Here is a 55,375-nt window from a genome sequence, read left to right as displayed (position 1 = left end):
TGCGAGGCGAACAGGGTGCGTTCGGCATTGGTGTCGCCGCGCAGCAGATGGAAGGCGATGAATCCCGGCACCTCGCTCAGATAGCTGTTGCGCTTGCGCCAATGGGCGATGAAATCCTCCTCCTTGCCGAGGACGATACGAAAACGGTTCATGGCGAGAAACATGGCATCTCCTGAAAATGGTCCGACTGGTACATGCTGGCCCATCCGATGCAATATCCGGCCATCGCCGAAGCCACCCGCCATGATCGCATTGGACAACTCTATACTGCCTGGCGACTAACGGCGGCACGCCTGGCTCGACTGGCTGTCGACAGCAAAGGACGTTTTCTTACGGGAGCTTCGCCCCATCATGACCCCACCGCTACAAACCTTCGATTTGATCGCCTACCTGCACCATCACGAGACGTTTTCCGAAAAGACCTTCGGTCCCGGCCATCACACCAAAGAGCTGCTGGCCCACCTGCACAAGGAAATCAGGGAACTCGAAGCCACGCCGCTCGACCTCGACGAGTGGCTCGATGTCGCCCTCCTCGCCCTCGATGGCGCCCTGCGCGCCGGCTTCGCGCCGGAAGACATCGCCCGCGCCCTGACCGCCAAGCAAACGCTCAACGAAAACGCGACCTGGCCGGACTGGCGCACGGCTGCCGATGGCAGCACGCGGTTCTGACAGACAGGCTGGGCGCCAACTGCGGCAGTGCCCAGGTGAGAGCGATCACTGCCCGCCCCTTGCTCCGGCATGCTTGAGGATGAGTTCGACCAGCGCTTCCGGATCGATGGGCTTGGCGATATGGGCGACCATCCCGGCCGCCATGCACTTGTCACGCTCTTCGGGCGAGGCATGCGCCGTCTGGCCGATCACCGGCAGACCGGGCGCCATGGCCAGGATGCGCCGGGTTGCCTCGTAGCCGTCCATTTCCGGCATCTGGACATCCATCAGCACCACGTCATAGGCCTGGCAACCGTCGGCCCGCAAGCGATCGATGGCCTGCTGGCCGTTGCCGACAATGACGACTCGTGCCCCGTCCTCGAGCAGGTTCTCCTCGAAAATCACCTGGTTGATTTCATCATCCTCGGCCACCAGGATCGCCAGGCCGAGGAGCCGCTGGCTGGCTACCGTCGTCGCCGGCACTCCGTTCCCGTCGGGTAGCGAGGCTTCCGGGGCCGGGTGGAAGGGCACGGAAAACGTGAAAGCGCTGCCCTGCCCGGGGCGACTCGCGACCCGGATATCGCCGCCCATCAATTCGACAATCCGTTTGCAGATGGCCAGGCCCAGACCAGTCCCGCCGAAGCGGCGGGTGGTCGAGCCGTCGGCCTGCTGGAAGGGATTGAACAGCAGGGCAAGCTGGTCGTCGGACATGCCGATCCCGGTATCGCTCACCGTGAATGCCAGCCGATCCCCCTGGCGTGCAGCAGACAGCTTGACGTAACCGGACTCGGTAAATTTGACGGCATTGGACAGCAGATTGATCAGCACCTGGCCCAGCCGCAGTTCGTCGATCAGGCAGCGCGACGGCAGATCGGCCGCGTAGTCCGTCCGGAAGTCCAGCCCCTTCGCAGTCGCGCGCTCGCCCAGCAGTTCCCTGGCCTGCTCCATGACATCGACGAGCGACACCGGGGTGGGATCGAGGTGGATTTTCCCGGCATCGATCTTCGAGAAATCTAGGATGTCGTTGACCACGCCGAGCAGGCGCGTCCCCGAGAACAGGATTTTTTCGAAGGCGTTGCGGGACTTGGCACCGTCGTTGGCATTGCGCAGCCCGATCTGGGCGAAGCCCAGCACGCCATTGAGTGGCGTGCGGATTTCGTGGCTCATGTTGGACAGGAATTCGCTACGCACCCGCGCCAGGTTCTCGGCGGCGCTCAACGCCCGTTCCCGGGCCTCGGCCGCCGCCCGCTGTTCGCTCATATCGACGAAGCTGATCACCGCGCCCTTGTTCGAGTCGCCCAGCACCATCGGATGCACGGCGTACATCACCGGCACGGCATGACCGTCCGAGTGCCAGTACACCTCGTTGTCGATACGCACCTCCTCACCGCGCACCACGGCATGGTGGCCCAGGCATTCGCCAATCGGGAAGGGCGAACCGTCCGGCCGGCTGTGGTGGAACGCTTCGTGGGCCGAGCGGCCGATGACTTCTTCCGGCTTGTAGCCCAGCATCTGGCAGCCCGCGGCATTGATGAAGGTGATCCGGCCGGCGCTGTCGACGCCATACAGGCCGTCAGCGCTCGATTGCAGCAGGTGGCTGGCCCTGGCCTCGGTCGCCAGCAAAGCGGCGGTGCGCTCGTCGACCAGCTCCTCCAGGCGGGAACGGTGGTGTTCGAGTTCGGCCTCCGCCAGCTTGCGCGCCGTGATGTCGCGCATGAAGACATAGATCTCGCCGCCTTCGCTGTCGCGATAGGTGGTGCTGACCTCGACCGGCCACATCGAGCCATCCTTGCGCCGATGCACGGTTTCGAAGATTTCGCGGCCGTTTTCGCACAGCCAGCGTATGCGTTCGGAAATGAAGGTTTCGTCTTCATTGACGTCGAGATCGCCGATCTGCATGCCGAGCAGCTCTTCCCGCGTATAGCCCGATTGCCGGCAATAGGCCGGATTGACGTCGAGCAGGCGGCCTTGCGCATCGGTCCGCCAATAACCGTCCAGCGTCGTATCGAGAATGCTGCGCAGGGTCTCGTCGCTTTGCTGCAGGGCAAGCTCGGCTTGCTTGCGTTGGGTGATGTCGATTTTCACCGCGACGTAATGGGTGACGGCCCCCGATGCATCCCTGACCGGGGCGACGTGCGACTCTTCCCAATAGAACTCACCGTTCTTGCGCTTGTTGAGCAGTTCGCCCTTCCAGACCTGGCCGCTGGTCAGGTTGTTCCACAACCTGAGATAAATATCATGGTCGGTCATTCCCGACTGAAGCAGCCTTGGATTCTGGCCGATGGCTTCGTCGGCATCGTAACCGGTGACCTCCGAGAACCGGCGGTTCACGTACTGGATGCACGCCTCCGGATCGGTGATGACGACGGAGGCCGGGCTTTGCTCGACGGCCACGGATAGCTTGCGCAGCATTTCCTCGGCATGCCGGCGCTCGGTGATGTCATGAATGATCGAAAACAGCAGCGGAGATGCGGTGGTTTGAATCGGCGTCGAATATACCTCGACGTCGCGCACTTCGCCCGAAGCGAGGCGGTGGCGGAATAGGAAATGCCCGCGCACCTCGCGGCGGGCGGCCTGCATTTCCTGCACCACAGCCTCCGGCGATAAGGTATTGATTTCGGTAATCGACATGCCGAGCAGCCGGGCGAGCGGATAGCCGTAGTACGCAACGGCCGCTTCATTGGCTTCCTTGATCGCCCCGCAGGACGGGTCGATGAGCAGCATCACCGACGAATTCTTCTCGAAAAAATGCCGGAAGCGGGCTTCGCTTTGTTGCAGATCGGCCTGCGCCTGCTGGCGTTCGGCCAGTTGCGCCTCCAAGGCCCGGCGCAGATGCTCGCGTTCCAGCACGTTGCGGATGCGCTGGCGGGCGATCTCGACGCCGATCGGCTTGGCGATATAGTCGGCAGCGCCCAGGGACAAGCCCTTCATTTCGGAAGCTGGATCGCTCAATGCCGTCAGGAAGATGACCGGCACGTGCATCAGCGCCGGCACGGCCTTCAGGCGCTGGCAGACCTCGTAGCCGTCCATGTCGGGCATCATGACGTCGAGCAGGATGAGGTCGGGCGGACACTCGCCGGCCAGCGCCAGCCCGCGCTCGCCCGAGGTGGCGATTTGCAGGTCGAATTCGGCGGCCAGCGCCCCGCCCAGCGTGAACAGGTTGGCCGGCGTATCGTCAATGGCGAGGATCAGGGGCCTGTGGTCGCTCATACGCCTTCCCTCCAGCCGTGCAGTCTCGATAGACGACCGAGATGCTCGTGGGCGAATTCGAATTTGAACTCATGCAGCGCCTGTTCGATCCGGTCGATGTCGACGGCGATCTCCGTACCGGCGCACAGGCGCTGCAACTCCTTGAATCGTGTCACCGCATCGAAACGATGACCCACGAGCAAGGGTTCAAGTTCCATCAGCAACGCATTCACCCGGCCGATATCGATTGTTTTGGCCGAGCCGTCGGCCACGACCACCGGCGACGGCTCGGCGGCCGGCAGCCATTTGCCGAGAACGGACTGGAGTTCGTCGAACTGGATCGGCTTGGCCAGGAAATCGTCCATGCCGGCTTCCATGCAACGTTGCCGGTCATCGTCGAAAGCGCTGGCCGTCAAGGCGACAACAGGGCGCCGCGCCTGGCCCCGCTCCCTTTCCCACTGACGGATTTTCCCGGTCGCCGCGTAGCCGTCGAGGACCGGCAGGTGGATATCCATCAGGATGGCATCGAAGCTTTCGCCGCCGGTCGCCATGGCGACCGCCTGGCTGCCGTCCGGGGCCAGCGAACAGCTCAGTCCCAGCTTTTTGAGCAGCAACTCGATGACCTTGCTGTTGGTCCGATTGTCTTCGACGACAAGCACATGGCCGGACAGCGACACAGCATCCGGAACCGAGCAGGCCGGCGTGGCCAGCGGCCGATCTGTGCGCTGCGGCGCGGAGTCGGCGGCGGCGATTTCGGCCGCAAAGCGGAACCAGAAGCGCGATCCCTTGCCCGCTTCGCTATCGACGCCGACCTCGCCCCCCATCAAACGGGCCAGATTGCTGACCAGCGACAGCCCAAGACCGGTACCGGCAAATTCGCGGGTGCTCGAACTATCGGCCTGCGAGAAGGGCTTGAACAGCAGGCCCTGTTTGTCGGCGGCGATACCGATCCCGGTATCGCTGACCGAGAATTCGATCATGGCCGTGCCGCCCTCGTCGCTCACCAGGCGGCCGTCGATCCGGATTTCGCCCTGAGCGGTGAATTTGATGGCATTACCCACCAGATTGAACAGCATTTGCCGCAGATGCGGCACATCGCCGCGATAGCGCTGGCGGGGAGGCCCCTGCCAGGCATGGTCGAGGCGCAGATTCTTGTTCCTGGCCGAACCGCTGAACAGGGCGTGCGCTTCGTGCAATAACTGCTCGGGCTCGAAGACGGTGTATTCGAGGTGCAGCTTACCGGCCTCGATCTTCGACAGGTCGAGGATGTCGTTGAGCAGCGCGAGCAGAGTCTGCCCCGAAGTGAGGATGGTACGTGCATAGTCCTCGCGCTCCGTTTCCGGCAACGTCGGGGTCAGCAGCAATTGCGCCATGCCGAGGATGCCGTTCATCGGCGTCCGGATTTCGTGCGACATGGTGGCGAGGAAACGACTCTTCGCCACATTCGCCGACACCGCTTCTTCCTTTGACGACTCCAGAGCGCGCCGCATACGATCCAGGGTGGTCAGCGAGCGAAACAGGCTGACCAGGAAAAGCACCGAAACGATGCTGAGCAGGGCACCAATGCCGATCACCAGCTGGCGATAGCTCTTGTACGGCGCCAGGGTGTAGTCGACCGCCTGACCGACGACGAACGCCAGGCCGTATCTCGGTTGCCGATAAAAACCGTAGACGCGCTCCACAGAATCGACCGTGGCGACCCGCCGGTCATTGCCGGCGACAGGACCATCCGGCTCGAGGTAGGGCCGGTCGGCCAGCACCTGGCCATAGCTGGATTCGAGCACGGGATAACGCGCCATGATCTCGCCGCTGTCGCGGACCAGCGTCATGATGCTACCAGCGGGCAGTTGCAGCTTTTCGGCGAAGCGGGCGAACAGCTCCGGATCGACGGAAATGACCAGCACACCAGCAAAACGCCCGGCATCGAGTATGGGGCGAGTGAACTGGATCGACCATTTGCCCGACACCTTGCCCTGCAACGGCCGGCTGATGAACAGCCGGTCGGCGCCGTGTGCATCCCGATGTACCGTGAAATGCTCGCGGCGGCTCAAATCGGTTCGATCGCCCGGCTTGGCCAGGGTCGAGAAGGCAAGAAAGCCGTCCTTGTCGATCACCCCCACCTGGAAGGTCAGGTCCTCGATGAATTCCTGCCGTCGCTGGATCAGCTCGGCGAATTCCCCCCAGTCGCCCGTCCATTGCGCCCGCAAATCCAGGATCAGTTCGTTGATGCGCTTGATCGTCGATTCGGAATATTCGCCAAACACCCGCGACTGCACGGCGGTCCCCACCTCGGCTTCGCGCAGGTAGCTCCGCTGGCTGCGATCAAGCTCATACCAGGCCGTCGCCCATATTGAAATGACGGCCATGACACCGACGGCAACAATTTTGACCCGGAGCCGGTAATTCGACGTTTTCATGTACAGCCGCTTATTGGGTAATCCTGGGCAGGCGTTTCTTCTTGGCCGGAGCGTTCGTTCGACGTGCAGGCGGCCATTGCACGGCGCACCTCCGAACATCTCCACAATGCCGTAATGGTATTACAAAAGGCATATTACCTATCGGCCGACATTTGGAATTTTGTCTTTTTGAATGACGCAGGCCGTCGATGCGAACGACCCATCCTGGCCGTATACTGGCCGCCTTGCTTCGCCTTCTGCAATTGCCCGCCCCGCCATGCCCCCCCGTCCGCCCCGCCCTCCGCGCTCCGAGCGCCCCCAGCGCCTTAATCCGGCCAAGGAACTTGCCGCCGCAGCCGCCGCCTACCAGGCGGCCGAAATCGTTCCCCACTGCACGGTGTGTTCCAAGCCCTGCTGCAGCCTGCAAACGCTCGTCCTCGAACTGGACTGGAAGCAGCTCAAGTCGTTCTGGCGGCTCGAGGAATCGCGCCCGGCCTTCGACAAGCGGCTCGCCGGCGGCCAAGGCCCCGAGGAAATCCGCGCCGGCAACGGGCTCTACTACGTCCACGGCAAGGCCTGCCCCGCCTACGACCAATCCTGCGGCACCTGTCGCGTCTATGGCCAGGACATCAAGCCGGAGGGCTGCACCGATTTCCCGGTGTATGAGGACGGTGGCACCCTGGTCGCCGACCTGCGCTGCGAAGCCGTGGACCTCAAGGCCCTGTCGGCCTGGATTGCCCGCGCCCTGGGGGATGGCTATCGCATCGTCCAATCCGCCGACCCCGAATTTCCATTCATGGTTACGCTGTCGGTGAAGGCGATGGGGACGAAACGCAAGCGGGGCAAGTGAACGAGCCTATTCGGAAAGATTTTGGACGATTATCTCTACCACGAGGTCTTCCCATATCACTCCCACCCAATGCTCCGCTCACTTGCTCCTTGTTGCTCCGGACCTTAATCTTTTTTCCTTCGGCAGATGAGATGAGCGTGTTTCACGCCAAGATTCCGAAAAGCGAATTAACTGCAATCACTTGCTGAGCCAACAGCAGAGGACCTCTATCAATCCAGCGGCCTGGTAGTGAATACCATCGTCATCTCGGCAATCTAAGGGATCTGAAAGACGATGATGAGCCGTGCTTCTGGTTTTTGAGTTGAGGCCGTTTTGTTGAAGAACGCCCACCTGTTGGCGGCGATTGGATTGCAGCGCCCCTGAGCGCATAACCATGGAAATAAAAAATCCCAGTTTCCAGACTGGGATTTTTGATCTGGCTGCTTGCCCCTCAACCCGCCAGTGGCAAGACCGAGATGATTCAGGAAGCCTTGCTTTTCCGGGAAACGACGAGACCGAGAAGGCCAAGGCCGAGCAGCGCGAGAGCCGACGGCTCCGGAACCTGTTGCGTGCCAACGGTGATCAGTGACAGCTGGTTGATCGCGAAATCGGAGTGTGCCCCTTGGGAAATGGTAATCCGGGCAATATCCACGAGATCGCTGGTAAAGCCGATAAAGTCTGCACTCGACTGGCTCCGGTCATTCGTCGTCAAGTCGAAGGCACCGAACAGCGAGTTTCCCGCGCCGAACACTTCGATATGCGTCGTCGTTTCGGAAAAATTGGGATTGATCTGGAAGCCGATACCTCGGATCAGGCTATTGAACACCAACGACATCGGATGAGCGTCATCACCGCCCGTCCAGAGCAGCGTACTGCCGTCAGTAAAATTTCCGCCCCAGCCGGTAGACAAATCGCGCCGTTGAAAGCTGCCGCTGGATTGGCTTACCGTCAGGCCGATACCGCCTGTGGAAGAAATATTGAACGGGTTGGAAACCACAGTGAAGTTTCCGCCCAAAACGCCCCAGTCGACGATGTCATTACCGCCGAATAACGCCCGCCCGGTCGGGCTGTCAGTAATGGAAATCACGCCGGCCGAGGCTGTTCCAGACGCAATCGCTGCGAAAAACAGCCCAGCTGCGACAATTTTTTGAATTCTCATAAAAACTCCGAAAATAAAACAGATTGAATTGAAGGCACAAATACTTTACTCGCGCCACCAGAAGCAAAAATCGCGCCACAACGTTTATGCATTTGTATTTAAATAATTAAAACATCCTCGACGGAGGATGCTCATCTGCAGTGTAAAAATTACCGACAGCCTTTTTCAGCACGAAAAATAAAAGGGGCATGGGCTTCAGTTCTTATCGCACTTTGCCAACCTGGCCGTCGATAATCTGCAGGTCACCACCGCCAACCGTGTTCCGGAACCGACCAGCATGGCTCTCGTCTGCCTGGGCCTGGTCGGCGCCGGTATGAACCTCCGCAAAGGCAAGAAGCAATAGACGGATGGCCGAAGCCATCAGGAATTGATGCCGGCATCCTCGGCCTCGATTCCGGGAAAATGAAACGGGAACGGCGGTTCCCGTTTTTTATTGCCTGGCGGTCGCTCATTCCGGTTCATCAAAATAAAAATTGCATGGCACGTCCATTGCACACCAGCGGTCAAACGCCAGTCCGCTGTCGGATTAGCGACACGTTTGCCTGACACCTTCGCAAGGAGTCCGCCATGCAATTCACCACCAAAGACCTCAATGGCCACAGCGTCGCCGTCGGCGACAGGGTGCGTGTCCTCGACATTTCACCCGATCCGGAACTGGAAGAGGACCAATTGGAGATGTTCATGGACATGATCGGCGCCGACTGCGCGATCGAACGCATCGATGCCGACGGTACCGGCTGGGTGGCGGTGTGGTGGAACGGCGACGAAGGCACGCAACTGACCCTGGTCGGCCTGGCGCCGCGCCAGATGGAGCGGCTGGCCGAGTGAAGCCGGCCGGCGCAGCGTGCTGACTGTTCGATTGCCCGCCGACACGCCATTGCTGAAACCACCCCACACTGCGAAAAAGCCCCCATGTCGGAAACCCCACAATACCCGCCGCTCCTCGCCTACCACGCCCGCACCAAGCACCGCTTCGAAGCCTACGCCGAAGGCCCCGGGCAACTGGATTGGGATGCCCAACCCGAGCCCTTCCGGCGCTATCCCGGCGCGCCGCTCCTCGAATTGCCATTGGCGGCCGACCGATTCGAGCGCCCGTACGGCAGCCTGAACCAGGCGCCGGCCGAGACCATCGCCGCCGACCTCGACAGCCTGGGCGCCTTGCTGGAACTGAGTTTGGGCATTTCGGCGTGGAAAAGCTGGGGGCCGAGTCGCTGGGCGCTGCGCTGCAATCCGTCCTCCGGCAACCTGCACCCGGTCGAGGCCTACGTGCTGAGCGCCGGACTGCCCGGCGTGCCGGACGGCGTGCACCACTACGACCCCAAGGACCATATGCTCGAAGGCCGCGCCCTGCGCCCGGCCGACGGTTCGCGCTGGCTGGCGGTCGGCCTGTCCAGCGTGATGTGGCGCGAGGCGTGGAAATACGGCGAGCGCGCCTTGCGCTACTGCCAGCTCGATATCGGCCATGCGATCGGCGCTGTCGCCTACGCCGCCGCCCTGCTCGGCTGGCGTATCGAAGCGCTGGCCGTACCGGGCGACAGCCTGGCCCGCCTGCTTGGCGTCGACCGCGCGGACGATTTCCCGCCCTCGCGCTTTGCCTACACCGAAGCCGAGGAAGCGGAAATCCTGCTCGCCGTACAGGCCCCTGGACTAGGCGCGCCGCCGGCGGAACCCGGCGACTGGCTGGCGAACGCCGACTGGCAAGGCACACCGAGCCAGATCGATGCCGCCCCCGGCTACCGCTGGCCGGTCATAGCCCAAGCCGCCACGGCGAGCCGGCCGCTGGCGGTGGAATCAAGCCCGCTCCGCTTTCCGGCGCTCCCAGTCCTACCCACGCTGCCCGCACACCCGGCCGCCACCGGTACCGCGCAGATCATCCGCCAACGGCGCAGCGCCCAGCGTTTCGACCCACGAGCCACGCTCGACAAGGCCGCTTTCTATCGCCTGCTCGACGCCACCCTGCCCCGCCGGCAGGCCCCGTTCACCGGCCAGGAAAGCACCCCGGCCATCCACTTGCTGCTCTTCGTGCTGCGCGTCGACGGCCTGCCCAGCGGCCTGTACCTGCTGCCGCGCACGCCGGAAGCGGCCATCACGCTGCCCGCCGTGCTCGGCGCCAGCGACGAACGCTTTGCCGACCAGTGTGCGGTTGCGGACAGCGACCCCGATTGTCCCGCCCATCTCGGCCTGATCCTGCTCGCCACTCTCGAATTGCCGGAAATGCAGCGCCTGGCCCGCGCCCTGTCCTGCCATCAGGACATCGCCGCGACCAGCGCCTTCTCGCTCGGCATGCTCGGTGATTTCTCAGGCGTCGCCACGGACGGCTACGCCTACCGCCGCCTGCTGCGCGAGGCGGGACTGGTCGGCCAGGCGCTCTACCTAGAGGCCGAGGCGGCCGGAGTGCGCGGTACCGGCATCGGCTGCTTCTTCGACGATCCGGTGCATCGCACCTTCGGCATCGCCGATCCACGTTGGCAGAGCGTCTACCACTTCACCGTCGGCACCCCGATCACCGACACCCGCATCGAAACCTCGCCGCCTTACCCGCAGCGAAAACAGGAAACCCCATGACCCCGTGGGGCCAAGCAGCCCGAACCATGCCCCGCTATGGGGCGAATGTTTCACTGGCGTGCAAAAACGGGCTGGCCCGAACGCTTAATGCAGTTCGGCGGCCGCCCCGCCGGTCAGGCAGGCGTAGGACAAAGGCAGGTTGCCGGGCAGCGCGAAGCCGAACAGCAACTCTTCGGCATCCGGCACCGATGCACCGGTGGACAGCACATGCTCCGACAGGCTGGCGAATGCGGCCAGCCGCATCCAGAACAGGGCTTCTTCATTCAATTTCATGGACATGGCACACCTCCGTGAAATCTGCGGCGACAGCTGTCCACAAGCAATCGTTGGGCCTGATGTAAATTCGAGACCAGTGATACCAGAAATGGAAATCGCCGCTTCAACCATTTCGGCTGGGGCAATCGCCAACGATCGCATCAGTTGGCGTACGATACGCTTGCATAAGCGTTCCCTAATCACAGGATAAAAATGCCGAATAATGACTATAACCCGGCGCATCGTGATGGCGCAGGACCAGCAGGGAAAGACTTGCAAGAGGAAGTTCAGGCCCTTCGCGCCGCCAACACCATACTGAAAGAAAGTCGAGAACGCCTGGAACGTGTCCTGGAAGGCTCGGAACAAGGCTTCTGGGAATGGAATCTGGCCACCAATACCTTCTGGGCAAGCGAGCGTTTCGAAGCCATGCTCGGCTTCGCCGTGGGAGAGCGCGATCTGGCTCCCGAAAACTGGCCCACGCTGGTGCATCCCGATGATATGGGCAAAGCCCTGGTCTCGATTGAGCGGCATATCGAAGGCGAGGCCCCTCGCCATGAAGTCGAAATTCGTTGCCTGACCAAATCGGGGGATTGGAAATGGATACTGACGCGCGGCCGCATCGTGACTCGCGCCGGCGATGGAAGCCCGCTGATGATGTCCGGTACGCACACCGACATCTCGGAACAAAAGGCGTGGGAAGCAGAGCTCATGGCGGCCAAGCGCGAAGCCGAACAAGCCAATCTGAGCAAGGCACGCTTTCTGGCCGCGGCCAGCCACGATCTGCGGCAGCCGCTTTCAGCCCTCGGCATTTACATGAACATGCTGCGCCAAAATGCCTCGGCGGCGGAAGCTCCTCTATTCCGGAACATGAGCAACTGCATGGCCAATCTCAACGGGTTGCTCACCGACTTGCTTGATCTCTCCAAGCTCGACGCCGGGGTAGTAGAACCCAAAGTCAGCACCTTCAGCATCCCGGAACTGCTGGACAGTGTGCTGTCGGCACATAGTCCGGTCGCTGCGCAAAAGGGGTTGCGACTCCGCTATCGCTATCGCTCCCTGAACAGCCAGACCGATCCGGTGCTCTTCAGCCGGATCATCAACAACCTGATCGCCAATGCCGTTCGCTACACCGAGCATGGCGGAATACTGGTCGCTTGCCGCAAACACCAGGGAAAGATGTGGATCGAGGTATGGGATAGCGGCATAGGCATACCGCACGACAAGACCAAGGAAATTTTTGAGGAATTCCGGCAACTCGGCAACACGGCACGCAATCGGGGCAGCGGTCTGGGCCTGGCCATCGTCGCCAAAACCGCCGCCCTGCTCGAGCTGTCGATTCGCGTCCGTTCGCGGCCGGGCAAAGGGTCGATGTTTGCGATTGAATTGCCGCCCGGCGGCAAAATCCAGCCATTGGAAAGCTTGCAGCCCGCGATTCGCGCATTGCGTGTTGCTTTGGTCGAAGACAACCCCGTCGTACTCACCGCCATGACGCTGTTCATCGAACAGCGGGGGCATCAGGTGATTGCTGCCGAAACCGCAGTTGCCCTCCTTGAGCGACTGGACGGCCTGGCGCCGGACATTGTAGTTTCCGACTATCGCCTTGATTTCGGGCACACCGGGGTCGATGTCATCGCGGCCGTGCGCCAGGCGTTCGGCGAACACCTGCCTGCCCTGCTCGTCACCGGGGATACCGATCCCGCGTTGCTGCGCAATCTGGCCAGCGATGGCATCGTGGTGCTGCACAAACCGGTCGATGTCGATTGCCTGCACGCCCGGATGGCCGAATTGACGCAATGCCGGCTCGCGCAGGGTGTCTGATCACTTCAGCCTCCCTGCCGGCCGCTTGCCTCAGCCACGCCACTGACATATTCTGAACCTTCGGCCCAGCCCGCGGACTGATCAAACGAGGAGAAATCAATGACACTCAGGAGACAAGTTGTTGCCGCCGCCGTACTGGCCATTGCATCGATCGCGTCGGCCAGCGCCCAGACCCCGCTCACCGAGAGAAATGTCTCGATGAAAATGGCTCAGGCGATCATCGACGGCACGATCGAGCAATGCACCAAGGACGGCTACAAGGTTTCGGTGGTCATCGTCGATAACGCCGGCGTGGTGCATGCGTCGCAGCGCGGCGACGGCACCAATCCGCACACCATGGAATTCGCCCGCATGAAGGCGTACACGGCCCGCACCCGCGGCCAGACCTCGCTCGAATTCATGAAGCTGACCGACAACCCGGCCAACGCCTACCTGCGCCAGATCCCGGGCACGGTGGCCGTCGGCGGCGGCGTCCCGATCAAGATCGGCAACGCCACGATCGGAGCGGTGGGCGTCTCCGGCGCCCCCGGCGGCGAGAAGGACGAAGTCTGCGCCAACGCGGGCATCGCCCGGGTGGCCGACCTGTTGAAGTAAACCTTCCCGACGCTGCCGCCATTGAGCGATGGCGGCGGCGTGGTGTCGCCGGCCAGCGGAGACGGGGTTTCTGGCCCGACTTCGAGCAAAACAGACACCGGAAAAAACTTTCGAGAGATCAATCAGATACAATCTCGCCCCTTGTCGGGAACGCAACATCGCCGCCCGACCCTCCCCCGAAAGTTTTGCTCATGATCACCCTCCGCAACGTCACGCTGCGCCGCAGTTCGAAAGTGCTGCTCGACAAGGCCTCCGTCACCATCAACCCCGGCGAGAAGGTCGGCCTGGTCGGCCGCAACGGCGCCGGCAAATCGACCCTCTTCGCGCTGCTCAACGGCACGCTGCACGAGGACGGCGGCGATTACTCGATTCCCAAGCAATGGGAGATGGGCCAGGTGGCGCAGGACATGCCGGAAACCGAGCAGAGCGCGACCGATTTCGTCATCGACGGCGACACCAAGCTACTTGCCGCCCGCAACGAGGTGCACGACGCCGAGGCCAGCGACGACGGCATGCGGATGGCCGAAGCCTACATGGCACTCAACGACGCCGGCGAACACGATGCCGAATCCCGCGCCCAGGCGCTGATCCTCGGCCTCGGCTTCAAGGTCAGCGAGTTACATAACCCGGTCAACAGTTTCTCCGGCGGCTGGCGCATGCGCCTGCAACTGGCGCGCGCCCTGATGTGCCCGTCCGACATCCTGCTCCTCGACGAACCGACCAACCACCTGGACATGGACGCGCTGGTCTGGCTCGAAGCCTGGCTCAAGCGCTACCCGGGCACGTTGGTCATGATCAGCCACGACCGCGAATTCCTCGACGCCATCACCCAGGTCACGCTGCACATCGACAACGCCAAGCTGGTCCGCTACGGCGGCAACTACAGCAAGTTCGAGGACATGCGCGCCGAGCAGATGCTGCTCCAGCAGGCGACCATGGCCCGCCAGGCCGAGAAGATCGCCCACCTGCAATCCTTCATCAACCGCTTCAAGGCCAAGGCCAGCAAGGCCAAGCAGGCGCAGAGCCGGGTCAAGGCGCTGGACCGCATGGAAAAGATCGCGCCGGTGCTGGCCGAGGCCGAATTCAGCTTCGAATTCCAGGAGCCGCAAAACCTGCCCAACCCGATGCTGTCGATGGTCGATACCGCCATCGGCTACCCGCCGCCGGAGGATTCCCCGGCCGGCACGCCGCCGACCGTCATCGTGCGCGGCATCAACCGCTCGGTGATGGCCGGGCAGCGCATCGGCATCCTTGGCGCCAACGGCCAGGGCAAGTCCACGCTGGTCAAGACCATCGCCCAGGACTTGAAGGCGATCAGCGGCGAAGTGACCGCCGGCAAGGGCCTCAACATCGGCTACTTCGCGCAGCAGGAACTCGACGTGCTGCGCCCGCAGGACACCCCGCTCGAACACATGGTCCGACTGGCCAAGGAAGCCATCGCCGCCGGGCGCAGCAACGTGCCAGGCCGCGAGCAGGAACTGCGCAATTTCCTCGGTACCTTCAATTTCAGCGGCGACATGGTCAAGCAGGCCGTCGGCACCATGAGCGGTGGCGAAAAAGCCCGCCTGGTGCTGTGCATGCTGGTCTGGCAACGGCCCAACCTGCTGCTGCTCGACGAGCCGACCAACCACCTGGACCTCAACACCCGCGAGGCACTGGCCGTCGCGCTGAACGAATTCGAAGGCACGGTGATGCTGGTCAGCCACGACCGCGCCCTGCTCCGTTCGGTATGCGACGAGTTCTGGCTGGTTTCCAAGGGCGGCGTCGGCCCCTTCGACGGCGACCTCGAGGACTACCAGCGCTACCTGCTCGACGAAGCGAGGAAGGCGCGCGAAGAAGCCAGACTGGCAGCCTGACGGCCTTCCTGCCCCCCAACCGCATGAGCATCCTGCCCTTCACCGCCCTGGCCTGCCCGCTCGACGGCGCCCCGCTGCACCGCCAGGGCGCTGCCTGGCAGTGCGCCGCCGGCCACAATTTCGACATCGCCAGCCAGGGCTACACCCACCTGTTGCCGGTGCAGAACAAGCGTTCGCGCGATCCGGGCGACAGCAAGGAAATGGTTGCCGCCCGCCGCCGCTTCCTCAATGCCGGGCACTACCGGCCGATTGCCGATGCCGTCGCCGCCGCGACTCTGGTTGACCTGCCGGTCGACGGCGCAGCGGCCTGCCTCGACGCCGGCTGCGGCGAAGGCTACTACTTGCGGCAACTGGCCGCCGCGGCCGGCGAAGGGCAGAGCCTAGCCATACTCGGCCTCGACATCTCCAAGTGGGCGGTGCAGGCCGCCGCCAAGCAGGACAAGCGCCCGGCCTGGGTGGTCGGCAGCAATGCCAACCTGCCGGCGCTGCCCGGCACGCTCGACCGCGTGCTGTGCATGTTCGGCTTCCCGGTCTATCCCGAATTCGCCCGTGTCCTCAAACCGGGCGGCCGGCTCATCCAGGTCGACGCCGGCCCCGAGCACCTGCGCGAATTGCGCGAAATCATCTACCCGGCGCTGAAGGAAGAACGCCCCGCCGAAACGCGGATACCGGACGGCTTTTCGCTGCTCGCCAGCGAAAGCGTGCGCTATCCGCTGACGGTCGCCGGCCAGGAGCAGATCGCCGACCTGCTGGCGATGACGCCACACCTCTACCGCGCCAGTGCCGAGGGCCGCGCCCGGGCGGCGGCGCTGACCGAGCTGTCGATGACAGTGGATGTCCGGCTGCTCAGCTTCGCGCGCCTTGCCGCCGACTAATCGTCGCTGATCGTGCCGGGTGCTGCTGCTCCCGGCCCCACCCCACACCAATGACGTTGGCAAATCCGTCGCCGACCTAGTCCATCCGGCAGGGTAGGAAGCCACAAAAAGCCGGTCTTGCCTCGGGACAATCGGCATCCAGACCGATACCAGCCGAGGCCTCCATGCACCGAGATTCATGCGACTTCGCGACCACCGGAAAACATTCCCCTTACCAAGTCGGCGGCATCACTGCCCGCAACATTTCTCCCAGTGGGCTCGATAGTGACCTGATCGAAGCGTGGCGATGCCTGGCCGAGCACGCCCTGGTGCCCAATGCCTATCTGACGCCGATGTTCATCCTGCCGGCCCTGACCCATATCGCGCCCCCCGATCCGGTCAGCATCATCCTGATCGAGACCGGGCGCGGCGATCTGATTGGGCTCGGTGTCTTCCAGACCCGGCGCCTGCTGCCCTTTTTCCACTGGCAGGCCCTGGTCAGCTTTCGCTCCAAACACACCTACCTGAGCGGCCTGCTGGTCGATGGTCGGCAGGCGCCGGCGGCGGTCGACGCTTTTTTCGCTTTCGTCAGCCGGCCGGGAAGCGGCTGGCACGGTGTCCGTTTCGACTGGCTGAGCGCCGGCGATGCCCTCGACCGCCTGCTGCAGGAAGTGGCGCACCGGCGGCACCTGTGGTGGTCTGAATCGGCGCGCATGCGGCGCGCCGTCCTGCTGCCTTGGCGCCACGATACGGCAGACCTGATCGCGCGGATACCCAAAGCAGTGCTGAAAAACCTGCACCGTTGCCGGCGTCGCCTGGAGGAGAACGGCCCCACCGACTGGCGAATCCACTACGGCAACGAAGTCGGCGACGAGGTCGTCGAGCGCTTCATCGCCCTCGAGCACATGGGATGGAAAGGCAAGGCGGGCACCTCGGTGCGCGCCGATCCGGCCCATGAACGCTTCTTCCGCGAAATGATCGCCGGCTTCCGCGACACCGGCAGCGTCTTCTTTACCGAACTGCTGCACGCCGGCCAGGTGATCGCCTCGACCTGCAACCTGGTATCGGGCAACGCGGCCTTCGCCTTCAAGATCAGCTGGGACCCCGCCTGCGCCCGCTACTCCCCCGGCATGCTCAACGAACTGCACCTGCTGGAAAGGGCCAAGGAGGCGGTCGGGCATTTCGATCTGGTCGACAGCGGCTCGGTCGAAGGCGGCTTCATCGACAAGCTGTGGCTCGACAAGCGGGAACTGGTGAGCGGCGTTTTCGCCACGACCGGGATCGGCACGCTGCTGCTGGCGCTGGCCGGCCTGCGCCGGCGGATCAGGCAGGTGGCCGCCAGCCTGGGGCGGACCGTGGCCGGCGCCCTGCCCGGCTTTCCCCGCTTCGCACGCAAGACGGGCGGCCTTTGAAAGTCCGGCCATGAGCCGCGACAGACCCCGCCGGGCCGGCGCACCATGACTGCGACCGGCTCCGGCCCCATGCCGACCACGGCGGCCCTGCACCGCCGGGCGCTGTCGCTGGGTACGGTCAATGCGGTCGGCTACGCCGTGCAGTTCGTGCTGCCGGTCGTCCTCGCCCGCTTCCTGAGCGCCGAGTCCTTCGGCGAATACCGGCTGATCTGGCTGGCCATCATGACTGCGATGAGCTTCGTGCCCATGGAAATGCACGGCGTCCTCTACTATTTCCTGCCCCGCGCCACGCCGGCCGAACGGCGGCTGTACGTGCGCCAGACCTGGCTCTACCTGGCCGTCGCCGGCAGCCTCGCCGCCCTCGCCGTCAGCCCGCTCAACCCGTGGCTGCCGGACAGCATCCGTACCCTCGGCCCGACCGCCGCGCTGCTGCCGGCCCTGGTCTTCCTCTACGCGGCGACGCTGCTGCTCGACACCCTGCCGACCATAGAAGAACGCCTGGCCTGGCAGGCCGCCGTAACCCTGTCGCTGGCCCTGCTGCGCGCCCTGGTGCTGTCCGCCGCCGCCTGGCTGACTGGCGACCTGGTCGTCATGCTTTGGCTGCTGCTCGCCGTGCTGCTGCTCAAGGCCGCCCTGCTGGGCATCTACGTCGCCCGCCATCATGGCCTGGCCGGTCCGTGGCTGGGCTGGCGCCAACTGCGCGGGCAATTGGGCCATGCCGCCCCGTTCGGCCTGGCCGACGCGCTCTACCAGCTGCGCGCCCAAGCGGGCCTGTGGGTGGCGGCTGGCCTGTTCCCGCTCGGCCAGTTCGCCGCCTTCTCGATTGCCACCATGCTCGGCCCGCTGGTCAATCTGTGCCGGCAGTCGGTCAATCACGTCTTTCTGCCCAGCATGAGCCGGCTGCATGCCGCCGCCGACTTTGCCGGCACCATCCGACTGAACAGCCAGGCCAACAGCACCGTGTCGCTGGTCGCCTACCCGCTGCTCGCCTTCACCTTCGTTTTTGCCGAAGAACTGATCGGCCTCGTCTTCACGCCCGACTACCTGGCCGCGGCGCCGGCCATGCGGGTCTTCGCGCTGGGCCTGACCGTCCTGCTCGTCGAATTGTCCAGCCTGACGCTGCTCCACCGCGACGGACTGTTCGTCCTGCGCATCAACGCACTGCTGGTCGTCGTGTCGGCCGGCATCAGCTGGCTGGCAGCCCACGCCCTCGGCCTGCCCGGCGCCGCGCTCGGCAGCGTCGCCGCCCTGCTCGTCGACCGCGCCCTGACGCTGCGCCGCATCGCCCGCCACACCGGCATCCCGATCCGCCGCTTGCAGGACTGGACCAAGCTGGCCCGCCTGCTCGGCTGCGTGGTGGTCGCCGGCCTTAGCGCCTGGCAGATCAGCCTGCTCCTGCCCACCGGCCTCGGCGCCGGCAGCCGGCTGGTGCTTGGCGGCCTCGCCCTGACCGGCATCTACGGCGCGCTGCTCAACCTGAACGGCGACCTGCCGAAAATCGGGGCTGCCGCAGCGCCTTGCCCGTCGGCGGAGAAGCGGCCGTAAGCGCGCCTTCCGTCAGGCGGCCAGCTCGGTCAGCCCGACCAGTGTGCAACCGTCAGCACTCAGGCGCTCGCGCAGGTAACGCGCGGTGGCCACCGCTTCCGCCCCGTCGCCATGGACGCAGATACTGCCGATCCGGCACGGCAGGCGCTTGCCGGTGACGCTGACGATGGCACCTTCGTCGAGCATGCGCCGGACGTGGGCATAGCTGGCTTCGGCACCATGGACCATGGCATCCGGGCGGCTGCGCGGCACCAGTTGCCCGTCGTCGAGATAGGCCCGGTCGGCGAAGATTTCCTCGACCACCGGCTGCCCGGCGGCATGGCCGGCCGCACACAGTTCGGAGAGTGCCGGAGCAAGCAGGATCAGCGCCGGATCGTAGGCGCGGATCGCGCGCACGATGGTGTCGGCCAGCGCGCGGTCGGCACAGGCGGCATTGTTCAGCGCACCGTGCGGCTTGACGTGTTGCACACGCAGGCCTTCGGTCCGAGCCATGCCGTCCAGCGCGGCGATCTGATAGAGGATGGCCGCCTCCAGTTCATCCGGCGCCATGGCCATGCGGCGGCGTCCGAAGCCCTGCAGGTCGGGGTAGGACGGATGGGCGCCGACGCCGACGCCGTGGTGCCTGGCCAGTTGCAGGGTCTTCCGCATGACCAGCGGATCGCCGCCATGAAAACCGCAAGCCAGGTTGGCCGAGCCGACCAGCGGCAGCATGTCGGCATCGTTGCCCATGGTCCACGCGCCGTAGCTTTCGCCGAGATCGGCGTTGAGGTTGATCTTGATCGACATTTTGTTCTCCGCGAATTCCAGGTTTATACCGCGTTATGCCGCATACCAGGCCAGTTCGTCGCCGCGTATGGCGCCGCTGATCAGGTTGCCGTCGTAAAGCGCCGCCTCATCGATCACGCCGGGCGGGCGGAAGCTGCCCAGCGCTTCGCACCAGCGGCTCACCAGTTGGGCCTGCTCGCGCAGCGCGGCGGCTGCCTGGGCATGGTCGACGGCGACGAAATGCACCTCGTCGCCCGGCCGGACATGCGCCAGGCGCGCCAGATCGGCGCGGATGACCGTGGCGATCTTGGGATAGCCGCCGGAAGTCTGGCAATCGGCCATCAGCACGATGGGCTGGCCATTGGCCGGCACCTGGATGGAACCGGGCGCCACGCCGTCGGAGACGATTTCCGCCCCCTGCTCGTTGTGGCTCAATTTCCCGCCGTCGAAGCGAATGCCCATGCGGTCCATGTCGCGGGTCACGCGGTAGGGCGTGCCGAGAAAGGCAGCCAGGGCTTCCGGCGTGAAGTAGTCGTCCTGTGGCCCGAGCAATATCCGGATCGGCCCCGACTCGACCGGCCAGTTCAGCGTTCCGCAGGCTTCCACCCACGGATTGCCGGTCAGCGGATCGCATTGCAGGCGGTCGCCAGTGGCCAGCGCCCGCCCCTCGACGCCGCCGAGCCGCGCCCGCAGATAGGTCGAGCGGCTGCCCAGTTGCAGCGGCACCTGAAAACCGCCGGAAATACCGACACAGGCGACACCGCGCGCCACGCCGCCGATGCGCACCACATCCCCGGGGAACAGCGTCGCCGTCTGCCAGGCTTCCACCTTGAGCACGCGGCCGCGGGTATTGACCACCTGGGCCGTGATCTCGCCAGCCAGCGAAATGCGCACGGTGCCGGACAGGGCCTTGAGGGACGGGCCGCCCAGACAGACTTCCAGCACCGCGGCATCGGGATCGTTGCCGAGCAAGGCGTTCGCTGCGGTCATCAGGAAGGGATCGAGCGCCCCGGACACCGGCACGCCGATATTGCGATAGCCGTAGCGGCCGCGGTCCTGGATGGTGACGGCGAGGCCAGCTTCCGTGACTTCAACAATAGCCGCCATCACGCCCCTCCTTCGCGCATCAGGCTGGCCAGATCGAAACTGCCAGCAGCGCATTCACGATCAATCTCAGCATAGGCGGCCGAATCGATGGCTTCCCAGACCACCTGGTCGCCCGGCGCCAGCAGGGCCGGCCGGCGCGCATTGGCCGCGTCGAACAGGCGAATCGGCGTGCGCCCGAGCAAACGCCAGCCGCCCGGGCTTTCCCACGGATAGGCGGCGCACATGCGCCCGGCGATGGCGATCGAGCGGGCCGGCACGACTTTGCGCGGACTGGCCAGGCGTGGCATGTCCAGCACCTCGGGCACGCCGCCCAGGTAGGGGAAACCGGGCAGGAAGCCGAGCATGTACACCGAGAACACGCTGTCGGTGAGCAGTTGCACCACTGCCTCCGGGGTCAGGCCCTTGGCCGCCGCCACGTCGGCCAGGTCCGGCGCGCAGTCGGCGTCGAAGCAGACCGGGATGTGCCAGCGGCAACCGGCGGCCGACAGGATGCCGCTCTTGCCGGCCAGTTCGCCGAGCAGGTCGCGCAAGGCCATGGCATCGGCCTGTTCCGGCCGGAAATGGACAGTCACCGAACGGAAGGTCGGCACCCATTCGACCACGCCCTCCAGGCGGCCGTCGCCGGACAGCGTATCGAGCAGGCTGCAGAAGCCGAGCACCCGGCCGTGGATGGCCGGATCGATGGCCGACCCGAACTCGACAGTCCAGGCGGCATCGCCGACGCTGAGCAGGCGGACGGGCAAAATGGAGGAATCAGCGGTCATGGCCGTAAGAATCGCTCAGGGATAAAGGCCGCGCAGCTTGCGGGCCATGAGAACCCGTTCGCAGCCGAGGACGAAGGCGGCAGTCCGCAACAGGATACCCTTGCTTTGTGCGGCTTCCCAGACGGCGGCGAAGGCGTCGCGCATGATCTTGTCGAGGCGGGCGTTGATCTCGTCTTCCGACCAGAAAAAGGCGCTGATGTCCTGCACCCATTCGAAATAGCTGACCGTGACGCCGCCGGCATTGGCCAGCACGTCGGGGATGACCAGGATATTGCGTTCCTGCAGGATCAGGTCGGCCGCCGGCGTGGTCGGCCCGTTGGCGCCTTCGGCCACGATCTTGGCGCGGATGGCCGGGGCGTTCTTCTCGGTGATCTGGTTTTCCATGGCGGCGGCCACCAGGATGTCCACTTCGCAGCCCCAGAAGTCGTCGCCGCTTATCGGCTCGGAACCCGGCGCGCCGGCCAGGCTGCCCGTCTCCAGGCGATGCTTGCGCACCTGGCGTACATCGAGACCGCGCCCGTTGTGGATGGAGCCGGTCTCGTCCTGGATGGCCACCACCTTGGCGCCGGCATCGGCGAACAGTCGGGCGGCCGCCTCGCCGACGTTGCCGAAACCCTGGATGGAAACCTTGGCCCCGGCAATGGCAATACCCAGGTGGCGAGCGGCTTCGACCGTGCAGATGAAGACGCCGCGCCCTGTCGCATCGTGGCGGCCGAGGCTGCCGCCGAGCGACACCGGCTTGCCGGTGACAACGCCGGTGGTCGTCTTGCCCTGATTGACCGAGTAGGTATCCATGAACCAGGCCATGATCTGCTCGTTGGTATTGATGTCCGGCGCCGGGATGTCCTTGTCCGGGCCGATCAGGATGTTGATTTCGCTGGCATAGCGGCGGGTCAGCCGTTCCAGTTCCTCGATGGTCAGCTTTTTCGGATCGACCCGGATGCCGCCCTTGGCGCCGCCGTAGGGCACATTGACCACGGCGTTCTTGATCGTCATCCAGGCCGACAGCGCCATCACTTCGGTCAGCGTGACCTCGGGGTGGAAGCGGATGCCGCCCTTGCCCGGCCCGCGCGACAGGTTGTGCTGGACGCGATAGCCCTCGTAGTGGGCGATGACGCCGTTGTCGAGGCGGATCGGGACATCGACGATCAGCGAACGCTTCGGCCGGGTCAGGGTTTCGACCCAGGGCAGCAGGGCCTTGTCGAGGTAGGGTTCGACGCGGTCGATCTGGACCAGATAGGTTTCCCAGGGGCCGAGCGAGTCCCGCGACAGGTAGGACGGAATCTTGGCGGTGTTTTCCATGAATTTCTTTCGCGCAACTCCCCGCCGGCGGCACCGCGCTGTGCGCCGGGGAGACTGCGTTGACTGTTGAGGGAGAGGTTTAGGCGGGTTGCAGGGCCAGGTCGCGGCCTTGCGTTTCCGGCAGCGGCAGGCAGGCCAGGATGACCAGCAGGTAGCCGCCGGCAGCGAGCACGCCGATTACTTCGCCGAGCGGGTTGGAGGTGCTCAGATAGCCGACCAGGGCGGGCGACATGGCACCGGCAGCGCGGCCGAAGTTGTAGCAGAAGCCCTGCCCCGAGCCGCGCAGCTCGTTGGGGAATAGTTCGGCCAGGTAAGCGCCCATGCCGGAGAAGATGCCGGACAGGAAGAAGCCGAGCGGGAAGCCGAGGAAGAGCATCAGGCCGTCGGTGATCGGGATGTGGGTGTAGATGTAGACCAGCGTCCCGGCGCAGGTGGCGAACAGCATGAAGCAGTAGCGGCGGCCGAGCTTGTCCGACAGGTAGGCGCTGGTCAGGTAGCCGATGAAGGAGCCGAGGATGAGGACCAGCAGGTAGCCGCTGGTGCCGAGCACCGACAGCTTGCGCTCGACCTTGAGGAAGGTCGGCAGCCAGGTGGTCACCGCGTAGTAGGCGCCCATCATGCCGGTGGACAGCAGGCTGGCCAGGATGGTGGTCTTCAGGAGGCGCGGCGAGAAAATTTCCCAGAAATTGCCGCCGCCTTCGGCCTTCTTCTTGGCCTGGGTGGCGTGGAAGACCTCGGGGTCCTTGATATTGCGGCGGATGTAGAAAATCAGGAAAGCCGGCAGAATGCCCAGCCAGAACAGCACGCGCCAGGCCTGCTCGGCCGGCAGCACGGCATAGACCGCCCAGAAGGCGATGGCGGCAGCACCCCAGCCGACGGCCCAACTACTCTGGACGAGGCCGACCGCCTTGCCGCGATGCTTGGCCTGGATCATTTCGGCAATCAGCACGGCACCGACCGACCATTCGCCACCGAAGCCGAAGCCCTGCATGGCGCGGGTGAAGAACAGCTGCTCGAAGGAATTGGTGAAGCCGGACAGGAAGGTGAATAGCGTGAACCACATCACCGTCCATTGCAGCACACGGACCCGCCCGTACTTGTCGGCAAGGATGCCCGCCGCCCAGCCGCCGATGGCCGAGGTGACGAGGGCGCCGGTAGCGATGTAGCCGGCTTCTACCTTGCTCATGGTCCACGCCGCCATCAGCGTCGGGATGAGGAAGGTGTAGATCATGTAGTCAAAAGCATCGACGCCGTAGCCGGCAAATGCGGCGACGAGCGTCTTTCTTTCATTGGTGTTCGTTTCGGATATCCACACGGTTTGTCTCCTGAATGAGTGGATTAAAAGCCGTCGCTATCGCTCTTTGGCGAAATCCGGCGAAGAAGTGCTCTCTCGTTGAAACTTGGGTATTTGCGCCCCTAGAACGCCAGTTCGCTGTCCAGCAGGTCGGTGACCAGCATGGCGCCCGGCGCGTGGGTGATACAGAAATCCGGCTTGGCTTCCATGACCACGGCTTGCGGCGTGACGCCACAGGCCCAATAGACGGGCATTTCACCGGGCAGGATATCGACCGCATCGCCGAAATCCGGCGTGGCCAGGTCGGCGATGCCGATCAGGGCTGGATCGCCGAGATGCACCGGCGCGCCATGCACGGCCGGCACGCGGGCCGTCACCTGTACGGCGCGGATGGCGTTGGCCGGGGTCATCGGCCGCATCGACACCACCATCGGGCCATGGAACGGGCCGGCCGGTGCCGTCTGGATATTGGTCCGGTACATCGCCACGTTCTTGCCCTGGGCGATATGGCGCAGCGGGATGCCGGCGTCGATCAGCGGCTGTTCGAAAGAGAAGGAGCAGCCGATGACGAAGGTCACCAGATCGTTGCGCCACAGGGCGCCGATGTCGGTCACCTCGTCGACCAGTTCGCCCTTGCGCCACACCCGGTAGCGCGGCACATCGGTGCGGATGTCGAGATCGGCCCCCAGGCGCGGCAAGCGCGGATCGCCCGGCTCGGACACGGCGAGCAGCGGGCACGGCTTGGGATTGCGCTGGCAGAAGCGCAGGAAGTCGTTGGCCAGGGCTTCGGGCAGGATGACCACGTTGCCTTGGACGAAATGCGGCGCGGTGCCGCTGGTATGCCCCGACCAGCGGCCGGAACGGATGGCCTGGCGCGCTTCCAGGCCGGTTTGGGCGAGCAGCTGCGTAGGCGCAGCAGGTGTCACTGTCGTCATGTTGTCTCCGGTTTTTTTGTAATGTGCGCCGAGTATGCGCTGACGTTTTGGGCGCCCACAAACGAAAAATTTCTTTGTGAGTCCATCGATTTTTTTGGAGTCGCCTACTGCCCGGAAAGGTTTTCGGCGCTAAGCTGTGCGGCGGGGCACACGGCTGGCCCCTGCCCTATCGCCAGGAGAGCCCGTGAATCTGCGTTTTGTCGAAGCCTTCGTCTGGGTCGCCCGTCTGCAAAGCATCTCGCGCACGGCGGAGAAACTGTTCCTGACCCAATCCGCCGTTTCCTGCCGTATTGCCGCGCTGGAGGAGGAACTGGGCGTGCCGCTGATCGACCGCCGCGACCGGGTCTTCCGCCTGACCAATGCCGGCAACCGCTTCCTCGACTACGCCGAACGCTTCCTCGCCCTGCAACTCGATCTCAAGCGCGAACTCGGCACCCCGGAGCAATTGCCGCTGTCGCTGCGCGTCGGCGGCATCGAGACGGTGCTGCATACCTGGCTCATTCCGCTGATGGAATCGCTGAAGGGCGAGTACCCGAAGATCGAATTCGAACTCAATGTCGAAATGACCCATGTGCTCAACGAACAGGTCCGCCGCGGCGGCCTCGACCTGGTTTTCTCGGCCTCGCCGGCCATCGGCCAAGGGATTGCCAACGAAGCCTTGGCCCCCATGGAAATGGTCTTCGTCGGCCCATCGAATGTGGATGAAACGCTGCCGCTGAGCATCGCAGCGCTGCTCGACACCGAATTGCTGACCTTCCAGCGCGGCTCGCAACCCCATGTCGCCTTGCTCGAATCGCTCGGCAACGCAGGGATCAGCGACAAGCGCGTGCATACCATTTCGTCCATCTCGGCGCTGGTCAAGCTGGTGGAAAGCGGCTTCGGCCTGGCTACGCTGCCGCGGGCGGCGGCGGAGGAACTGCGCAGCCGTCACCACATCACCCTGCTGGCCAGCGAACTCCCACTCCAGCCTCTGCCGCTCTACGCCAATTACTGGAGCAATCCCGGTTCGCCCGAACTCGACGAAGCCATCGCCCGGGCACTGGCCTTCGCCAAGGCGAAGGCGTAAAGCGAAGCCGAATCGATCAGCCGCCCGATAACCCCAATTTCATCCCGCCGCCATGCCGCCTTTTTTAACCCTCTCCCCCACCGAAATTGAATTTACCGCCATCCGCGCCCAAGGGGCCGGCGGGCAGAACGTCAATAAGGTGTCGAACGCCGTCCATCTGCGCTTCGACATCACCGGCTCCTCGCTGCCGCCGGAAATCAAGGAACGCCTGCTCAAGCTGGGCGATCAACGGATCAGCAAGGACGGGGTGGTGATCATCAAGGCGCAGGAATTCCGCAGCCTGGAAAAGAACCGCGCCGAAGCGCTGCGCCGCCTGGAACTGCTGGTGAACAGCGTCGCCGTGCTGCCGCGCAAACGCCGACCGACCAAGCCGACGCACGGTTCGGTCAAACGGCGCCTCGAACAAAAGGGACGGCGGGGGGAGATCAAGGCGGGACGGCGGTCGACCGGGGACTGAGCGGGAGAGTGCAGGTTTTCGTCGGCAAAGCTGCCGAAACCGGCAGCCGGCAACACGCAAAGCATTTCACCCGAGCACGTCGGGCGGTTCGGAAATGCCGCACACGGCGACGCCTGCGTCACCCGGCCCTTCGCAATTGGCGACATCGGCCAGAGCCAGGATGCCAACCAGATGCTTGTCGTGATCGACAACCGGCAGGCGGTGCAGCTTGATATCGCCCATATTGCGCGCCACATCCGAGATTTCCGCATCGTCGTAGCAGTATTTGACGTCCGAACTCATCACGTCGCGCACTTTGGTACTGTCCGCCGCCTTGCCTTTGGCGATCGCCCGGACCGTGATATCGCGGTCGGTGATCATGCCGACCAGCTTGTCGTTCTCGCCGACGGGCAGGCAACCGATGTCGCAATCGGCCATGATCCGGGCAACGTCATACAGGCTCTGATTGGGATTGGCGACTTGGACGTCGCGGGTCATTGCTTCACTTACACGCATGGCGGGACTCCTTTCGTACATCGTTCATGCTGATTCTCGACGTCGAGCAAGCCGCATTCCCGCCAGGCCCACAGGCAGCAAATGGCGTCCATCTGCCACCGCCGACTGCTAGATGACCGGATTTGGCGTGCAAATTTGGCCTTGTCCTGCAGCTTTTACCGGTAACCCCCGCCCCCGGAACAATCGTTCAATCGGGCATGACAACTACTGGCCCCGCCACGCCGACAAGGCCTGCAAACCTTGCTCCAGTGTCAAAAACAGCCGGACGCCGGCGGGTGGCGACAGGCGCTGGACGCCGGCACCGCCTGCCCACAAGCCAACCGTTGACGGCAGCAGTTGTCTGAGCTGTTGCAGCAAGTCGGGAATCTGGCGCGCGGGGAAGGCGGAAGAAAAAGACAGACTGACGATGTCGGCCCGGTGCGCCGCAGCGGCATGGCCGATTTCGATCAATGGCGTCTGTGCACCGAGGGATATGCACTCGGCGCCTTCCAGCGCAAATAGCGCTTCCACCATCAGCAAGCCGAGCAAATGTTGCTCGTCAGGAACGCTGGTCAGCAAGACGCGAGGCGTACCGACACCCGATGGCAGGACGGCGATGGCCTGTCGCAATACCCTTTTGGTCAATTCCGAAAACAGGTGTTCTTCGAAGACCGCGATGCGGCCATCCTCCCAGGCATCGCCGACGCGCTGGGTGAGGGGCGCCACGACGTCCTGGACAAAACGCTGCAGGCCGTGGCGCACGAGACGTTGCTGCAGCGCCTGCAGGTAGCCGTTGGCGTCGTGCTGTTTGATCAGCGCCAGCAATTCCTCCAGGCCCTGCGTATCGACCGTGGCGGCTTCGACCCGCGCCAGGCGGGCATGCCGCGGCGCCAGCATGGCCAGTTCGTCAGCCGGTAGCGCCAGCAGCTTTCCGGGGCGATGCCCTTGATCCATAAGGCGTTTGACCAAGCGTAGCCGCTCGACCTGTTCGGCCGGATAGGCGCGTTCGCCGTTGGTATCGCGCTCGGGTAGCGGGAAGCCGTAGCGCCGTTCCCACATGCGCAGGACGTCCTTCGACAATCCGGTATCACGCTCGACGGCGGCAATGCTGAAATTTGGGGTATTCATAATTTGTCCTGAACAAATGTTAGACAAACCGTTGACAAGTGCTCTTTTGAACACTACTGTACGAACAAAAGCACGCTTTGTCTAGGACAAATAGAGGTTGAGCCCTATGAAAATACAACGCATTGCCGTCATCGGCGCAGGTATCTCCGGTCTGGCCAGCGCCTGGTTGCTCTCCCGTCCGCATGACGTGACGCTGTTCGAAGCCGGCCCGTACTTGGGTGGGCACACCAATACGGTAGACGTCACGCTGGAGGGAAAGACGCACCCGGTCGATACCGGCTTTCTCGTATTCAACGAAAAAACCTACCCCAACCTGATTGCGCTGTTTGGGCTTCTCGGCGTTGAAAGCGTCGAAACCGAGATGTCCTTCGCCGTCAGCCTGGAAAACCCGGATATCGAGTGGGCGGGCAGCAATCTGGCGACCATCTTCGGCCAGAAGCGCAACCTCGTGCGGCGCAACTTCTGGACGATGCTTTCCGACATCCTGCGCTTCAACCGCGAAAGCACGGCCTGGCTGCTCAGCCACCCGGAGGATCGGCAGAGTCTGCGCAGCTTTCTTGATGCCGGCGGCTATTCGCGGGCCTTCGCGGACTGGTATCTGCTGCCGATGGCGGCGGCGATCTGGTCCTGTCCGACGGGGCAAATGCTCGACATGCCGCTCGCCACCTTCATCCGCTTCTGCTCGAACCACGGCTTGCTGCAGGTCTTCGACCGGCCGCTGTGGCGTACCGTCAAGGGCGGTGGTCGCGAGTACGTGCGCAAGATCGCTGCCCAGCTCACCGATGTTCGTACCGCTTGCCCGGTCACGGCCGTGACCCGCGAAGGGGCGGGTTTGCGTGTGACTCATGCCGGCGGCAGCGAATGCTTCGACCAGGTCGTGCTGGCCTGCCACAGCGACCAGAGCAAGGCGATCCTCGGCATGACGGCGAGCGACGGCCAGCGCGAGGTGCTATCGGCCATCCGCTACCAGCCCAACCGCGCCGTACTGCATACCGATCCGGCCCTGCTGCCGCGCGACCGCAAGCTGTGGTCGGCGTGGAACTACTTCGCCGGACAAGGCGAGCCTGGCGATCAACCCGTCGGTGTCTCTTACCTGATCAACAAATTGCAGCCGTTGCCCTTCGCAACGCCGGTGGTGGTGACGCTGAATCCGGCGCGCGAACCCGATCCTGCCAGGGTCATCGCCGAATTCGACTATGCCCACCCGATTTTCGACGGCCCGGCCATCGCGGCCCAGGAACGGCTGGCCGAGGTGCAGGGTGAAGGGGGCATCTGGCTGGCCGGCGCCTGGGGTAGCTACGGTTTCCACGAGGATGGGCTGAAGTCCGCGCTACGCGTCGCCAACGGCCTGGGCGTGAAAGCGCCCTGGCAGGGTGGCGTCGCCGCGTTGGCGCGCGAAGCCGAGAGCGCCTGAGGCCGCATCATGTACGCCCAGCCCAGAATCTTCCTCGGCCACGTGATGCATCGGCGCTTGCGTCCGGTGGTCCATGCGTTCGTCTATCCGGTGTTTTATGTGCAGTTACCGCTGCGCAATCTCCGGGCGGCGGCGTGCGCCCTGTTCTCCATCGACCGCAGCAACGTGCTGAGCTTGCAGAGTCGGGATCATGGACCGCGGGATGGCAGTCCCTTGCTGCCGTGGATCGAGAAGCTGCTGGCCGACCATGACCTGCCCAATGACGGCGAGATCGTGCTGCAGACCTTCCCGCGCGTGCTCGGTTACCTCTTCAATCCGGTCAGCTTCTGGTACTGCCACGACCGCAACGGCAATCTCGTCGCCATCCTGGCCCAGGTTAACAACACCTTCGGCGGCACGCACAGCTACCTGTTGCACCGGCAGGGGAACCCGCTACCCGATGGGGTCGAGCTGTACGCCGACAAGCGGTTCCACGTCTCGCCATTCAACGACATCGAGGGTGGCTACCGCTTTCGCTTCCAACTAGCACGGGCGCAGCAGCTATGTCGGATCGATTACGACGATGCCGAAGGCGAACTGCTGCTCACTTCGATATCCGGCAAGCCGCAGGCGTGGTCGGCCGCGGCCTTGCTCAAGGCCTTTTTGCGCATGCCGTTCCTGACGCTGGGCGTCATCGCCCGCATCCACTGGCAGGCGCTCAAGCTCTGGATAAAGGGCGTGCCGTTCCGCGGCGCGCATCCCGCTCCCCGCCACCTACAGGAATCGACCAAATGAACCAGACCGTCAATCAGGCCCTGATCCTGCGCGGCCACGAAGTGCAGAACCGCGACACCAGTACCGTTTTCTCGCTCCTCGAAAAGCTGACCAGAGGGCTGCTCGAAGTCCGCCTGCCGAATGGAACCAGCGCGCTGTTCGGCAACGGCGAGCGCGGCATCACCTTGCAGGTCCATGACGAGGCGATGTTCGGCCGCGTACTGGCGCGCGGCGATATCGGGCTGGCCGAGGCCTATCTCGACGGTCAGTGGGATTCATCGGATATCACCGGGCTGCTCGCCTTGCTGGCCCGCAATCGCGACGTGCTGGCCAGAGCCGTCTATGGTTCCTGGCGGCAACTGCTGGCGGCGCGCCTGCGCCACTGGTTCAACCGCAACAGCCGGACCGGCAGCAAGCGCAACATCATGGCCCACTACGACCTGGGCAACGATTTTTACCGCCTGTGGCTGGACCCCAGCATGAGCTATTCGGCCGCGCTGTACCGCCCGCAGGACGACGGCTCACTGCTCGCGGCCCAGCATGCAAAATACCGGCGCATCGTCGACCGCCTGCAGGCGCAGGCCGGCGAAACGGTACTCGAAATCGGCTGCGGCTGGGGCGGCTTCGCCGAAATGGCGGTGCAGGAGGGCCTGAAGGTGACGGGCCTGACGCTGTCGCCCGCACAGTTGGAGTGGGCGCAGCGTCGCGTGCCGCAGGCCGATCTGCGCCTGCAGGACTATCGCGATACGACGGAGCAGTTCGACCACCTCGTCTCCATTGAAATGTTCGAGGCCGTGGGCGAGCAGTGGTGGCCGACCTATTTCGCCACCGTCGCCCGCGCGCTGAAGCGCGGCGGCAAGGCGGTGATCCAGAGCATCACCATCCGCGACGACCTGTTCGCCAGCTATCGGCATGGTACCGATTTCATCCAGCAATACATTTTTCCCGGCGGCATGCTGCCGTCGCGCAGCGCCTTCCGCCGGGCCGCCGAACGGCAAGGCCTGCAGGTGACCGACGAATTTGCCTTCGGCACCGACTATGCGGACACGCTCGCCGAATGGCGTGCCGCCTTCGAAAGCAACTGGCCGCAGATTGCCGAACTGGGCTTCGATGAAACCTTCCGTCGCCTGTGGCGCCTTTATCTCTGCTATTGCGAGGCCGGCTTCCTGGCCGGGAATATTGATGTCGTCCAGTTCGAACTCACTCATCGTTAATGCCGGGGCGCTGCAAGATGCCAGCAAAACGAAGTACTGCAGCAGGCAGTCAGGAAACAGCCACCCGGCGTCGGATACACGCCGCAGTTTGCTGCTGGCGCTGCTCTCGGCGCCCGCGCTCGTTCTTCCGGAGAGCGCCCACGCCAACAGCGAACTCCTCGCCGGGCTCAAGCGCTGGGGCAGCGGGGAATTCCGCCGTTTCGGATTCCTCGTCTATGAGGCCACCCTATGGGCCGGCGATGACCCGCAACGTCCGCCGCTGGCCCTGCGTCTCGACTACAAACGCAACATCGAAGGCAAGGCCATTGCCGAGGCCAGCGTCAAGGAAATGCGTCCTTTCGTGGCGGACGAGGTGATGCTCAACCAATGGGGCGAGCAATTGCAGCGGATTTTCCCGGACGTGAAGCCGGGTGATCATATCCTCGGCGTCTACCGCTCGAGCGGAGCGCGGTTTTATCAGGGAGACCGGCTGATCGGCGCCATCGGGGCGCCCGGTTTTGCCGAGGCCTTCTTCGCCATCTGGCTGGATGCGCGAACGAGTGCGCCGGATTTGAGAGCGGCGCTGTTGCGTCGCGGGTGAGGCGATGGTCACGGCGTGTTCGCTGACTTGCGTGGCGCACCCCATCCTGGTGTTCGCGCCATGACCGCGAGCCGGATTTTCGCCTACGGAGCTCTCGGCCTGCCGCTGGCCTTCGCCGCGCTCCCCATCTATGTCCACATCCCCCGCTACTACGCTGACACAACCGGCCTCGACCTTGCCATCCTCGGCGCCATCCTGCTCGGCGCTCGCCTGACCGACGCCTTCGTCGACCCATGGCTGGGCTGGCTGGCCGACCGCCTGCCGCGCCGGCGCATGTTGGCGGTGGCGCTATTGCCCTTTGCCCTCGGGTTCACCGCTTTGCTCAACCCGCCGCAGAATCTCGTAACGCCCTGGCTGATCGCCTCCCTGGTGCTGACCTATCTCGGCTTTTCGGCTGCCTCGGTGGCCTATCAGGCCTGGGGCGCGGCCATGGGCGGCGATTCGGTAATACGGACCCGGCTGACCGCGGCACGCGAAGGATTCGGGCTGCTCGGCGTAGTCCTCGCCGCAGCCCTGCCGGGTATCTTGGCCAATGACCTGAGTGTCGGCACCGCCCGTCTGTCATGGGTTCTGCCCCCCTTGTTGCTGCTGGCAGCCGCCATCACGCTGTCCTCGGTGGATGGCGCCACCACGCCGCGCCATCCATCCACGCGGATGCTGGGCAGCCTCACCCGAGCGCTGGCTGACCAGGCGTTTGTGCGCCTGCTGGTGGTGTTCGTGGCGAATGGCATTGCCGCCGCGCTACCCGCCACGCTGTTCCTGTTCTTCGTAGCCGATGTGCTGGGTGCCGTAGCCGAGAGCGGCGCCTTGCTCGCCCTGTATTTCGTGGCCGGTGCCGTTTCGCTGCCGCTGTGGGTCAGGCTGTCCGTGCGCCTTGGCAGGGTGCGCGTCTGGGCGCTGTCCATGCTCGTGGCGATGCTGGCCTTCGGCTGGGCCGCCCTGCTCGGCCCGGGCGACCTGCTTCCGTTTGCGGCCATCTGTCTCGCCTCCGGGCTGGCTCTGGGCGCCGACCTGGCCCTGCCGGCGGCCATTGCGGCCGATCTCGGCGAGCGGCAGGAGCAGGCCGGGGTGTGCTTCGGTATCTGGAATTTCGTCACCAAGCTCAACCTGGCGCTGGCCGCCGGGCTGGCCCTGCCGCTGCTCGATGTGCTCGGCTACCGGCCGGGCAGCGACCATGGGCAGACGGCCCTGATCGGCGTCTATGCCCTGCTGCCGCTCACTTTCAAGCTGCTGGCCGCCAGCCTGCTCTGGCGCTGGCGCAACTCCCTGGAGATACGCTCATGAAACTGCTGACCGCTGCCCTTTTTTCCCTCGGCCTCACCGCCTGCGCTTCGACCGGCGTCGAGCAGTACAAGGCCGAACAGCCCGCCCTCGACCTGAAGACCTACCTGAACGGCACGCTGGACGCCTGGGGCATGTTCCAGGGACGCTCCGGCGAAGTGAAGAAGCGTTTCCACGTCGTCATCGACGCCAAATGGGAGGGCGACACCGGGGTGCTCGACGAGAATTTCAAGTGGTCGGACGGCACGACTTCGCGCCGGGTATGGACCCTGAAGCGCCAGGCTGACGGCAGCTATCGCGGCACCGCCGACGACGTCGTCGGCGAGGCGGTGGGCGAACTGGCCGGCAATGCGCTGCGCTGGCGCTACGTGCTGGCGCTGCCGGTAGATGGCAAGACCTACCACGTCGATTTCGATGACTGGATGTTCCTGATGGACGACAAGGTGATGCTGAATCGCTCGTACATGTCGAAATGGGGCTTCAACCTGGGCGAAGTGACGCTGACCTTCGTCAAGCGTTGAGAGCGCAGGCAAGGAGGCAGCGATGAACCCGAAAATCTCCGGCTGGACCGGCCGTCGGGTGTGGCTGGTGGGCGCCTCGAGTGGGATCGGTGCGGCGCTGGCCACGGAACTGGCCCGGCGCGGCGCCCGGCTGGCGCTGTCGGCGCGTTCTGCCGACAAGTTGCAGGCGCTGGGCATCGAGGAAGCCTTGCTGCTGCCCTGCGACGCCACCAATGCGGCCGCACTGGCCGATGCCCGCCAGAGTTTGCTGGCGGCCTGGGGCGGCGTCGATCTGGTGATTTATCTGGCCGGCGACTACGTCCCGATGCGCGCCGATGCGTTCGATCTGGCCCGTGCCGAGCAGGTCATCGCGGTCAATTTCAACGGCGCGCTGCGCCTGGCCGCCACCGTGCTGCCCGACCTCAAGCCGGGCGGCGGCATTGCCTTCGTGGCCAGCGTCGCCGGCTACCGCGGGCTGCCCAAGGCGTTGTGCTACGGGCCGGGCAAGGCGGCGCTGATCCACTTTGCCGAATGCCTGCATCTTGATCTGGAAGCGCGCGGCATCGGCGTCTGGGTCATCAACCCCGGTTTCGTGCAGACCCGGCTGACCGCCCAAAACGATTTCGCCATGCCGGCGCTATTGACGCCCGAACAGGCAGCTAGCGCCACCCTGGACGGCTTCGCCACGGGCCATTTCGAAATTCATTTTCCGAAGCGCTTCACCCGCGTGCTGAAACTGCTGTCGCTGCTGCCCTACCGCTGGTACTTCCCGCTCATCCGCCGCTTCACCGGAGCCTGACATGGATCTCGAGCGCCTGATCACCTTCTTCCAGGAGCTGACGCCGGAAGCGGTGGAACGCTTTCCGGAGTTCTACGGCGCCGACGCCTATTTCAAGGACCCGTTCAACGAGGTACGTGGTGTCCAGGCCATCGCGGGCATCTTCGCGCACATGTACCGCCAGGTCGAAGCACCGCGCTTCGAGGTCACTGAGCGCATCGCCGATGCCAGCGGCGCCATGCTGGTCTGGGATTTCCACTATCGCGTCCGCCGGTGGGGCCGGAGCGAAATGCAGCGGATCCGCGGCGTATCGCATCTGAAATTCGCTGCCGACGGCAAGGTCATTTATCACCGCGACTACTGGGATGCGGCCGAGGAGCTGTACATGAAGCTCCCCATTCTCGGCGGACTGATGAAGTACCTGAGAACGCTGTTTGCCACATAGCACATGCGCCCCTGTAGGCTTTCCGACAAGCCGCCCGACAAGTCCGCTCACGAAACGCGCCATACCGTTGTTTTAATTAATAAATACTGACTGGCACAGCGATTGCTGAATAGGCTCCGAACAGTTTTCGAGGAGCCTACATCGTGGAACTTCCCGTCATCAGCAACAGCGCCCCGGCCGAGGGCGGCGGTTGTTCTTCCAGCGGCTGCGGCACCGCGCCGGATGCCCTCTCGCACCTGCCGGACCACATCCGAGCCAAGGTGCAGGACCACCCCTGCTATTCGGAAGAGGCGCACCACTACTTCGCCCGCATGCACGTGGCCGTGGCGCCGGCCTGCAACATCCAGTGCAACTACTGCAACCGCAAGTACGACTGCTCCAACGAATCGCGTCCGGGCGTCGTCTCCGAGCTGCTGACGCCGGACCAGGCGATCAAGAAGGTCCTCGCCGTTGCCGCCGAAATCCCGCAGATGACGGTGCTCGGCATTGCCGGCCCCGGCGACCCCTTGGCCAACCCGGGCCGCACCTTCGAAACCTTCGAACAGCTCTCCGCGCGCGCCCCGGACATCAAGCTCTGCGTGTCGACCAACGGCCTGAACCTGCCGCAGTACGTCGACCGCATCGCCCAGCACAACATCGACCACGTGACGATCACCATCAACTGTGTCGATCCGGAAGTCGGCGCCAAGATCTATCCGTGGATCTACTGGGAGAACAAGCGGATCACCGGCGTCGAGGGCGCACGCATCCTGATCGAGCAACAGCAGAAGGGCTTGCAGATGCTGACCGACCGCGGCATCCTGGTCAAAGTGAATTCAGTGCTGATTCCCGGCGTCAATGACGAGCATCTCAAGGAAGTCTCGAAGATCGTCAAGGCCAAGGGCGCCTTCCTGCACAACGTGATGCCGCTGATCGCCGAGCCCGAGCACGGCACCTACTACGGCATCATGGAGCAGCCGGAACCGACCCCGGAACAGTTGCAGGAGCTGCAGGATGCCTGCGCTGGCGACATGGCGATGATGCGCCACTGCCGCCAGTGCCGCGCCGACGCGGTCGGCCTGTTGGGCGAGGATCGCGGCGACGAGTTCACGCTCGACAAGATCGACGTCATGGACGTCGATTACGAAGCCGCCATGGTCCGCCGTAAGGTGGTGCACGACGAGATCATCGAGAAGCTGGAAGCCAAGCGCGGAGTCGCCAAGCCCAAGGCCGAAGGCATTCCCGAAGGTTCGCGGCCGGTGCTGATGGCGGTCGCCGGCAAGAACGGTGTCGTCGCCGAGCACTTCGGCCATGCCAAGGAATTCCTGATCTACGAGGCCTCCCCCGAAGGCGTGCGCTTCCTCAGCCACCGCAAGACCGAGTTGTACTGCGGCGGCATGGATTCCTGCGGCGACGGCGACGTGGTCGACGAAGGCGCCACCGAATCCCTGCTCGACCGCAACATCCGCGTGCTCGAAGGCTGCGAGGTGGTGCTCTGTTCCAAAATCGGCTACGAGCCGTGGGGCAAGCTGGAAGCCGCCGGCATCGCGCCGAACGGCGAACATGCGATGGAGCCGATCGAGGATGCCGTGATGGCTGTTTATAAGGAAATCGCGGCGACCGGGAAACTGCTTCCCGCCGCAGAAAGCCTGAAGGTGGCGTAAATGGCCCTGCAAATTACCCAATCCTGCGTCAATTGCTGGGCTTGCGTCGATGTCTGCCCGAACGACGCGATCTACCAGGACACGCCGGATTTCCTGATCGACGACGGCAAGTGCACCGAATGCCTGGGCGATCACGGGGTGCCGCAGTGCGCGGCGATCTGTCCGATCGAGATGGCGATCGTCGATGAGCTGGGCGAGTTTTTGAACCCGCCGGGGTCGCTGACCGGGATTCCGATTGAGAAGTTGAAGGAGTTTGGGTTGTGGCGGGAGGCGGCGTAATGCCGGTTTCTTTGCCTTCGCTGCTAAGGGGGGAACCGTTGGGTTCTGTCCCTTCTTATGCGTTGGCGTTTGCGCGACCGCTGCTTTCCGCCTTGAGGGCGGGCGTACTTTTTCTTGCTTCGCCAAGAAAAAGTAGCCAAAAAGAAGGCGACCCCTGGGTTGGCGCCCCTTCGGGGTTCCTTGCGCTACTCGGCAGGCCGGGCGGCTTGCCTGAACTCGCCTGCGGCTCAGACAAGGCAAGCCGACTGCCCCCGACCCACCTGCGTTGCTCAGCGCCTCTCAAGGGGATTCGAAAGGCGTCTCGGCTTCAGACGCCGTCCGAAAAGCTGAGTGCAATAGTCGCCCAACGTTGCCAGAAACCAAGGCCGCCGGCCGAACCCGGATGGTTCACCGGGCCCCTTGAGAGGTGCCGAGCAACGCAGGGTCTGGCGGAAAAAGGGCGAGGACTGTCTGAGGCCCATCGGGCCGAGTTCCGCAGCCCCCGCCAGTCCCGAGTAGCGCAGGGGACCGGCGCAGCCGGCACCGACCCAGGGTCGCCTTCTTCTTTGGCTACTTTCTTCTTGGCGACGCAAGAAGAAAGTATGCCCGCGCCTCAAGCGCGGAAACCAACGCTTGAGGTACGAAGAAAACAAACCCCACAGCAATCAACCGAAACCTAACTCCCTATGGCCACCATCACCTTCTACGAAAAACCCGGCTGCAAAGGCAATCTCCGCCAGAAAACCCTGCTCGCCGCCGCCGGCCATACCGTCCAGGCCAAGAGCCTGAAGGCTGAATCCTGGACAGCCGACCGCCTGCTCCAGTTTCTCGGCCAGCTCCCCGTCGCCGACTGGTTCAACCGCGCCGCGCCAGCCATCAAGAGCGGCGAGATCGTCCCGGAAACCCTCGGTTTCGAGGACGCCCTGCACCTGCTGCTCGGCAACCCGCTGCTCATCCGCCGGCCGCTGATGGAAGTCGGCGAGGAACGCTTGGTCGGCTTCGACGTCGCCCTGGTCGATGCCTGGCTGGGGCTGAACAACGTCGAGTTGCCGGAGGGCAACATCGAGGCTTGCGTGCATGGTCCGGAAGGCCACGGCAGTTGCGGCAGCCACGCCCATGAACACGAGGAAGCCGAGCATGCCTGCGGCGGGTCTCACTAAGACAGCCGTCGAACTGGCGCCGGGCGTCCACTGGGTGGGGGCGCTGGACCCGCATCTGCGCAATTTCGACATCATCCTGAAGACCGCCAACGGCACCAGCTACAACGCCTACGTAGTGCGCGGCGAGCAGGGCGTGGCGGTGATCGACACGGTCAAGGAGGAGTTCGCCGACACCTTCTTCGCCCGCCTCGAATCGGTGGCCCGCTACGACGAGATCACCGTCATCGTCCTCAACCACCTGGAGCCGGACCACAGCGGCGCCCTGCCCGAACTGCTGCGGCGTGCCCCGCAGGCCCGGGTCTATCTGTCGAGCCGGGCGCAGATGATGCTGAAGGCCCTGCTCAAGCCGACCGGCGAGAAGGCGCCGGAGTACATCCCGGTGACCACTGACGACGAGGTCGATCTCGGCGGCCGCACCCTGCGCTTCCTGCACACGCCCTACCTGCACTGGCCGGATACACAATGCACCTATCTGGTCGAGGACGGCCTGCTGTTCACCGGCGACATCTTCGGCTGCCATTTCTGCGATGCCCGGCTGTTCAACGACACGGTGGGCGATTTCCGCTTCTCGTTCGAGTACTACTACGCCCACATCATGCGGCCTTTCCGCGAGTACGTGCTCGACGCCATCGCGCTGATCGAGCCGCTCGCCATCAACCTGATCGCCCCGGCGCACGGCCCCATCCTGCGCCATGCGCCGCGCGACTACGTGCATCGCTATCGCGAACTGGCCACGCCGCGCCTGTTCAACGAAGCGCGCAGCGAAAAGACACTGGTCATCTTCTACATCTCGGCCTACGGCAACACCCGGCGCATGGCCGAAGCGCTGGCCGCCGGCGCCGAGGCCATCGGCGGCGTGCGCGTTTCGCTGTACGACCTGGAAGGCGGCGAATCCGGCATCTTCACCGACCTGATCGAGGAAGCCGACGGCCTCGCCTTCGGCAGCCCGACCATCAACGCCGACGCGGTCAAGCCGATCTGGGACGTGCTGTCCTCGCTGACCACGGTCAACGTCAAGGGCAAGCTGGGTGCTGCCTTCGGCTCCTACGGCTGGAGCGGCGAGGCGGTGCGCCTGATCGAGGACCGCCTGCGCGGCCTGAAGATGCGCGTCCCGCTCGAAGGGCTGCGCATCAAGCTGGTGCCGGATGCCGGCGAACTCGAGGAATGCCGCAGCCTCGGCGAACAACTGGCCCGGCACCTGACCGGCCAAATGAAAAACCGCGAGATCGACCTGGCAGCGCTCGCCTAAACGACAAGGGGAAAAACCATGCCTAAAGCCAAAGTCACCTTCGAAGATATCGGCGTCTCGGTCACCGTACCGGCCGGCACCCGGCTCATCGAAGTCTCGGAAAAAGTCGGCGCCGGCATCACCTACGGCTGCCGCGAGGGGGAATGCTGCACCTGCCTGACCAAGGTGGTGTCCGGCAACGAAAACCTCGCCCCGCCGAGCATCCTGGAAGACCAGGTGCTCAAGGACAACCTCGCCCCGCGCGGCCATCGCCTGGCCTGCCAGGCGCAGATCATCGGCGGCGAAATCGTCGTCAAGCCGGCCTGACGCCCCCGCCTACCGAACAAGATTAAAAGCAAACGCCCGACCGCATCAGAGAACACCCAGATCAACCCGCCATTCCGGAGAAACACAACATGGCCCTCATCACCTTCAGCAGCCCGCTGCATAAAGACAAGACCGTCTATGCCGTCGCCGGCAGCCACACCCAGACCATCCTGGCCCTGGCCAAGGAACACCACATCCCCATCGACTTCGGTTGCCAGGAAGGCAATTGCGGCACCTGCCTGGTCAAGGTGTCGTCCATGGACGGCAAGCGCGCCCCGATGGGTGGCCCGCTCAACGTCCGCGAAGTCGCCGCGCTGACCGAACTCGGCCACATCACCAAGGCCGAGATCGACCAGATGTACGTCGACGACATCCCGCCGACCCAATGGCGCCTAGCCTGCCAGATGATCGTCCGCGACGAGGACATCCTGGTCGAATATCCCAGCAAGTGAGTTCGAGCAAATAAGGCCCATGCCATGAACGGTCCGGATCGCCTGCCTTACCGGGCAACGCTGCTCGCCGAACTGCTGTCCTCACCGGCAGGGAAGCACGCAGCGGGCGATCCGAACCGCGTGCTGCTGGCCAGCATCGTCGCCGGTCAGGCCAGCGGCGAAGGCTGCCTGCCGGCGCATCTCGGCCTCGGCCCGGCGGCCTGCCACACCCTGCTCCTCGCCTACTTCCCCGGCTGCGCCGTGCGCCTGACCGAACGCGCGGTCGAATCCATCCCGGAATGGAGCGACCTGCAAAAGCTCCTCCTCGAAAACCGCGCCTGCCAGTCGCCGACCGAACTGCTGGTCGCCAATATCCTGGCCACCGCCTGCGCCGGCCGCGACCACCTGTGGCAAGACCTGGGACTGGCCAGCCGCGACGAACTGAGCCGGCTGATGTGGGTGAATTTCCCGGCCCTCGCCCGTGCCAACAGCGGCGACATGAAGTGGAAGAAATTCCTCTACCGCCAGTTCTGCGCGCAGGAAGGCATCTACGTCTGCCCCGCCCCGTCGTGCGGCGTTTGCGCCGATTACGCCAAATGTTTTGGACCGGAGAACTGATCGCCCGTACTGCGCCGGTCCGCCGGCGCCCGGCCGGCGACCCGCCGCTCTCGCCGCTGCTTGAGCACGCCACCGCCGCCTATCTCGGGCTGGCCATCGGCGACGCGCTGGGCGCCACCGTCGAATTCATGACCCCGAGCGAAATCCGCCAGCAGTCCGGCGCACATCGCGACATCGTCGGCGGCGGCTGGCTGCGCCTGAAGGCCGGCCAGGTCACCGACGACACCACCATGTCGCTGGCCCTTGGCGACGCCATCCTGGCCCACGGCCGCGTCGACGCCAAGGCCACCGCCGATGCCTTCGACGCCTGGATGCGCGCCAAGCCGGTCGATATCGGCAACACCATCCGCCGCAATCTGATCACCTACCGCAAGACCGGCAACCCCGAGGCGCCGCCCTCCGAACACGACGCCGGCAACGGCGCCGCCATGCGTGTCCTGCCCGTCGCCCTCGCCACCTACGGCCAGGCGGAGGATGCAGTCCGAGCCGCCAACGCCGCGCAGGCCCACACCACGCACCACAACGCGCTGTCCGACGCGGCCTGCGAAGTCCTCATCCTGATGGTGCAGGATTTCCTGGCCGGCAGGGATGCCATTGCCGTCGAGCGCCAGCGCATCGCTCCCTTCATCGAACGCTTCCCGGTCTTCGCCTACGACCGCAAGCGCCGCGACAACCCGAGCGGCTTCGTGGCCGAAACCCTGCAAGCCGTCTTCCAGGCCTTCTTCGCCACCGACAATTTCGAAAATTGCCTGATCGACGTAGTCAACCGCGGCGGCGACGCCGACACCACCGGCGCCATCGCCGGCATGCTCGCCGGCGCCCGCTACGGCCTGGCCGCCATCCCCCGCCGCTGGCGCAACGACCTCGACGGACGTATCCACCAGCGCTGCCGGGATCAGGCGCAGGCGCTGATCGGAATGTGCAAGGCTGGGGCCTGACGGCCGGGCAAGGAAGCCCGAAAATGTCCGGCGCCTGAGCCGGTTGTAGCCGGGTCGGATACGGCGCGAAGAAATCCCATTAGAATGCCCGGCGTTCAGTTTCCCGCCAGAATCAGCCCCTTGTCCCGCGCCGAACGTCTCCTGCAATTGATGCAGACCCTCCGCCGCCATCGCCAGCCGGTTCCCGGCCAGGCCTTGGCATCGGAACTCGGCGTCAGCCTGCGCACCCTGTACCGGGATATCGCCTCGCTGCAGGCCCAAGGCGCCGATATCGAGGGCGAGGCCGGCCTTGGCTATGTCCTGCGGCCGGGCTTTATGCTGCCGCCCCTGATGTTTTCCGAGGACGAGATCGAGGCTTTGGTCCTCGGCTCGCGCTGGGTGGCCGAGCGGGGCGATCCCCGGCTGGGGGATGCCGCCAGGAATGCCCTGGCCAAGATTACCGCCGTGCTGCCACCGGAACTGCGCCACGAAGCGGACAGTTCGGCCCTGCTGGTGGGGCCGGAAAACCAGACCGCCCCTGCCGACCAGCTCCTTTTCCAGATCCGCACCGCCATCCGCGCCGAACGCAAGCTGCAGGTCGGCTACCGGGATGTGCAGGGAGAAGAAACCAGCCGCATCCTCTGGCCCTGTGCCGTGGGTTTCTTCGACCGCTGTCTGGTGATGGTGGCCTGGTGCGAATTGCGCCGGGCCTTCCGGCATTTCCGCATCGACCGCATCGGCAGCCTTGCCATCCTGGAAGAACGCTACCCTGAGCGCCGCCAGGCGCTGCTGCAGAAATGGCGGCAACAGGAAGGCATCCCCGCCCGGTAATTCGACTGCTGACAGAAACTGTCACTGGCTGCTTCTACGATTAGCCCATGGATCGGCCAACCCCGGCCGGTTTCACCAACCTGATCGGAGAATCGCCATGAACCATCCCAATTTCCTGCTTCTTTACGTCGCCCAACCCGCGGCCAGTGCGGCTTTCTATGCCGATCTGCTGGGCTGCCAGCCGGTCGAGGCATCGCCCACCTTCGCCATGTTTGCCCTGGACAACGGCACGATGCTGGGCCTTTGGGCCCGCGAGACGGTGGCGCCCAAGGCAGTTGCCGGAGCAGGCGGCGGCGAACTGGCTTTCGCCGTAGGCGACGATGCCGAGGTGGAACCCCGCCACGCCCAATGGAAGGCCAAAGGCATCGCCATCGCGCAGGCACCAACCAGAATGGATTTCGGCTACACCTTTGTCGGCCTTGATCCGGATGGTCATCGCCTGCGGGTCTTTGCCCCGAGCCAGCCATGAGCCGCAACTGGATCGCCGTCGCGTCGGCGGAACACGTCCGCATCGGTCGGGCCGGCGGCTTCATGCAGGTGTGCCATGGCAAGGCGGCGCCCCTTCGGCGGATACGGCCAGGGGATGGTGTCGTCTATTACTCGCCGACCGATAAATTCGGCGAGCCGACTCCCCTCCGCTGCTTCACGGCCCTCGGCCGGGTAGTGACCGGCGAGCCCTACCAGGCGGACATGGGGAACGGCTTTCACCCTTTTCGCCGGGATGTGCGCTGGGCCGAGGCCAAGGCGGCCCCCATCGCCCCGCTGCTGGACCGGCTGGAATTTTCGGCAGGTAAGAAGAACTGGGGATACCAGCTCCGTTTCGGTCTGTTCGAAGTGTCCGACCATGATTTCGAACTCATTGCCCGGGCTATGGAGGCAGAGGCGATGGCGTCCGCTGACTAGAGGCAGAACGCGAGACCGAGCACGGTTTTGTGTTGCCGCTTGTCGCCAGGAAACCGTGGGCTGCACTTCGTTTCCTTGCTGGTACAGGCGTGGCCGGCAAGCACGTGCCGCCGTCGAGCACGAACACCTCCCCTTCTTCGGCAGGGGCAGCGACCAGCCCCTCGGAAAACCACCATTGACAACGAATTGCAGGTACGCCGACACTTCTGACATTGCTGGCGAATGTCTATGTCGTTCTATGAAATTCAACTTCCCCAGCGACTATTAATCAGAAAAAAAAGAATGCCATGAACACAGTACCGGCCAGTGCGATTTCAGTCATCGACGCCCTGACTGCTCACGTCGCGCTTCTGGACGGCGATGGCCTGATTGTCGCGGTCAACGAAGCATGGAGGCGCTTTTCCGATGACAACGGCAGCCGCCTTCCCTGCTACGGCATTGGTAGCAACTACGTGGAAATGCTCGAACGACTTGCCACCGCCTCCATTGACGACAGTTCCGGCAGTAGTGACGACCAACGCATCGCCGGCGCCGTCGCGGCAGGCATCCGCAGCGTACTCGCCGGGCATTCACCCAAATTTCAGATGGAGTACCCTTGCCACGCGCCTTGGGAGCAACGCTGGTTCCTGCTCACGGTTACGCCTTTTCCGTCCGGCAGCAATATCCGGATCGTCGTCTCCCACGAGAACATCACGCAGCTTAAGGCCGCAGAGGAACAAGCCCGCGAGCAAGGTATCCGCCTGGCCAAGTCCTTCAGCAGCATGATCGAAGCCATCGCGCTCGCCATCGAGAAGCGAGATCCGTACACCGCGGGCCACCAGCGGCAGGTGGCCGCCCTGGCGACAGAAATCGGGCGCATCATGCAGCTCGGCGAAGAGCAGTTGTTCGGCCTGCACCTCGGCGCAACGATCCACGATATTGGCAAGATTTCGATCCCCGCGGAGATTCTCAATCGCCCGGGAACGCTATCCCAGCCGGAGTACGCGATCATTCGCTGCCACTGCGAGATCGGCCACGAAATCCTGCGCGGCATCGAATTTCCCTGGCCGATTGCCGACATGGTCCTCCAGCACCATGAGAGGCTGGATGGGAGCGGTTATCCGAATGGCCTGAAAGGCGACGCGATATGCCTGGAGGCACGAATCATCGCAGTGGCTGACGTGTTCGACGCCATCATTTCGCACCGCCCTTATCGACCGGGCCGCCATTTGAACGAGGCGCTGCGCGAACTGCGCGAGGGTCGGGGCAAAATCTACGATGCCGACGTTATCGATGCCGGACTCTCCTTCTTTGCCGACGTGGACAGCGAATGGCATCGGCGGCATCGCATTTTTCAATAAGAGCAGCTGCCGTATAACGGATGGACATACGATGCAGCCAGCTGCAGCTGGAACAGGGAAACATCGACAGGATCGCCTGGGTGGCGAGTACCCCTGCACATTGATGGCGCTGACGCGCCAAAAACCAGCCGACAGGAGCCCCCCCCCAGGCTCCTAACGCCCTCTCGTCAGCGCATTCCGCAACAACTCAATAAACGCCGTAGTCCGTGTCGGTATCAGGCGTCTGCCCGGGGTAACACACCACAGGGTGACGGTGGGCAGGGACCAATCGGGGAGCACGCGCTGGAGCAGGCCTTGCTCCATCATTTTTTCGGCGAAGCGCTCGTCAAGGGCGACGATGCCCATGCCGTGGGCGGCGAGGTCGCGCTGCAGGCTGGGTGAATTGGCGGCCAGCGGGCCGTTGGGCAGGCCTTCCCAGGTTTCGGTGCCGCGCGACAGGCGCCATGGCAGCGCTTCTCCATTGCCGCCGATCAGGCGCAGGCCGACGTGGTCGAGCAGTTCGGGCGGGCTGGCCGGGATGCCGTAGCGTTTCAGGTAGGCCGTGCTGGCGTAGAGGCCGTTCAGCATGTCGCACAGCTTGCGGGCAACCAGCGTGCCGTCGTCGGGCAAGCGGCTGGCGGCGCGCACGGCGAGGTCGAAGCGTTCGGCCAGCAGATCGACGCGGCGCGGTGACAGGTCGAGTTCAAGGCGCACTTCCGGATAACTCGCAGCGAATTGCAGAAGCAAGGGGGTCAGATCCAGTTCACGGAAATCGGGCGGCATCGAAACCCGCAGCACGCCGCGCGGCGTGCCCTGCCGATGCAGCGCCATGGCCGAGGCGGCTTCGGTTTCTTCGAGCAGGCGCTTGGCGTGGTCGAGGATGCGCTCGCCGAACTCGGTGATCGCCAGGCGGCGCGTGCTGCGCGTCAGCAGGCGCTCGCCGAGCTTGGTTTCGAGCGCCGTGATGCGCCGCGATAGCGTCGATTTCGGCAAGCCGGTACGCTCCGCTGCCTTGGAAAAGCTGCCCGCCTCCATGATGTGGGCGAAGAGGATCAGGTCGTTGGCATCGAGGCTCATCGGTGTCTCTACTGTTTCATTAGTGGAACAATAATACCCATTTCAACGGCTTCCGACCCACATATTCGATCAATAGAATGAGCTCCATGGTTACGGCAGATGCCGGCCTCGTACCCCACCCCACCTTGGAGAAAACGATCATGAAAATCCTGCAAATCAACGCCAGTGCCCGTTCCGCCGGTGCCAACTCGACCCGCCTTGCCGACAGCATCACGGCCCGCCTGACGGCGCAAAACCCCGCTGCCGTGGTCGACCTGCGCGACCTGGCCAGCGACCCGCACCCGGTGCTCGACGAACCGGCGCTCGGCGCCTTGTTCACCCCGGCCGAACAGCGCACGCCGGAACAGGCGGCCCGTGTCGCCCTCGACGACGCGCTGATCGCCCAGGTTCAGGCGGCCGACGCCATCGTGCTTGGCGTGCCGATGTACAACTTCGGCGTGCCGGTGCAACTGAAGACCTGGATCGACGCCATCGCCCGCGCCGGCGTCACCTTCCGCTACACCGCCAACGGCCCGGAAGGCCTGCTCAAGGGCAAGAAGGTCTATGTCGCGCTGGCCCGCGGCGGCCTCTACCGCGACACCCCGGCCGATTCGCAGACGCCGTACCTGAAGAACGTGCTGGCCTTCCTCGGTATGACCGACGTCGAGTTCATCTTCGCCGAAGGTCTGGCCATGGGCGCCGAGTCGGCGGACAAGGCCTTCGCCGAAGCCGAGGCACGTATCGACGAAATCTTTGCCTAAACAGATGGGGCGAGGCGGCGGCTTGTGCGGCCGCCCTGCCCTTCAAAGGAGCACCTAGTCATGAGTACAGTTTCCAGCACCAACAGCACCGCGTTCCGCAGCGTCGAGCGTCTGGTCCAGGGGGTTCCGACCTCCGACGGCGCCGGCGTCCGCCTGACCCGCGTGCTGACCCAACACCTGCAGCGCCGGCTCGATCCCTTCCTGATGCTCGACGCCTTCCGCAACGAGAATCCGGACGACTACATCGGCGGCTTCCCCGACCACCCGCACCGCGGCTTCGAAACGGTCTCCTACATGATCGCCGGCCGCATGCGCCACCACGACAGCGCCGGCAATGCCGGCCTGCTCGGCCCGGGCGGCGTGCAGTGGATGACCACCGGCAGCGGCCTGATCCATTCCGAGCTGCCGGAACAGGAAGCCGGGCTGATGGAAGGTTTCCAGCTCTGGCTCAACCTGCCGGCCAAGGACAAGATGATCGCGCCGAACTATCGCGACATCCCGTCCGAGACGATCCCGGAATTCACCACCGCCGACGGCGTGCGGGTGCGCGTCATCGCCGGCGCCAGCCAGGGTATCGCCGGTGCGGTGCAGCGCCCGCACACCGAGCCACTCTACCTCGATGTGCATCTGCCGGCGGGCAGCCGCTTCGTGCAGGCGATTCCGGCCGGCCACAACGCCTTCACCTACACCTATCGCGGCCGGGTGGACATCGGCGGCACCGGGGTGGCGGACCACCACATGGCCATCCTCGCCAACGATGGCGCCGGCGCGGTGTGCATCGAAGCGCCGGAAGCGGCGCGGGTGCTGATCATCGCCGGCCGGCCGCTGAAGGAGCCGATTGCCCAGTACGGCCCGTTCGTGATGAACACCGGCGAGGAACTGCAGCAGACTTTGCGCGACTATCAGGCCGGGAAATTCGAGGCGGCGGTCGTCCAATCGCTGTGATAGCAAGCGCGGCCCCGGTATCAGTCGCGGCCGCGCCTTGCGGCAATCCGCTTCAGCCACTTACCCGCTGTTCGCGCATCAGCCGCTTGTTCAGTTTGCCCACGCTGGTCCGCGGCAGGGCTTCGACGAACTCGACCCGGTCGGGTACGCCGTAGCGGGAAATCCGCCCCTGCTCGGCAAAAGCGCGGACATGGGCCTGGATCTCCTGAATGGTGACTTTGCCCACGGCATCCGGCTTGAGAACGACCAAGGCCAGCGGCCGTTCGCCCCATTCCTTGTCCGGCAGGCCGATGACGGCCGTCTCGGCGACGCCGGGATGGCGGCCGATGATGTCTTCCAGTTCGAGCGAGGAAATCCACTCGCCGCCGGTCTTGATCACATCCTTGATGCGGTCGGTGACCTGCAGGTAGCCGTCGGCGTCGATATGGCCAACGTCCTGGGTATGCAGCCAGCCGCCGGCCCACAGTTGCTCCGACGCCTCGGGATTCTTCAGATAGCCCTGGGTGAGCCACGGCGCGCGCACCACCACTTCGCCGGGGCTGCTGCCGTCATGGGGCAAGGTGGCCATCTCGGCATCGACCGTGCGCAGATCGACCAGCGGTATCGGGCGCCCGGTTCGCGTCCGCGTTGCTACATGCGGGGCGGCGTCGGGATCGGCATCCGGCGGCACCTGCGCCAGCGTCAGGATGGGACCCGTTTCCGACATGCCGTAGCCGGCGAAGACATCGATGCCCTTCCGTACCGCCAGCTCGGCCAGCCCGGTGGTCAGCGCCGAACCGCCGATGATCACCTTCCAGCGGGAAAGATCGACCTGGCTGGCATTAGGGGCCGTCAGCAGCATGTTCAGGATGGTCGGTACGCAATGGGAAAAGGTGACCCCTTCGCGTTCGATCAGCTTGAGGATGGTCTCCGGCACGTAGCGCCCCGGATAGACCTGCTTGACCCCGGCCAGGGTGGCGACATAGGGCAGGCCCCAGGCGTGGACGTGGAACATGGGGGTCAGCGGCATGTACACGTCGTCGCGATGGAAGCTTCCCTGTTGCGGCATCAGGGCCAGGGCGCCGGTGACCGCCAGGGTGTGCAGCACCAGTTGGCGATGGCTGAAATAGACGCCCTTGGGCAGGCCCGTCGTGCCGGTGGTGTAGAAGGTGGTGGCGCGGGTGTTTTCGTCAAAATCGGGAAAGTCGAAGCGATCCGGGCAGGCCGCCAGCAGGTTTTCGTATTCCCCGGCAAAGCCGGCTGGGAGGCTCGTTTCATCGTCGGTCAGCAAGACGAATTGACGCACCGTGGTCAGTTCCGGCCGGATCTGCTCCAGCACGCCGAGGAAATCCCGGTTGACCAGCACAATGTCCGCCTCGGCATGGTTGAGGGTGTAGAGAATCTGCTCCGGCGACAGGCGAACATTGACCGTCAGTAGTACGGCGCCCAGCATCGGAACGGCAAAGAAGCATTCCAGATAACGGTGGCTGTCCCAGTCCATCACCGCGACCGTGTGGCCGCCGGCGATCCCCAGGGCGCTCAGGGCATGCCCCAGGCGGCCGATGCGGCGATTCAACTCGGCGTAGCTGTAGCGGCATTTGTCGGCATAGACGATCTCCTGCTCCGGACTGGTCGCCAGCGGCGTGTGCAGCAGTTGCTTGATGAGCAGCGGATAGGCATAGGCGGAAGGCGCTGCATCGATCGGTTTGGCTGACATGGCTAGTCCCTCCTGTTGTCCAGCGCGGTCGCAGCTTTACGCCAGTTGCGTGAAGCTGTGAATCAGGGGCGCCACAGCGAGCAGGCTGCCGGCCTTGGCAATTGCTTCACCGACGTGCGGCGTGGCCATGTGCGCAGCGACAGCCGAACTATTGGCCCACTGCTCAATGGTGATGAAATCGGCGGGATTCTCATCATCCTGAAACAGCTCGTAGCTCAGGCAACCCGGCTCTTTCCGGCTGGGGCCAACGAGATCGATCAGGATTTGCCGCACCTGGGCGGCCGCACCGGGCTTCGCTGAAATTCTGGCTATGATCTTTACCATCGCTCTCTCCATTATTTTTCGAAAGCCGCGCCGCCGATCCACCTATGCAACGTGGAGTACCCCCGGTGTCAAAAGTTGCATCGGCTTTCTCGCCCCAGGCCGCTCCATGTCGGTCGCCACCTGGTGCCATCGCGCCAGACAGGCGCAATATAGCGGGCATCGCGGACGCTTCCGGATACGCCATGCCCCTCCCCCGCCCCGTTTCCCGCCCAGTCTCCCATCGGCAAGCACATCAGCCACCGCTGCTTCGCCTCGGCCTGGTCTGCGGCCTGCTCGGCCCCGCGCTGTGGGCGGCGGCCATCGCCCTGGCCGGCGAATTGCGCCCCGGCTTCGATCATGTCGGCCAGTACATCAGCGAACTCGGCGAACGGGGCAGCACGACCGAACTGTTCATGCGCTTCGGCGGTTTCGTCGGCAGCGGAGTCCTCATCGCCGGCTATGCGGCGGCTTTTCAGGCGACGGTGGCCCGGGTCACCGCTCGTCCGTGGTTGACGCTGCTCGTCGCTGCGCTCATCGCGGCGGACGGCATCGGCCGCATCGGCGCCGGGATATTCCCTTGCGAACCGGGCTGCGCCGCACCGGAAGTCATCAGCCAGCGGCTGCACGGCCTGTCGGCGACCATCGCCTTCCTGTCCCTCGCTGCCGCCGCCCTGCTCAGCGCCGTCCTGTTTCGCCGGGACACCAAGCTGCGCCCGCTCAGCATCTACTCATTCGCCTCGGGCTGTACCGGCCTGATCTTTCTGGCGCTGATGTCGGCGAGCGAAGCAACGCACATCCACACCGGCCTCCATGAGCGGCTCGCTTCGGGAGTGCTGACGCTGTGGGTGTTCGTCACCGCATCGCGGCTGCGCAAGCTGGGCCGGACATAAAGGAGTTAATTGTGGCAAGTTGGTCAGGAAGTCAAAAAACTGACACGCGCCAAAATGGCGGCTAGCGGAAAGACATAGCAGGCGGGAGGCGGCCAGGAGTTGCCTATCATCTGACTTGCCGGATACCTACCGTTCAGATTGGTTGTTTGCAGATGGCAACGGCAAGCACTCCACCAAGAAATGTCCCACCAAGACGCTTGACCTTCCCATGATGGGAAGCTCCATCATGGGTTTATGGCAAACCCTTTGGAGATTCAAATGTCCGCTCTTCTGGATTCAGGCACCGTCCTCGAGCTCAGGCTCGGCATTGGCGGGATGAGTTGCGCTTCCTGTGTTTCGCGAGTAGAGACAGCGCTTCGGCACGTTGCCGGCGTAACGGAGGTTAGCGTCAATCTTGCAACCGAGGAGGCGTCGTTGAAAACAGCGCCAGGAGTACGTATTGAAACGCTGACGGAGGCCGTTCAAAAGGCCGGATACGAAGTCGCGATACAAACTATTGAACTCAAAATTGACGGCATGAGCTGCGCCACCTGTGCAGGTCGGGTCGAGAAAGCATTGTTAAAAGTCCCTGGCGTCCTGGATGCTTGGGTCAATCTCGCAACCGATAAGGCAACGGTTGAAGCGCTATCGAGTACGACGTTTTCCATGCTGGCGGCGCCCGTTGTAAAAGCCGGTTACACGGTGCATCCGGTCATGGAGCAACAACCGGAAACCGCTGGAAAGCGTATTCCCGAGTGGTGGCCGATTGCCCTGAGTGCCTTGCTGACGCTACCGTTGATGGCACCCATGTTGCTCAGCTTCGTCGGCGTTCATTGGATGCTCGACGGCTGGGTACAAGTCGCACTGGCAAGCCCCGTTCAGTTCTGGCTGGGGTGGCGTTTCTACCGTGCCGGATGGAAAGCCGTCAAGGCTCTGGCGGGCAATATGGATCTGCTGGTCGCACTCGGCACCAGCGCCGCCTACGGTCTCTCGGTCTATCTGCTCATACAGCGTGGTGATGAAGGCGCCTCCCATCTCTATTTCGAGGCATCGACCGCGGTCATTACGCTCGTTCTCTTGGGCAAATGGCTGGAAGCACGCGCCAAGCGACAAACGGCTGATGCGATTCGTGCGCTGAATGCCCTCCGACCCAGCGTAGCGCGGGTATTGGTCAATGGCGATGAGGTGACCACGCCGGTCGAACGACTGGCAATCGGCGATCTTGTCGTCGTCCGCCCGGGAGAACGCATTGCGGTGGATGGCGAGGTAATTGATGGACAAAGCCATGCGGACGAAGCGCTCATTACCGGCGAAAGCCTGCCTGTGGCCAAGACAGTGGGAGACAAGGTCACCGGGGGCTCGGTCAATGGCGAGGGGCTGCTGCATGTTCGCACCATGGCCATCGGGGCGGAAACAACGCTGGCCCGCATCATTCGCCTGGTCGAATCCGCCCAGGCGGCCAAGGCGCCGATCCAACGCATCGTGGATCGTGTCAGCGCGGTCTTCGTTCCGGCGGTGCTGGCAGTGGCAGTGGCCACCTTCGCCGGATGGATGTGGTACGCCGGGGATTGGGAGCAGGCTCTCATCAACGCCGTCGCCGTCCTGGTTATCGCATGTCCGTGCGCTCTGGGCTTGGCCACCCCGACAGCCATCATGGCGGGGACCGGGGTGGCCGCTCGCCGGGGTATCCTCATCAAGGATGTCGAGGCCCTTGAACGGGCGCACGCTGTCACCGCTGTCGCCTTCGACAAGACCGGCACGCTCACCGAAGGCAAACCCGCCCTGGTGGCATTTGAACCGGCCGAGGGCATCACAAACGAAGCGGTCTTGCATATAGCCGGTGCGCTTCAGCAAACCAGCGACCATCCACTGGCGCACGCGGTCATGGAAAAAGTACGCGAACTCGGTGTCACCTTGCCGGAAGTCAGTGAGGCGAAGGTATTGCCTGGTCGGGGAGTGCAGGCCAGGTTGGGCAAGATGCTGATGCTGCTCGGGAGCTCCCGCCTGATGCAGGAACACGGCGTTTCCCCTGGAAATCTCGGTCCCCTTGCCGCGACTCTGGAGAGCGAAGGAAAGACTATCTCGTGGCTACTGCATCAGTCGGACTCTTCCTCCGAATTGTTGGGGCTTCTCGCCTTTGGCGACACGATCAAGCCGGCCTCCTATCAGGCAGTCACCCGCTTACGTGAACTGGGAATCAAGACTTTCATGCTGACGGGAGACAATCGGGGAAGCGCCTTGGCTGTGGCCAGGGAGCTCGGCATCGACGAGGTTCGCGCCGAATTGCTCCCGGGGGACAAGTCGAGCGCCATCCAGGCGCTGCGCGACCGGGGATACATTGTCGCGATGGTCGGCGATGGTCTGAACGATGCGCCCAGCCTGGTCGCCGCCGATGTCGGATTGAGCATGTCAACCGGCACCGATGTGGCCATGGAGGCGGCAGGCATCACGCTGATGCGCGGTGACCCGCGCCTGGTTGCCGACTCTTTCGATGTATCCCGTCGGACCTACGGCAAAATCAAGCAGGGCTTGTTCTGGGCCTTCGCCTATAACGTATTGGGCATTCCCCTTGCGGCCATAGGCATGCTGAATCCGGTCGTGGCAGGTGCGGCGATGGCCCTGAGCAGTGTTAGTGTGGTGACCAATGCATTGCTGTTGCGTAATTGGCGTGGCACTGCGAATACCTAAGTGTCGAAAGGACAGATAGATGAACATTGGAGAGGCAGCCAAGATTTCAGGCGTTTCAACCAAGATGATTCGACACTACGAGAGTATTGGATTGTTGCCCCAAGCTAGCCGTACTGATGCAGGCTATCGTCAGTACGGTGAAAACGACCTACGTACCCTCCAATTCATCCGGCGTTCGCGTGACCTTGGATTCTCGCTTGAGGAAATTCAGGGTTTGCTAAATCTTTGGCAAGACCGGACTCGCTCCAGTCGAGAAGTGAAGGCACTTGCGCAGCAGCATTTGGATTTCCTCGACCGGAAACTTGCAGAACTTCAGTCAATGAAGAAAGCCTTGGCTCATTTGGTCAGATGTTGTCATGGTGACGAACGTCCGGACTGCCCTATTCTGGAAAACCTGTCAGGAGAAAGCGGCTGAATGTAATCCGCAACACAAGCCCTTGGGGCGGTGTAGATCACGTTTGCCTTGACGCTTCAATTCATCGCCTCGTTGATCAACCAGTCCCGAAAAGCCACCAGCTTCGGCTTGGTTGAACACTCCTGCCGATAAACAACAAAGTAGGCCAGCGGCGAGGGAAATGAAATCTCCGGGAAAAGTCGAACCAGGCGGCCGCTGGACAAGTCATCCCGCGCCATGACGCTACGGGCAAGGGCAATGCCGTGCCCCTCGGCGGCTGCCTGCAAGACCGCCGCCGAGTTGTTGATCTTCAGGCCGCGCTGCACCGCAACAGCGCTGACACCAGCCTTGCGCAACCAGGCTTCCCAGGAAGGAAAAGCGGCCTGGCTATCCATCGACAAGTCGTGAATCAGTGTTTCAAGCGCGAGATCTTCAGGCCTGCTGAATGGATGCTCACGCAACAGCTTCGGTGAACACACCGGATAGACCTCCTCTTCCATCAGCTTGACCGCCGTCAAGCCCGGCCAGGAGCCGATGCCATAGCGCACACCGATATCGATTCTCTGCGCTACGAAATCTACGGCCTTGAGGCTGGTATCCAGGCGCACATCGGTATCGGGCCAAGCTGATTGGAAGCGATCAATACGCGGTAGCAGCCACTTCGCCGCAAAAGCTGGGCTGACTGTGACGGTTAATACCCCGCTGGCCGATCCCTCCTTGAGCAGTTCCATGCCTAGCGCCAGTCGATCAAAGCCGGCCCGGATGTCGGGCAAGGCTTGCTCGGCCGCCTCTGTTGCGATCAGTCGCGCCTTGCCGCTCGCATTGCGAAGAAATAGCGGCGTACCCAGCCAATCCTCGAGGGTCCGCACGAGTTGGCCGACCGCGGCTGGGGTAACGTGGAGTTCGGCTGCTGCCGCAGAAAAGCTTTGGTGGCGGGCACTGGCCTCGAAGGCACGCAATGCATTCAGGTGAACAGGCAACTTCATGTCGACAAAGTTTTTCTTTCAATAATGGACACTTTATCTCGTTTGCCGGCCTCAAGGAACAAGAGAAAAATTCGCCTCAAGCCGAATGGATCGATGAAACAACGACCCAGGCTGATATCTGGCGCTCCTGATGCGGCCAGGCATGAATAGTTTTTCTAATAGCGAAAGAGAGATTCCACATGAGTAATCAATTCCAGGGCAAAAAACTGTTGGTCGTCGGCGGCACCAGCGGCATGGGCCTGCAAACGGCACGGATGATCCTCGCCGAAGGTGGCAGCGCAGTGATCGTCGGTCACCGGGCCGACAAGACCGAAGCAGCTCGGCAAGAACTGGCAAAACTGGGCCAGGTTTGGGCCCTAACGGCCGACCTGAATAGCGACGAAGGCCTGAACACCTTGCTCAAGACTATCGATGAGCAGCATGCCGACATCGACCTGCTGGTCAATGCAGCTGGCGTCTTCTTCCCCAAGCCGTTCCTGGAACATCAGTCTGGTGACTACGAGCAGTACATGAAGCTGAACAAGGCGTTTTTCTTCATCACCCAGAAGGTTGCCGCCAATCTGGTCGCCAAGGATCGTCCGGGTGCCATCGTCAATATCGGATCGATGTGGGCCAAGCAGGCCATCGCCGCCACCCCATCATCGGCCTATTCGATGGCCAAGGCC

Annotated in this window: 56 protein-coding genes (2 of these 56 running past the window's edge); 39 read left to right on the top strand and 17 right to left on the bottom strand. The window is 63.8% G+C overall.

Annotated elements, in window-relative coordinates; translation table 11 throughout:
- Window positions 1–164, bottom strand: partial view of a heme-degrading protein HmuQ gene (hmuQ, locus tag LZ012_RS08375; RefSeq protein ID WP_275709529.1) — the 5' portion only. The gene continues 142 nt to the left of window position 1, outside the view; only the first 164 of its 306 coding nucleotides appear in the window; its start codon is at window positions 162–164; the stop codon falls past the left edge of the window.
- Between the two features lie 187 nt (window positions 165–351).
- Between hmuQ and LZ012_RS08370 the strand changes: the two genes are divergently transcribed.
- On the top strand, window positions 352–669 hold the full coding sequence (locus tag LZ012_RS08370) for a dATP/dGTP pyrophosphohydrolase domain-containing protein (protein WP_275709527.1): 318 nt from the start codon (window positions 352–354) through the stop codon (window positions 667–669).
- Window positions 670–714: 45 nt separating this feature from the next.
- On the opposite strand, the gene LZ012_RS08365 is transcribed toward LZ012_RS08370, so the two are convergent.
- Together LZ012_RS08365 and LZ012_RS08360 are read right to left on the bottom strand one after the other, a co-directional pair.
- A complete protein-coding gene (locus LZ012_RS08365) occupies window positions 715–3,858 on the bottom strand; it encodes a PAS domain S-box protein (protein ID WP_275709525.1) in 3,144 nt (1,047 codons plus the stop codon).
- Window positions 3,855–6,254 (bottom strand): hybrid sensor histidine kinase/response regulator, encoded by a 2,400-nt coding sequence (locus LZ012_RS08360; protein ID WP_275709523.1) that lies wholly within the window; start codon window positions 6,252–6,254, stop codon window positions 3,855–3,857. The genes LZ012_RS08365 and LZ012_RS08360 overlap by 4 nt, the downstream gene beginning before the upstream one ends.
- Window positions 6,255–6,510: 256 nt before the next feature.
- On the opposite strand from LZ012_RS08360, the gene LZ012_RS08355 reads away from it, so the two are divergent.
- Window positions 6,511–7,083, top strand: a complete 573-nt coding sequence (locus LZ012_RS08355) for a YkgJ family cysteine cluster protein (protein WP_275709521.1) — start codon at window positions 6,511–6,513, stop codon at window positions 7,081–7,083.
- 460 nt (window positions 7,084–7,543) lie between these two features.
- On the opposite strand, the gene LZ012_RS08350 is transcribed toward LZ012_RS08355, so the two are convergent.
- Window positions 7,544–8,221, bottom strand: a complete 678-nt coding sequence (locus LZ012_RS08350) for a PEP-CTERM sorting domain-containing protein (protein ID WP_275709519.1) — start codon at window positions 8,219–8,221, stop codon at window positions 7,544–7,546.
- Between the two features lie 220 nt (window positions 8,222–8,441).
- Here LZ012_RS08350 and LZ012_RS19790 point away from each other — a divergent pair, with 220 nt between their 5' ends.
- The 3 genes from LZ012_RS19790 to LZ012_RS08340 all read left to right on the top strand — a co-directional run bounded on the left by LZ012_RS19790 (window position 8,442) and on the right by LZ012_RS08340 (window position 10,786).
- Window positions 8,442–8,564, top strand: coding sequence for a PEP-CTERM sorting domain-containing protein (locus LZ012_RS19790; RefSeq protein ID WP_420839499.1), 123 nt, complete (start codon window positions 8,442–8,444; stop codon window positions 8,562–8,564).
- Between the two features lie 224 nt (window positions 8,565–8,788).
- Window positions 8,789–9,049 carry a hypothetical protein gene (locus tag LZ012_RS08345; protein ID WP_275709517.1) on the top strand — a complete coding sequence of 87 codons (261 nt, stop codon included), beginning with the start codon at window positions 8,789–8,791 and terminating at the stop codon, window positions 9,047–9,049.
- 84 nt (window positions 9,050–9,133) lie between these two features.
- On the top strand, window positions 9,134–10,786 hold the full coding sequence (locus tag LZ012_RS08340) for a SagB/ThcOx family dehydrogenase (protein WP_275709514.1): 1,653 nt from the start codon (window positions 9,134–9,136) through the stop codon (window positions 10,784–10,786).
- Between the two features lie 84 nt (window positions 10,787–10,870).
- Here LZ012_RS08340 and LZ012_RS08335 read toward each other — a convergent pair whose 3' ends face one another.
- Window positions 10,871–11,065 (bottom strand): hypothetical protein, encoded by a 195-nt coding sequence (locus LZ012_RS08335; protein ID WP_275709512.1) that lies wholly within the window; start codon window positions 11,063–11,065, stop codon window positions 10,871–10,873.
- Between the two features lie 189 nt (window positions 11,066–11,254).
- On the opposite strand from LZ012_RS08335, the gene LZ012_RS08330 reads away from it, so the two are divergent.
- The 6 genes from LZ012_RS08330 to LZ012_RS08305 all read left to right on the top strand — a co-directional run bounded on the left by LZ012_RS08330 (window position 11,255) and on the right by LZ012_RS08305 (window position 19,120).
- Entirely contained in the window at window positions 11,255–12,859 is a 1,605-nt protein-coding gene (locus tag LZ012_RS08330; protein WP_275709510.1) for a PAS domain-containing hybrid sensor histidine kinase/response regulator, read from the top strand.
- Window positions 12,860–12,958: 99 nt separating this feature from the next.
- A complete protein-coding gene (locus tag LZ012_RS08325; RefSeq protein ID WP_275709508.1) occupies window positions 12,959–13,453 on the top strand; it encodes a GlcG/HbpS family heme-binding protein in 495 nt (164 codons plus the stop codon).
- A 191-nt stretch (window positions 13,454–13,644) separates the two neighbouring features.
- Window positions 13,645–15,309: an ABC-F family ATP-binding cassette domain-containing protein gene (locus LZ012_RS08320; RefSeq protein WP_275709505.1), complete on the top strand. Its 1,665-nt coding sequence runs from the start codon at window positions 13,645–13,647 to the stop codon at window positions 15,307–15,309.
- Window positions 15,310–15,332: 23 nt separating this feature from the next.
- Window positions 15,333–16,184, top strand: coding sequence for a putative RNA methyltransferase (locus LZ012_RS08315; protein ID WP_275709503.1), 852 nt, complete (start codon window positions 15,333–15,335; stop codon window positions 16,182–16,184).
- A 164-nt stretch (window positions 16,185–16,348) separates the two neighbouring features.
- Entirely contained in the window at window positions 16,349–17,575 is a 1,227-nt protein-coding gene (locus LZ012_RS08310; protein WP_275709501.1) for a GNAT family N-acetyltransferase, read from the top strand.
- A gap of 45 nt (window positions 17,576–17,620) precedes the next feature.
- Window positions 17,621–19,120, top strand: coding sequence for a lipopolysaccharide biosynthesis protein (locus tag LZ012_RS08305; protein ID WP_275709499.1), 1,500 nt, complete (start codon window positions 17,621–17,623; stop codon window positions 19,118–19,120).
- A 12-nt stretch (window positions 19,121–19,132) separates the two neighbouring features.
- Here the strand turns inward: LZ012_RS08305 and LZ012_RS08300 are convergent, their stop codons facing one another.
- The 6 genes from LZ012_RS08300 to LZ012_RS08275 form a co-directional block, all read right to left on the bottom strand.
- Window positions 19,133–19,906: a LamB/YcsF family protein gene (locus tag LZ012_RS08300; RefSeq protein WP_275709497.1), complete on the bottom strand. Its 774-nt coding sequence runs from the start codon at window positions 19,904–19,906 to the stop codon at window positions 19,133–19,135.
- 33 nt (window positions 19,907–19,939) lie between these two features.
- Entirely contained in the window at window positions 19,940–20,992 is a 1,053-nt protein-coding gene (locus LZ012_RS08295) for a 5-oxoprolinase subunit C family protein (protein ID WP_275709495.1), read from the bottom strand.
- A complete protein-coding gene (gene pxpB, locus LZ012_RS08290; protein WP_275709493.1) occupies window positions 20,992–21,756 on the bottom strand; it encodes a 5-oxoprolinase subunit PxpB in 765 nt (254 codons plus the stop codon). Before pxpB ends, LZ012_RS08295 begins: the two co-directional genes overlap by 1 nt.
- A gap of 15 nt (window positions 21,757–21,771) precedes the next feature.
- Window positions 21,772–23,058: a Glu/Leu/Phe/Val family dehydrogenase gene (locus LZ012_RS08285; protein ID WP_275709491.1), complete on the bottom strand. Its 1,287-nt coding sequence runs from the start codon at window positions 23,056–23,058 to the stop codon at window positions 21,772–21,774.
- Window positions 23,059–23,137: 79 nt separating this feature from the next.
- Window positions 23,138–24,373 carry an MFS transporter gene (locus LZ012_RS08280; protein ID WP_275709489.1) on the bottom strand — a complete coding sequence of 412 codons (1,236 nt, stop codon included), beginning with the start codon at window positions 24,371–24,373 and terminating at the stop codon, window positions 23,138–23,140.
- Window positions 24,374–24,474: 101 nt separating this feature from the next.
- Window positions 24,475–25,287 carry a putative hydro-lyase gene (locus tag LZ012_RS08275; RefSeq protein WP_275709487.1) on the bottom strand — a complete coding sequence of 271 codons (813 nt, stop codon included), beginning with the start codon at window positions 25,285–25,287 and terminating at the stop codon, window positions 24,475–24,477.
- A 184-nt stretch (window positions 25,288–25,471) separates the two neighbouring features.
- Here LZ012_RS08275 and LZ012_RS08270 point away from each other — a divergent pair, with 184 nt between their 5' ends.
- Together LZ012_RS08270 and arfB are read left to right on the top strand one after the other, a co-directional pair.
- Window positions 25,472–26,353, top strand: coding sequence for a LysR family transcriptional regulator (locus tag LZ012_RS08270; RefSeq protein WP_275709485.1), 882 nt, complete (start codon window positions 25,472–25,474; stop codon window positions 26,351–26,353).
- A gap of 52 nt (window positions 26,354–26,405) precedes the next feature.
- Entirely contained in the window at window positions 26,406–26,810 is a 405-nt protein-coding gene (gene arfB / locus LZ012_RS08265; protein WP_275709483.1) for an alternative ribosome rescue aminoacyl-tRNA hydrolase ArfB, read from the top strand.
- Window positions 26,811–26,876: 66 nt separating this feature from the next.
- Here arfB and LZ012_RS08260 read toward each other — a convergent pair whose 3' ends face one another.
- Window positions 26,877–27,305 (bottom strand): CBS domain-containing protein, encoded by a 429-nt coding sequence (locus LZ012_RS08260; protein ID WP_275709482.1) that lies wholly within the window; start codon window positions 27,303–27,305, stop codon window positions 26,877–26,879.
- A gap of 204 nt (window positions 27,306–27,509) precedes the next feature.
- The gene (locus tag LZ012_RS08255; RefSeq protein ID WP_275709480.1) at window positions 27,510–28,412 is read right to left on the bottom strand and encodes a MerR family transcriptional regulator; all 903 of its coding nucleotides are present in this window, start codon (window positions 28,410–28,412) and stop codon (window positions 27,510–27,512) included.
- A 106-nt stretch (window positions 28,413–28,518) separates the two neighbouring features.
- Here LZ012_RS08255 and LZ012_RS08250 point away from each other — a divergent pair, with 106 nt between their 5' ends.
- From LZ012_RS08250 to LZ012_RS08155, 20 genes are all read left to right on the top strand, one after another.
- Window positions 28,519–29,826, top strand: coding sequence for an NAD(P)/FAD-dependent oxidoreductase (locus LZ012_RS08250; RefSeq protein WP_275709478.1), 1,308 nt, complete (start codon window positions 28,519–28,521; stop codon window positions 29,824–29,826).
- A gap of 9 nt (window positions 29,827–29,835) precedes the next feature.
- The gene (locus LZ012_RS08245) at window positions 29,836–30,600 is read left to right on the top strand and encodes a DUF1365 domain-containing protein (protein ID WP_275709476.1); all 765 of its coding nucleotides are present in this window, start codon (window positions 29,836–29,838) and stop codon (window positions 30,598–30,600) included.
- Window positions 30,597–31,793 carry an SAM-dependent methyltransferase gene (locus LZ012_RS08240; RefSeq protein ID WP_275709474.1) on the top strand — a complete coding sequence of 399 codons (1,197 nt, stop codon included), beginning with the start codon at window positions 30,597–30,599 and terminating at the stop codon, window positions 31,791–31,793. Before LZ012_RS08245 ends, LZ012_RS08240 begins: the two co-directional genes overlap by 4 nt.
- Complete coding sequence (locus tag LZ012_RS08235) at window positions 31,762–32,373, top strand: chalcone isomerase family protein (protein ID WP_275709472.1); 612 nt, start codon at window positions 31,762–31,764, stop codon at window positions 32,371–32,373. Before LZ012_RS08240 ends, LZ012_RS08235 begins: the two co-directional genes overlap by 32 nt.
- A 60-nt stretch (window positions 32,374–32,433) precedes the next feature.
- The gene (locus LZ012_RS08230; RefSeq protein ID WP_275709470.1) at window positions 32,434–33,657 is read left to right on the top strand and encodes an MFS transporter; all 1,224 of its coding nucleotides are present in this window, start codon (window positions 32,434–32,436) and stop codon (window positions 33,655–33,657) included.
- Window positions 33,654–34,175 (top strand): DUF3833 domain-containing protein, encoded by a 522-nt coding sequence (locus LZ012_RS08225; RefSeq protein WP_275709468.1) that lies wholly within the window; start codon window positions 33,654–33,656, stop codon window positions 34,173–34,175. The genes LZ012_RS08230 and LZ012_RS08225 overlap by 4 nt, the downstream gene beginning before the upstream one ends.
- Window positions 34,176–34,197: 22 nt before the next feature.
- Window positions 34,198–34,953 (top strand): SDR family NAD(P)-dependent oxidoreductase, encoded by a 756-nt coding sequence (locus LZ012_RS08220; protein WP_275709466.1) that lies wholly within the window; start codon window positions 34,198–34,200, stop codon window positions 34,951–34,953.
- Window position 34,954: 1 nt separating this feature from the next.
- A complete protein-coding gene (locus LZ012_RS08215; protein ID WP_275709464.1) occupies window positions 34,955–35,377 on the top strand; it encodes a nuclear transport factor 2 family protein in 423 nt (140 codons plus the stop codon).
- A 143-nt stretch (window positions 35,378–35,520) separates the two neighbouring features.
- Window positions 35,521–37,020 (top strand): nitrogenase cofactor biosynthesis protein NifB, encoded by a 1,500-nt coding sequence (gene nifB, locus LZ012_RS08210; RefSeq protein WP_275709462.1) that lies wholly within the window; start codon window positions 35,521–35,523, stop codon window positions 37,018–37,020.
- Window positions 37,021–37,299, top strand: coding sequence for a 4Fe-4S binding protein (locus LZ012_RS08205; RefSeq protein ID WP_275709460.1), 279 nt, complete (start codon window positions 37,021–37,023; stop codon window positions 37,297–37,299).
- Window positions 37,300–37,964: 665 nt separating this feature from the next.
- Window positions 37,965–38,438, top strand: coding sequence for a thioredoxin domain-containing protein (locus LZ012_RS08200; protein ID WP_275709458.1), 474 nt, complete (start codon window positions 37,965–37,967; stop codon window positions 38,436–38,438).
- On the top strand, window positions 38,416–39,687 hold the full coding sequence (locus LZ012_RS08195) for an FprA family A-type flavoprotein (RefSeq protein ID WP_275709456.1): 1,272 nt from the start codon (window positions 38,416–38,418) through the stop codon (window positions 39,685–39,687). Before LZ012_RS08200 ends, LZ012_RS08195 begins: the two co-directional genes overlap by 23 nt.
- Window positions 39,688–39,705: 18 nt before the next feature.
- On the top strand, window positions 39,706–39,993 hold the full coding sequence (locus LZ012_RS08190) for a 2Fe-2S iron-sulfur cluster-binding protein (RefSeq protein WP_275709454.1): 288 nt from the start codon (window positions 39,706–39,708) through the stop codon (window positions 39,991–39,993).
- A gap of 89 nt (window positions 39,994–40,082) precedes the next feature.
- Entirely contained in the window at window positions 40,083–40,445 is a 363-nt protein-coding gene (locus tag LZ012_RS08185) for a 2Fe-2S iron-sulfur cluster-binding protein (RefSeq protein ID WP_275709452.1), read from the top strand.
- 24 nt (window positions 40,446–40,469) lie between these two features.
- Complete coding sequence (locus tag LZ012_RS08180) at window positions 40,470–41,042, top strand: nitrogen fixation protein NifQ (protein ID WP_275709450.1); 573 nt, start codon at window positions 40,470–40,472, stop codon at window positions 41,040–41,042.
- The gene (draG, locus tag LZ012_RS08175; RefSeq protein WP_275709448.1) at window positions 41,021–41,980 is read left to right on the top strand and encodes an ADP-ribosyl-[dinitrogen reductase] hydrolase; all 960 of its coding nucleotides are present in this window, start codon (window positions 41,021–41,023) and stop codon (window positions 41,978–41,980) included. Before LZ012_RS08180 ends, draG begins: the two co-directional genes overlap by 22 nt.
- Before the next feature lie 120 nt (window positions 41,981–42,100).
- The gene (locus LZ012_RS08170) at window positions 42,101–42,790 is read left to right on the top strand and encodes a helix-turn-helix transcriptional regulator (protein WP_275709446.1); all 690 of its coding nucleotides are present in this window, start codon (window positions 42,101–42,103) and stop codon (window positions 42,788–42,790) included.
- 97 nt (window positions 42,791–42,887) lie between these two features.
- Window positions 42,888–43,259, top strand: a complete 372-nt coding sequence (locus LZ012_RS08165; RefSeq protein ID WP_275709444.1) for a VOC family protein — start codon at window positions 42,888–42,890, stop codon at window positions 43,257–43,259.
- Window positions 43,256–43,693, top strand: a complete 438-nt coding sequence (locus LZ012_RS08160; protein WP_275709442.1) for an EVE domain-containing protein — start codon at window positions 43,256–43,258, stop codon at window positions 43,691–43,693. The genes LZ012_RS08165 and LZ012_RS08160 overlap by 4 nt, the downstream gene beginning before the upstream one ends.
- A 287-nt stretch (window positions 43,694–43,980) precedes the next feature.
- Window positions 43,981–45,033: an HD domain-containing phosphohydrolase gene (locus LZ012_RS08155; protein WP_275709440.1), complete on the top strand. Its 1,053-nt coding sequence runs from the start codon at window positions 43,981–43,983 to the stop codon at window positions 45,031–45,033.
- A 153-nt stretch (window positions 45,034–45,186) separates the two neighbouring features.
- On the opposite strand, the gene LZ012_RS08150 is transcribed toward LZ012_RS08155, so the two are convergent.
- On the bottom strand, window positions 45,187–46,089 hold the full coding sequence (locus LZ012_RS08150; protein ID WP_275709437.1) for a LysR family transcriptional regulator: 903 nt from the start codon (window positions 46,087–46,089) through the stop codon (window positions 45,187–45,189).
- Between the two features lie 140 nt (window positions 46,090–46,229).
- Between LZ012_RS08150 and LZ012_RS08145 the strand changes: the two genes are divergently transcribed.
- Window positions 46,230–46,829 (top strand): FMN-dependent NADH-azoreductase, encoded by a 600-nt coding sequence (locus LZ012_RS08145; RefSeq protein ID WP_275709435.1) that lies wholly within the window; start codon window positions 46,230–46,232, stop codon window positions 46,827–46,829.
- A 60-nt stretch (window positions 46,830–46,889) separates the two neighbouring features.
- Complete coding sequence (locus LZ012_RS08140) at window positions 46,890–47,774, top strand: pirin family protein (RefSeq protein ID WP_275709433.1); 885 nt, start codon at window positions 46,890–46,892, stop codon at window positions 47,772–47,774.
- Window positions 47,775–47,826: 52 nt separating this feature from the next.
- Here the strand turns inward: LZ012_RS08140 and LZ012_RS08135 are convergent, their stop codons facing one another.
- Complete coding sequence (locus LZ012_RS08135; protein ID WP_275709431.1) at window positions 47,827–49,470, bottom strand: fatty acid--CoA ligase; 1,644 nt, start codon at window positions 49,468–49,470, stop codon at window positions 47,827–47,829.
- Between the two features lie 36 nt (window positions 49,471–49,506).
- Entirely contained in the window at window positions 49,507–49,806 is a 300-nt protein-coding gene (locus tag LZ012_RS08130; RefSeq protein ID WP_275709429.1) for a putative quinol monooxygenase, read from the bottom strand.
- A 170-nt stretch (window positions 49,807–49,976) separates the two neighbouring features.
- Between LZ012_RS08130 and LZ012_RS08125 the strand changes: the two genes are divergently transcribed.
- From LZ012_RS08125 to cueR, 3 genes are all read left to right on the top strand, one after another.
- Complete coding sequence (locus tag LZ012_RS08125) at window positions 49,977–50,663, top strand: DUF998 domain-containing protein (protein ID WP_275709427.1); 687 nt, start codon at window positions 49,977–49,979, stop codon at window positions 50,661–50,663.
- A gap of 258 nt (window positions 50,664–50,921) precedes the next feature.
- Window positions 50,922–53,330, top strand: coding sequence for a heavy metal translocating P-type ATPase (locus LZ012_RS08120; protein ID WP_275709425.1), 2,409 nt, complete (start codon window positions 50,922–50,924; stop codon window positions 53,328–53,330).
- Window positions 53,331–53,349: 19 nt separating this feature from the next.
- On the top strand, window positions 53,350–53,745 hold the full coding sequence (gene cueR, locus LZ012_RS08115) for a Cu(I)-responsive transcriptional regulator (RefSeq protein WP_275709423.1): 396 nt from the start codon (window positions 53,350–53,352) through the stop codon (window positions 53,743–53,745).
- A 56-nt stretch (window positions 53,746–53,801) separates the two neighbouring features.
- Here the strand turns inward: cueR and gcvA are convergent, their stop codons facing one another.
- Entirely contained in the window at window positions 53,802–54,710 is a 909-nt protein-coding gene (gene gcvA, locus LZ012_RS08110) for a transcriptional regulator GcvA (RefSeq protein ID WP_275709421.1), read from the bottom strand.
- Between the two features lie 179 nt (window positions 54,711–54,889).
- Here gcvA and LZ012_RS08105 point away from each other — a divergent pair, with 179 nt between their 5' ends.
- Window positions 54,890–55,375, top strand: partial view of an SDR family NAD(P)-dependent oxidoreductase gene (locus tag LZ012_RS08105; RefSeq protein ID WP_275709419.1) — the 5' portion only. The gene runs 288 nt beyond the window's last position; the window shows 486 of its 774 coding nt (coding positions 1–486); it begins with the start codon at window positions 54,890–54,892; the stop codon falls past the right edge of the window.

It is taken from the genome of Dechloromonas hankyongensis (assembly GCF_022012295.1).
GTDB classification, from domain to species: Bacteria; Pseudomonadota; Gammaproteobacteria; order Burkholderiales; family Rhodocyclaceae; genus Azonexus; species Azonexus hankyongensis.
The sequence above is the reverse complement of the archived record's forward strand: the minus strand, read 5'-3'. Positions and strand labels throughout refer to the sequence as shown.

Coding starts and splice junctions, on each gene's coding strand:
- LZ012_RS08370 (WP_275709527.1), top strand. CDS start 352: ATGACCCCACCGCTACAAACCTTCGATTTGATCGCCTACCTGCACCAT.
- LZ012_RS08365 (WP_275709525.1), bottom strand. CDS start 3,858: ATGAGCGACCACAGGCCCCTGATCCTCGCCATTGACGATACGCCGGCC.
- LZ012_RS08360 (WP_275709523.1), bottom strand. CDS start 6,254: ATGAAAACGTCGAATTACCGGCTCCGGGTCAAAATTGTTGCCGTCGGT.
- LZ012_RS08355 (WP_275709521.1), top strand. CDS start 6,511: ATGCCCCCCCGTCCGCCCCGCCCTCCGCGCTCCGAGCGCCCCCAGCGC.
- LZ012_RS08350 (WP_275709519.1), bottom strand. CDS start 8,221: ATGAGAATTCAAAAAATTGTCGCAGCTGGGCTGTTTTTCGCAGCGATT.
- LZ012_RS08345 (WP_275709517.1), top strand. CDS start 8,789: ATGCAATTCACCACCAAAGACCTCAATGGCCACAGCGTCGCCGTCGGC.
- LZ012_RS08340 (WP_275709514.1), top strand. CDS start 9,134: ATGTCGGAAACCCCACAATACCCGCCGCTCCTCGCCTACCACGCCCGC.
- LZ012_RS08335 (WP_275709512.1), bottom strand. CDS start 11,065: ATGTCCATGAAATTGAATGAAGAAGCCCTGTTCTGGATGCGGCTGGCC.
- LZ012_RS08330 (WP_275709510.1), top strand. CDS start 11,255: ATGCCGAATAATGACTATAACCCGGCGCATCGTGATGGCGCAGGACCA.
- LZ012_RS08325 (WP_275709508.1), top strand. CDS start 12,959: ATGACACTCAGGAGACAAGTTGTTGCCGCCGCCGTACTGGCCATTGCA.
- LZ012_RS08320 (WP_275709505.1), top strand. CDS start 13,645: ATGATCACCCTCCGCAACGTCACGCTGCGCCGCAGTTCGAAAGTGCTG.
- LZ012_RS08315 (WP_275709503.1), top strand. CDS start 15,333: ATGAGCATCCTGCCCTTCACCGCCCTGGCCTGCCCGCTCGACGGCGCC.
- LZ012_RS08310 (WP_275709501.1), top strand. CDS start 16,349: ATGCACCGAGATTCATGCGACTTCGCGACCACCGGAAAACATTCCCCT.
- LZ012_RS08305 (WP_275709499.1), top strand. CDS start 17,621: ATGACTGCGACCGGCTCCGGCCCCATGCCGACCACGGCGGCCCTGCAC.
- LZ012_RS08300 (WP_275709497.1), bottom strand. CDS start 19,906: ATGTCGATCAAGATCAACCTCAACGCCGATCTCGGCGAAAGCTACGGC.
- LZ012_RS08295 (WP_275709495.1), bottom strand. CDS start 20,992: ATGGCGGCTATTGTTGAAGTCACGGAAGCTGGCCTCGCCGTCACCATC.
- pxpB (WP_275709493.1), bottom strand. CDS start 21,756: ATGACCGCTGATTCCTCCATTTTGCCCGTCCGCCTGCTCAGCGTCGGC.
- LZ012_RS08285 (WP_275709491.1), bottom strand. CDS start 23,058: ATGGAAAACACCGCCAAGATTCCGTCCTACCTGTCGCGGGACTCGCTC.
- LZ012_RS08275 (WP_275709487.1), bottom strand. CDS start 25,287: ATGACGACAGTGACACCTGCTGCGCCTACGCAGCTGCTCGCCCAAACC.
- arfB (WP_275709483.1), top strand. CDS start 26,406: ATGCCGCCTTTTTTAACCCTCTCCCCCACCGAAATTGAATTTACCGCC.
- LZ012_RS08260 (WP_275709482.1), bottom strand. CDS start 27,305: ATGCGTGTAAGTGAAGCAATGACCCGCGACGTCCAAGTCGCCAATCCC.
- LZ012_RS08255 (WP_275709480.1), bottom strand. CDS start 28,412: ATGAATACCCCAAATTTCAGCATTGCCGCCGTCGAGCGTGATACCGGA.
- LZ012_RS08250 (WP_275709478.1), top strand. CDS start 28,519: ATGAAAATACAACGCATTGCCGTCATCGGCGCAGGTATCTCCGGTCTG.
- LZ012_RS08245 (WP_275709476.1), top strand. CDS start 29,836: ATGTACGCCCAGCCCAGAATCTTCCTCGGCCACGTGATGCATCGGCGC.
- LZ012_RS08240 (WP_275709474.1), top strand. CDS start 30,597: ATGAACCAGACCGTCAATCAGGCCCTGATCCTGCGCGGCCACGAAGTG.
- LZ012_RS08235 (WP_275709472.1), top strand. CDS start 31,762: ATGTCGTCCAGTTCGAACTCACTCATCGTTAATGCCGGGGCGCTGCAA.
- LZ012_RS08230 (WP_275709470.1), top strand. CDS start 32,434: ATGACCGCGAGCCGGATTTTCGCCTACGGAGCTCTCGGCCTGCCGCTG.
- LZ012_RS08225 (WP_275709468.1), top strand. CDS start 33,654: ATGAAACTGCTGACCGCTGCCCTTTTTTCCCTCGGCCTCACCGCCTGC.
- LZ012_RS08220 (WP_275709466.1), top strand. CDS start 34,198: ATGAACCCGAAAATCTCCGGCTGGACCGGCCGTCGGGTGTGGCTGGTG.
- LZ012_RS08215 (WP_275709464.1), top strand. CDS start 34,955: ATGGATCTCGAGCGCCTGATCACCTTCTTCCAGGAGCTGACGCCGGAA.
- LZ012_RS08205 (WP_275709460.1), top strand. CDS start 37,021: ATGGCCCTGCAAATTACCCAATCCTGCGTCAATTGCTGGGCTTGCGTC.
- LZ012_RS08200 (WP_275709458.1), top strand. CDS start 37,965: ATGGCCACCATCACCTTCTACGAAAAACCCGGCTGCAAAGGCAATCTC.
- LZ012_RS08195 (WP_275709456.1), top strand. CDS start 38,416: ATGCCTGCGGCGGGTCTCACTAAGACAGCCGTCGAACTGGCGCCGGGC.
- LZ012_RS08190 (WP_275709454.1), top strand. CDS start 39,706: ATGCCTAAAGCCAAAGTCACCTTCGAAGATATCGGCGTCTCGGTCACC.
- LZ012_RS08185 (WP_275709452.1), top strand. CDS start 40,083: ATGGCCCTCATCACCTTCAGCAGCCCGCTGCATAAAGACAAGACCGTC.
- LZ012_RS08180 (WP_275709450.1), top strand. CDS start 40,470: ATGAACGGTCCGGATCGCCTGCCTTACCGGGCAACGCTGCTCGCCGAA.
- draG (WP_275709448.1), top strand. CDS start 41,021: ATGTTTTGGACCGGAGAACTGATCGCCCGTACTGCGCCGGTCCGCCGG.
- LZ012_RS08165 (WP_275709444.1), top strand. CDS start 42,888: ATGAACCATCCCAATTTCCTGCTTCTTTACGTCGCCCAACCCGCGGCC.
- LZ012_RS08160 (WP_275709442.1), top strand. CDS start 43,256: ATGAGCCGCAACTGGATCGCCGTCGCGTCGGCGGAACACGTCCGCATC.
- LZ012_RS08155 (WP_275709440.1), top strand. CDS start 43,981: ATGAACACAGTACCGGCCAGTGCGATTTCAGTCATCGACGCCCTGACT.
- LZ012_RS08150 (WP_275709437.1), bottom strand. CDS start 46,089: ATGAGCCTCGATGCCAACGACCTGATCCTCTTCGCCCACATCATGGAG.
- LZ012_RS08145 (WP_275709435.1), top strand. CDS start 46,230: ATGAAAATCCTGCAAATCAACGCCAGTGCCCGTTCCGCCGGTGCCAAC.
- LZ012_RS08140 (WP_275709433.1), top strand. CDS start 46,890: ATGAGTACAGTTTCCAGCACCAACAGCACCGCGTTCCGCAGCGTCGAG.
- LZ012_RS08135 (WP_275709431.1), bottom strand. CDS start 49,470: ATGTCAGCCAAACCGATCGATGCAGCGCCTTCCGCCTATGCCTATCCG.
- LZ012_RS08130 (WP_275709429.1), bottom strand. CDS start 49,806: ATGGAGAGAGCGATGGTAAAGATCATAGCCAGAATTTCAGCGAAGCCC.
- LZ012_RS08125 (WP_275709427.1), top strand. CDS start 49,977: ATGCCCCTCCCCCGCCCCGTTTCCCGCCCAGTCTCCCATCGGCAAGCA.
- LZ012_RS08120 (WP_275709425.1), top strand. CDS start 50,922: ATGTCCGCTCTTCTGGATTCAGGCACCGTCCTCGAGCTCAGGCTCGGC.
- cueR (WP_275709423.1), top strand. CDS start 53,350: ATGAACATTGGAGAGGCAGCCAAGATTTCAGGCGTTTCAACCAAGATG.
- gcvA (WP_275709421.1), bottom strand. CDS start 54,710: ATGAAGTTGCCTGTTCACCTGAATGCATTGCGTGCCTTCGAGGCCAGT.